Source organism: Vibrio sp. 05-20-BW147 (genome assembly GCF_013369385.1).
Taxonomy (GTDB): Bacteria; Pseudomonadota; Gammaproteobacteria; order Enterobacterales; family Vibrionaceae; genus Vibrio; species Vibrio floridensis.
Genome location: NZ_SZTO01000007.1, coordinates 1 through 57,671 on the forward strand (window position 1 = coordinate 1; position 57,671 = coordinate 57,671).

Annotated in this window: 53 protein-coding genes, 1 tRNA gene and 1 pseudogene (1 of these 55 running past the window's edge); 20 read left to right on the top strand and 35 right to left on the bottom strand. The window is 45.5% G+C overall.

Annotation, left to right across the window (positions count from 1 at the left end; genetic code table 11):
• Positions 1-172: 172 nt before the first annotated feature.
• The 17 genes and pseudogenes from FC652_RS07585 to tagH all read right to left on the bottom strand — a co-directional run.
• Positions 173-649 (bottom strand): annotated as a pseudogene (locus FC652_RS07585) (Hcp family type VI secretion system effector); the annotation flags it as partial.
• 215 nt (positions 650-864) lie between these two features.
• The gene (gene tssH, locus FC652_RS07590; RefSeq protein ID WP_176298102.1) at positions 865-3,429 is read right to left on the bottom strand and encodes a type VI secretion system ATPase TssH; all 2,565 of its coding nucleotides are present in this window, start codon (positions 3,427-3,429) and stop codon (positions 865-867) included.
• 13 nt (positions 3,430-3,442) lie between these two features.
• Positions 3,443-4,411: a type VI secretion system baseplate subunit TssG gene (gene tssG / locus FC652_RS07595; RefSeq protein ID WP_108679038.1), complete on the bottom strand. Its 969-nt coding sequence runs from the start codon at positions 4,409-4,411 to the stop codon at positions 3,443-3,445.
• Positions 4,408-6,234, bottom strand: coding sequence for a type VI secretion system baseplate subunit TssF (gene tssF / locus FC652_RS07600; RefSeq protein ID WP_176298103.1), 1,827 nt, complete (start codon positions 6,232-6,234; stop codon positions 4,408-4,410). The genes tssG and tssF overlap by 4 nt, the downstream gene beginning before the upstream one ends.
• The gene (gene tssE, locus FC652_RS07605; RefSeq protein WP_176298104.1) at positions 6,231-6,704 is read right to left on the bottom strand and encodes a type VI secretion system baseplate subunit TssE; all 474 of its coding nucleotides are present in this window, start codon (positions 6,702-6,704) and stop codon (positions 6,231-6,233) included. The genes tssF and tssE overlap by 4 nt, the downstream gene beginning before the upstream one ends.
• On the bottom strand, positions 6,701-7,504 hold the full coding sequence (locus FC652_RS07610) for a type VI secretion system accessory protein TagJ (protein WP_176298105.1): 804 nt from the start codon (positions 7,502-7,504) through the stop codon (positions 6,701-6,703). The genes tssE and FC652_RS07610 overlap by 4 nt, the downstream gene beginning before the upstream one ends.
• A 10-nt stretch (positions 7,505-7,514) precedes the next feature.
• Positions 7,515-9,122, bottom strand: a complete 1,608-nt coding sequence (tssC, locus tag FC652_RS07615; protein ID WP_130191511.1) for a type VI secretion system contractile sheath large subunit — start codon at positions 9,120-9,122, stop codon at positions 7,515-7,517.
• A complete protein-coding gene (gene tssC, locus FC652_RS07620; protein ID WP_011081390.1) occupies positions 9,053-10,546 on the bottom strand; it encodes a type VI secretion system contractile sheath large subunit in 1,494 nt (497 codons plus the stop codon). The genes tssC (FC652_RS07615) and tssC (FC652_RS07620) overlap by 70 nt, the downstream gene beginning before the upstream one ends.
• An 11-nt stretch (positions 10,547-10,557) precedes the next feature.
• Complete coding sequence (tssB, locus tag FC652_RS07625; protein ID WP_011081391.1) at positions 10,558-11,070, bottom strand: type VI secretion system contractile sheath small subunit; 513 nt, start codon at positions 11,068-11,070, stop codon at positions 10,558-10,560.
• A 16-nt stretch (positions 11,071-11,086) separates the two neighbouring features.
• Positions 11,087-12,220: a type VI secretion system protein TssA gene (gene tssA, locus FC652_RS07630; RefSeq protein ID WP_080537366.1), complete on the bottom strand. Its 1,134-nt coding sequence runs from the start codon at positions 12,218-12,220 to the stop codon at positions 11,087-11,089.
• Positions 12,220-13,014 (bottom strand): PP2C family serine/threonine-protein phosphatase, encoded by a 795-nt coding sequence (locus tag FC652_RS07635; protein ID WP_176298106.1) that lies wholly within the window; start codon positions 13,012-13,014, stop codon positions 12,220-12,222. The genes tssA and FC652_RS07635 overlap by 1 nt, the downstream gene beginning before the upstream one ends.
• 10 nt (positions 13,015-13,024) lie before the next feature.
• Positions 13,025-13,720, bottom strand: a complete 696-nt coding sequence (gene tagF / locus FC652_RS07640) for a type VI secretion system-associated protein TagF (RefSeq protein WP_011081394.1) — start codon at positions 13,718-13,720, stop codon at positions 13,025-13,027.
• Positions 13,702-17,226 (bottom strand): type VI secretion system membrane subunit TssM, encoded by a 3,525-nt coding sequence (tssM, locus tag FC652_RS07645; RefSeq protein ID WP_176298107.1) that lies wholly within the window; start codon positions 17,224-17,226, stop codon positions 13,702-13,704. The genes tagF and tssM overlap by 19 nt, the downstream gene beginning before the upstream one ends.
• Positions 17,204-18,532 (bottom strand): type VI secretion system protein TssL, long form, encoded by a 1,329-nt coding sequence (tssL, locus tag FC652_RS07650; protein ID WP_176298108.1) that lies wholly within the window; start codon positions 18,530-18,532, stop codon positions 17,204-17,206. Before tssL ends, tssM begins: the two co-directional genes overlap by 23 nt.
• An 8-nt stretch (positions 18,533-18,540) precedes the next feature.
• Positions 18,541-19,863, bottom strand: coding sequence for a type VI secretion system baseplate subunit TssK (gene tssK, locus FC652_RS07655; RefSeq protein ID WP_080539255.1), 1,323 nt, complete (start codon positions 19,861-19,863; stop codon positions 18,541-18,543).
• A 23-nt stretch (positions 19,864-19,886) separates the two neighbouring features.
• Positions 19,887-20,342, bottom strand: a complete 456-nt coding sequence (gene tssJ / locus FC652_RS07660) for a type VI secretion system lipoprotein TssJ (protein WP_047110650.1) — start codon at positions 20,340-20,342, stop codon at positions 19,887-19,889.
• Positions 20,343-21,647: a type VI secretion system-associated FHA domain protein TagH gene (tagH, locus tag FC652_RS07665; RefSeq protein ID WP_369597881.1), complete on the bottom strand. Its 1,305-nt coding sequence runs from the start codon at positions 21,645-21,647 to the stop codon at positions 20,343-20,345.
• A gap of 228 nt (positions 21,648-21,875) precedes the next feature.
• Here tagH and FC652_RS07670 point away from each other — a divergent pair, with 228 nt between their 5' ends.
• The gene (locus FC652_RS07670) at positions 21,876-24,044 is read left to right on the top strand and encodes a serine/threonine-protein kinase (protein WP_176298109.1); all 2,169 of its coding nucleotides are present in this window, start codon (positions 21,876-21,878) and stop codon (positions 24,042-24,044) included.
• Between the two features lie 63 nt (positions 24,045-24,107).
• On the opposite strand, the gene FC652_RS07675 is transcribed toward FC652_RS07670, so the two are convergent.
• Entirely contained in the window at positions 24,108-24,725 is a 618-nt protein-coding gene (locus tag FC652_RS07675; protein WP_176298110.1) for a glutathione S-transferase, read from the bottom strand.
• A gap of 98 nt (positions 24,726-24,823) precedes the next feature.
• Here FC652_RS07675 and FC652_RS07680 point away from each other — a divergent pair, with 98 nt between their 5' ends.
• A complete protein-coding gene (locus tag FC652_RS07680; RefSeq protein WP_176298111.1) occupies positions 24,824-25,411 on the top strand; it encodes a TetR/AcrR family transcriptional regulator in 588 nt (195 codons plus the stop codon).
• Complete coding sequence (locus tag FC652_RS07685; RefSeq protein WP_176298112.1) at positions 25,408-25,806, top strand: PPC domain-containing DNA-binding protein; 399 nt, start codon at positions 25,408-25,410, stop codon at positions 25,804-25,806. Before FC652_RS07680 ends, FC652_RS07685 begins: the two co-directional genes overlap by 4 nt.
• A gap of 81 nt (positions 25,807-25,887) precedes the next feature.
• On the opposite strand, the gene FC652_RS07690 is transcribed toward FC652_RS07685, so the two are convergent.
• Positions 25,888-27,267, bottom strand: a complete 1,380-nt coding sequence (locus FC652_RS07690) for a diguanylate cyclase (RefSeq protein WP_176298113.1) — start codon at positions 27,265-27,267, stop codon at positions 25,888-25,890.
• A 144-nt stretch (positions 27,268-27,411) separates the two neighbouring features.
• Here FC652_RS07690 and FC652_RS07695 point away from each other — a divergent pair, with 144 nt between their 5' ends.
• Both FC652_RS07695 and FC652_RS07700 read left to right on the top strand, forming a co-directional pair.
• Entirely contained in the window at positions 27,412-28,023 is a 612-nt protein-coding gene (locus tag FC652_RS07695) for an alpha-ketoglutarate-dependent dioxygenase AlkB (protein WP_176298114.1), read from the top strand.
• 70 nt (positions 28,024-28,093) lie between these two features.
• Positions 28,094-29,191 (top strand): DUF3541 domain-containing protein, encoded by a 1,098-nt coding sequence (locus FC652_RS07700; RefSeq protein WP_176298115.1) that lies wholly within the window; start codon positions 28,094-28,096, stop codon positions 29,189-29,191.
• A 109-nt stretch (positions 29,192-29,300) separates the two neighbouring features.
• On the opposite strand, the gene FC652_RS07705 is transcribed toward FC652_RS07700, so the two are convergent.
• On the bottom strand, positions 29,301-30,509 hold the full coding sequence (locus FC652_RS07705) for a NupC/NupG family nucleoside CNT transporter (protein ID WP_176298116.1): 1,209 nt from the start codon (positions 30,507-30,509) through the stop codon (positions 29,301-29,303).
• Positions 30,510-31,070: 561 nt separating this feature from the next.
• On the opposite strand from FC652_RS07705, the gene FC652_RS07710 reads away from it, so the two are divergent.
• From FC652_RS07710 to FC652_RS07720, 3 genes are all read left to right on the top strand, one after another.
• Positions 31,071-31,154: transfer RNA gene (locus tag FC652_RS07710), tRNA-Leu, on the top strand.
• Positions 31,155-31,179: 25 nt separating this feature from the next.
• On the top strand, positions 31,180-31,791 hold the full coding sequence (locus FC652_RS07715; RefSeq protein WP_176298117.1) for a DUF2913 family protein: 612 nt from the start codon (positions 31,180-31,182) through the stop codon (positions 31,789-31,791).
• Between the two features lie 61 nt (positions 31,792-31,852).
• Positions 31,853-32,410: a GNAT family N-acetyltransferase gene (locus tag FC652_RS07720; protein ID WP_176298118.1), complete on the top strand. Its 558-nt coding sequence runs from the start codon at positions 31,853-31,855 to the stop codon at positions 32,408-32,410.
• 59 nt (positions 32,411-32,469) lie between these two features.
• Here FC652_RS07720 and FC652_RS07725 read toward each other — a convergent pair whose 3' ends face one another.
• Positions 32,470-33,345, bottom strand: coding sequence for an NAD(P)-dependent oxidoreductase (locus FC652_RS07725; protein WP_176298119.1), 876 nt, complete (start codon positions 33,343-33,345; stop codon positions 32,470-32,472).
• Positions 33,346-33,545: 200 nt separating this feature from the next.
• Here FC652_RS07725 and FC652_RS07730 point away from each other — a divergent pair, with 200 nt between their 5' ends.
• Positions 33,546-34,196: an HAD family phosphatase gene (locus tag FC652_RS07730; protein WP_176298120.1), complete on the top strand. Its 651-nt coding sequence runs from the start codon at positions 33,546-33,548 to the stop codon at positions 34,194-34,196.
• A 94-nt stretch (positions 34,197-34,290) separates the two neighbouring features.
• On the opposite strand, the gene FC652_RS07735 is transcribed toward FC652_RS07730, so the two are convergent.
• The 5 genes from FC652_RS07735 to FC652_RS07755 all read right to left on the bottom strand — a co-directional run bounded on the left by FC652_RS07735 (position 34,291) and on the right by FC652_RS07755 (position 40,114).
• A complete protein-coding gene (locus FC652_RS07735) occupies positions 34,291-34,653 on the bottom strand; it encodes a RidA family protein (RefSeq protein WP_039447260.1) in 363 nt (120 codons plus the stop codon).
• Between the two features lie 29 nt (positions 34,654-34,682).
• Positions 34,683-35,720: a lactonase family protein gene (locus tag FC652_RS07740; protein ID WP_176298121.1), complete on the bottom strand. Its 1,038-nt coding sequence runs from the start codon at positions 35,718-35,720 to the stop codon at positions 34,683-34,685.
• Between the two features lie 78 nt (positions 35,721-35,798).
• On the bottom strand, positions 35,799-38,207 hold the full coding sequence (locus FC652_RS07745) for a family 20 glycosylhydrolase (RefSeq protein ID WP_255199147.1): 2,409 nt from the start codon (positions 38,205-38,207) through the stop codon (positions 35,799-35,801).
• A gap of 56 nt (positions 38,208-38,263) precedes the next feature.
• Positions 38,264-38,656 carry a RidA family protein gene (locus tag FC652_RS07750; protein ID WP_011081536.1) on the bottom strand — a complete coding sequence of 131 codons (393 nt, stop codon included), beginning with the start codon at positions 38,654-38,656 and terminating at the stop codon, positions 38,264-38,266.
• Positions 38,657-38,731: 75 nt separating this feature from the next.
• Complete coding sequence (locus FC652_RS07755; RefSeq protein WP_217904568.1) at positions 38,732-40,114, bottom strand: amidohydrolase family protein; 1,383 nt, start codon at positions 40,112-40,114, stop codon at positions 38,732-38,734.
• A gap of 233 nt (positions 40,115-40,347) precedes the next feature.
• Here FC652_RS07755 and FC652_RS07760 point away from each other — a divergent pair, with 233 nt between their 5' ends.
• Entirely contained in the window at positions 40,348-41,613 is a 1,266-nt protein-coding gene (locus tag FC652_RS07760; protein WP_176298123.1) for an amino acid deaminase, read from the top strand.
• Positions 41,614-41,709: 96 nt separating this feature from the next.
• On the top strand, positions 41,710-42,573 hold the full coding sequence (locus FC652_RS07765; RefSeq protein WP_011081539.1) for a MurR/RpiR family transcriptional regulator: 864 nt from the start codon (positions 41,710-41,712) through the stop codon (positions 42,571-42,573).
• 102 nt (positions 42,574-42,675) lie between these two features.
• Here the strand turns inward: FC652_RS07765 and FC652_RS07770 are convergent, their stop codons facing one another.
• Entirely contained in the window at positions 42,676-43,479 is an 804-nt protein-coding gene (locus tag FC652_RS07770) for a hypothetical protein (protein WP_176298124.1), read from the bottom strand.
• A gap of 362 nt (positions 43,480-43,841) precedes the next feature.
• Here FC652_RS07770 and FC652_RS07775 point away from each other — a divergent pair, with 362 nt between their 5' ends.
• The 4 genes from FC652_RS07775 to FC652_RS07790 all read left to right on the top strand — a co-directional run bounded on the left by FC652_RS07775 (position 43,842) and on the right by FC652_RS07790 (position 47,838).
• Positions 43,842-44,792, top strand: coding sequence for an HlyD family secretion protein (locus tag FC652_RS07775; RefSeq protein WP_060534222.1), 951 nt, complete (start codon positions 43,842-43,844; stop codon positions 44,790-44,792).
• 3 nt (positions 44,793-44,795) lie between these two features.
• On the top strand, positions 44,796-45,722 hold the full coding sequence (locus FC652_RS07780) for an ABC transporter ATP-binding protein (protein ID WP_176298125.1): 927 nt from the start codon (positions 44,796-44,798) through the stop codon (positions 45,720-45,722).
• Positions 45,719-46,816 (top strand): ABC transporter permease, encoded by a 1,098-nt coding sequence (locus FC652_RS07785; RefSeq protein WP_045622753.1) that lies wholly within the window; start codon positions 45,719-45,721, stop codon positions 46,814-46,816. The genes FC652_RS07780 and FC652_RS07785 overlap by 4 nt, the downstream gene beginning before the upstream one ends.
• Before the next feature lie 80 nt (positions 46,817-46,896).
• Entirely contained in the window at positions 46,897-47,838 is a 942-nt protein-coding gene (locus FC652_RS07790; protein ID WP_176298126.1) for a Gfo/Idh/MocA family protein, read from the top strand.
• An 81-nt stretch (positions 47,839-47,919) separates the two neighbouring features.
• On the opposite strand, the gene FC652_RS07795 is transcribed toward FC652_RS07790, so the two are convergent.
• Positions 47,920-48,549, bottom strand: a complete 630-nt coding sequence (locus FC652_RS07795) for a TetR/AcrR family transcriptional regulator (RefSeq protein ID WP_176298127.1) — start codon at positions 48,547-48,549, stop codon at positions 47,920-47,922.
• A gap of 192 nt (positions 48,550-48,741) precedes the next feature.
• Here FC652_RS07795 and FC652_RS07800 point away from each other — a divergent pair, with 192 nt between their 5' ends.
• A complete protein-coding gene (locus FC652_RS07800) occupies positions 48,742-49,761 on the top strand; it encodes an MBL fold metallo-hydrolase (RefSeq protein WP_176298128.1) in 1,020 nt (339 codons plus the stop codon).
• Positions 49,762-49,983: 222 nt separating this feature from the next.
• Complete coding sequence (locus FC652_RS07805; protein WP_176298129.1) at positions 49,984-50,904, top strand: IS5 family transposase; 921 nt, start codon at positions 49,984-49,986, stop codon at positions 50,902-50,904.
• Positions 50,905-50,927: 23 nt separating this feature from the next.
• Here the strand turns inward: FC652_RS07805 and FC652_RS07810 are convergent, their stop codons facing one another.
• Both FC652_RS07810 and FC652_RS07815 read right to left on the bottom strand, forming a co-directional pair.
• Positions 50,928-51,401 (bottom strand): hypothetical protein, encoded by a 474-nt coding sequence (locus tag FC652_RS07810; protein ID WP_217904560.1) that lies wholly within the window; start codon positions 51,399-51,401, stop codon positions 50,928-50,930.
• Positions 51,391-52,203 carry a pesticin C-terminus-like muramidase gene (locus tag FC652_RS07815; protein ID WP_176298131.1) on the bottom strand — a complete coding sequence of 271 codons (813 nt, stop codon included), beginning with the start codon at positions 52,201-52,203 and terminating at the stop codon, positions 51,391-51,393. The genes FC652_RS07810 and FC652_RS07815 overlap by 11 nt, the downstream gene beginning before the upstream one ends.
• A 365-nt stretch (positions 52,204-52,568) precedes the next feature.
• Here FC652_RS07815 and dmeF point away from each other — a divergent pair, with 365 nt between their 5' ends.
• From dmeF to cueR, 3 genes are all read left to right on the top strand, one after another.
• A complete protein-coding gene (dmeF, locus tag FC652_RS07820; protein WP_176298132.1) occupies positions 52,569-53,498 on the top strand; it encodes a CDF family Co(II)/Ni(II) efflux transporter DmeF in 930 nt (309 codons plus the stop codon).
• Positions 53,498-53,914: a MarR family winged helix-turn-helix transcriptional regulator gene (locus tag FC652_RS07825; protein WP_103193523.1), complete on the top strand. Its 417-nt coding sequence runs from the start codon at positions 53,498-53,500 to the stop codon at positions 53,912-53,914. The genes dmeF and FC652_RS07825 overlap by 1 nt, the downstream gene beginning before the upstream one ends.
• A gap of 82 nt (positions 53,915-53,996) precedes the next feature.
• Complete coding sequence (gene cueR, locus FC652_RS07830) at positions 53,997-54,383, top strand: Cu(I)-responsive transcriptional regulator (protein WP_176298267.1); 387 nt, start codon at positions 53,997-53,999, stop codon at positions 54,381-54,383.
• 89 nt (positions 54,384-54,472) lie between these two features.
• On the opposite strand, the gene vctC is transcribed toward cueR, so the two are convergent.
• From vctC to FC652_RS07855, 5 genes are all read right to left on the bottom strand, one after another.
• Complete coding sequence (gene vctC, locus FC652_RS07835; RefSeq protein WP_176298133.1) at positions 54,473-55,228, bottom strand: iron chelate ABC transporter ATP-binding protein VctC; 756 nt, start codon at positions 55,226-55,228, stop codon at positions 54,473-54,475.
• Positions 55,229-55,235: 7 nt separating this feature from the next.
• Positions 55,236-56,186 carry an iron chelate uptake ABC transporter family permease subunit gene (locus FC652_RS07840; RefSeq protein WP_176298134.1) on the bottom strand — a complete coding sequence of 317 codons (951 nt, stop codon included), beginning with the start codon at positions 56,184-56,186 and terminating at the stop codon, positions 55,236-55,238.
• Positions 56,179-57,114: an iron chelate uptake ABC transporter permease subunit VctD gene (gene vctD / locus FC652_RS07845; RefSeq protein ID WP_176298135.1), complete on the bottom strand. Its 936-nt coding sequence runs from the start codon at positions 57,112-57,114 to the stop codon at positions 56,179-56,181. Before vctD ends, FC652_RS07840 begins: the two co-directional genes overlap by 8 nt.
• A 234-nt stretch (positions 57,115-57,348) precedes the next feature.
• The gene (locus FC652_RS07850) at positions 57,349-57,534 is read right to left on the bottom strand and encodes a hypothetical protein (RefSeq protein WP_176298136.1); all 186 of its coding nucleotides are present in this window, start codon (positions 57,532-57,534) and stop codon (positions 57,349-57,351) included.
• Between the two features lie 52 nt (positions 57,535-57,586).
• Positions 57,587-57,671 carry the 3' end of a nitrogen fixation protein NifW gene (locus FC652_RS07855; RefSeq protein ID WP_176298137.1) on the bottom strand. It continues 191 nt past the right edge of the window, so only the last 85 of its 276 coding nucleotides appear in the window; its start codon lies off the right edge, out of view; its stop codon occupies positions 57,587-57,589.

A 57,671-nucleotide genomic window follows, 5' to 3' on the forward strand; every position in this document is an offset into this window, starting at 1 on the left:
GATAGCGCTAATAACAAGGAACATAACATCGATAAGGTCGTGTTTTTGGTTGATGTCCGAGCGAGTATCTTCTACAACAGATAAGTGTTCAATAAGGTTCAAAATGACTGTGCTGCTGAGGGTTTGGCACAATTAGATCATATTTGTTAACAAAGTGCGATCCCGCCCTGTACATTTGTTGACCTTTAACACCGCTGTAACCGTATACCAACGGAGCAGATGTGTTGTTTTTGTCATCAGTAGGCGTCACCGTCATCATCATCTCTGTGTAAGAAATGGTGATTGTTTCAATTGGACGGTCGTCTTGAATTGACACTGCATAGTTAGAAATCATGGCATCCGTTAGTTGAATTTTCATGATTTCTTCGATTTTTTCACCCTGCTTAGTGATATGGAATACAGCGGGTTTACCCTTACCAATCGTGGCTTCTTTGAACAGATCTGGGGATGCTTTGTCTTGAAGTTTGGTAATGGTCATATCGTAAAGACGAGTAGAGCTTGCTTCACGATCCATTGCGGTACCAGTATAAGAAGAAATTTCACGACCTACACTCCAATCAACTGAAAGAAGAGTAATCATATCCTTGTACTGTTCTGCGGTAGCTTCACCTTTAATATCAGCATATTTCAGGTAGGTATTTGACTGCATGCTAGTCTCCTATAGCATTTGATTAATAAAACTCAAAAAAGAGTCAGATTTTCTTACTAGAATAAGAACTTTAGAATTAATAATAAATGTATTAAATAGGTAAAATTAAATACACACTTTTATAACTGAGATGCTCGCTATTTTGTAGTGAATAACGAACATCTGTTAAACATGTTAGATGCAATTCTCAATTAACTAAAAATCATAAAAAAGTATTAGACGATTGAGATAGACAAGTCATCAACTTCACCTTCTATCTCAATTTTATTAATTCTTATATCATTAAGAATGGCATTTAATACGGATTCAGATATTTTAGGCAGCACCTTATTTTCAATCACATTTTGAAGAGCACGCGCGCCACTGCCCGTTTCATTGCAGCTGTCAACAATACTATTAATTAAGCGATCGTTGATCACCGCTTCTGCTTTATAGTTTGTTTTTATCCTCTTCTGAATTTTGGAGAGTTTCAGCGCGGTGATTTTCTCCAATACATCACGGTGCAAAGGGATATAAGGAATGACATTCACTCGACCTAAAAAAGCGGGCTTGAAATCCTGTAACAAATCGTCTCGTAGCGCTTCTTTGAGTGCCTCCGGATCCGGAGCAAGCTCTGGATCTTGGAATAACTCCATTGTTGTTTCCGTCCCAGAGTTGGAAGTCATGATAATGATGGTGTTTTTGAAATCGATGTCTCGCCCTTCACCGTCTTTAATCATGCCCTTATCAAACACTTGATAGAAAATATCCTGTACACCCGGATGGGCTTTCTCCATTTCATCAAGCAATATGACGCTGTAAGGTTTTCTTCTCACGGCTTCCGTTAGCACACCACCTTCGCCATACCCAACGTAGCCCGGAGGAGAGCCCAGCAGTAACGAGACTTTATGCTCTTCTTTAAATTCAGACATGTTAATGACGGTGATGTTTTCTTCACTACCATACACTTGCTCAGCAATGGCCAACGCAGATTCCGTTTTACCGACACCACTTGGGCCTACCAAGAAAAAGATACCGTTAGGTTTTGATTCTTCATTGAGCTGTGCTCTCGCGGTTTTGATCACTTCCGCCATTTTACTCAACGCGTGATCTTGGCCGACCACTCGCTCTTGCAGATGTTGCTGTAAGTCTAGAATCGCTTTTATTTCATCGCTTTTTAGTTTGCCTAATGGTATGCCTGTCCAGCCTGCAATAATTTCAGCGATTAGGGCTTCGTTAACATGCGAAAACACCAAAGGCATCGGGTTAGACGATAACCGCTGTTCAATGGATTGCAGCTGATTGGCTTTCTCTGCAGATGGTTCTGCCAAAATGGAATCACGGAGCACTTTGGCCTGCTTGACTGCGCCTTCTTCATCTCGCCACGTTGTCTCTAGTTGGTGAATTTCATTTTGAAGGAGCGACAACTTGCTCTCAAGTTCGTCAAGAGCTGTTTGATGAGAATGACCAAATGCAAGTTCATTGGTGAGCTGAAGCTGTTGAGCTTCTATCATTTGGCGTTTTTTGTATTTCTGATCAAGCAGCCCTGGTATCGAGTTTTGACTCAAAGCAACACGAGAGCACGCGGTATCTAAAACTGATACCGCCTTGTCTGGCAACTGACGGCCGCTAATGTAGCGAGAAGAAAGAAAGACGGCAGCCTTGAGTGCCTCGGTAGTAATGTGGACGCCATGATGTTTTTCCATGACAGGAACGAGGCCACGCAGCATCTCTATCGCCAATTCAGGTGAGGGTTCCTCTATTTTAACCACTTGAAAACGACGGGTCAGAGCTGCGTCTTTCTCTACATATTTTTTGTATTCAGCCCATGTGGTTGCGGCGATCGTGCGTAGCTCCCCTCTGGCTAAGGCGGGCTTAAGTATGTTCGCAGCATCACCTTGACCAGCCTGCGCCCCTCCACCAATCAATCCATGCGCTTCATCGATAAACAGTACGATAGGCACCGCTGACTCTTTGACTTCTTTGACCACGTTCTTCAATCGATTTTCAAACTCGCCCTTCATACCAGCACCGGCCTGGAGTAGCGCCAAATCAAGCGATTTAATTCTCACTGCTTTAAGCGCGGGAGGCACATCCCCTTGAGCGATTTTTAGCGCAAGTCCTTCGACAACGGCGGTTTTACCTACCCCCGCCTCACCCGTCAGGATAGGGTTATTTTGACGGCGTCGCAGAAGAATATCCGTCATCAGCCGAATTTCATCATCGCGACCAATCACCGGATCAATTTGCCCCAGCTCTGCTTGCTCTGTCAGATCTATCGTAAATTGATCCAACGCTTGTGTAGAAGCTCTGTGGTTGGGAATTTGATTAGCCAGTTCAACATGAGTCTGAGCGTATTCGATTAACGCGCTAGGTTGAATTTTGCTTAACTCTTTGCTTACTGTCGAAGATAGGGCAAACAGCGTGTCGTCAGAGAGGAAGGCATGAAGCAAATGAACAGCAGCAATTTTTTCTGCTTCAAACGCAATCGTCGCTGTCATCCACGCATTCTGTAGTATGGTGACCGTATGGGATGACAACCCCGGTACAGTTTGGCAGCCCGTTTTGTACTTCTCTAATTGCAAAGTGAAATCTGTCTGCAGTTGGTTCAGATCAACCTTAAACGAACGATACAGTTCGATTTCATCAGGCCCAGCACTTTGCACTAGCGTAAGCAGCCAATGTGTCATTTCAATACTGTGGTGGGTTCTTGAGCTCGCCAAAGCAGCGGCTTGCTCTAATGCTCTTTTCGCTTCAGGGGTTAACTTGTCAACTAACGCGGATAGTGAAAGAGATGCCATTCTTAAATCCTTTTTAAATTGTTATCGTTATTTGTTTATTTGCGTTCGATAGGCTCGGCATTAAGATACTGCCTTTGCCTAATCGACCTCTTCCTTTTGCTAAGTTAGCGCTAGGAAGTTGTGCTCTACGAGCGGTTAAAGTCCAACGAATACGCTTACTCGTCCCCAACATGCGGCACATCAAATGCTTGGTCTCACCCAATCGTTCGGTGTGGAGCAACGCCGCTAATGAATCAGGGTCCTTTGCAATCAACTCGACATCAAATCCAGAACTCATGTTCCAGCTTTGCTTACCAAGCATGGCCCCCAATCCCAGTTGTGCGTGCTGCCCTTCCGGCCTATCACGGCTGCAAAGGCGAGTTTGCTCTGCTTCACTAATGTCAAACCAGCGACCTTTGAACTCATGCAAACGCACATCACATCCGGTATAAAACTCAATGACGCTTTTGATGTATGCACGGCTTCGACGCTTTGACGTAAACATACCGCCAAAGAAAATCGCTTCATCGTCCTGGTTGCCAGTCAGAGAGGAGAGGACGGTCTGAATGGGCGACGCCGCTGATTTCTTATCTTGCGTTCGCAGTTGTGCGGGCAATTGGTATGACTGCCAACACCGGTAGTAGAGAGAGAGCAGTCTGTGGTTAAAAATGTCGAAGAAATCCTTCATAGCCGTGTCATTTTCACGCGCCCTTTGCATAACCAGCTCGCTGTAATGACTCGGCAGTACCCCCTGCTCACCGGTTAAACCGATGATGTTGGTTTGTAAGGTTAATTTATTGCTCTGGCAATTTGACACGACATTTATCAGCTCTCGCGCCTCATAACCTAAACGTTGCGAGACTGTGAGCTGGATTTTTTCATTCTTTGGTAACGCATCAGAACCCAGATGACTATCTGCCTGCAGTAGATGAGTCTCGATCAAATGTATCGCGGTAAAGAGAGGTAGCGATTCAATCTCAGCGAGAAAATCTTCACTTTTCATAACAGCTCTCTCTCTCCCGCCATCGATGGCCATGTATGGAATAACGCCCCAGTGGAGGAGAGCTTAATCAGTAGCCGTGTGAACGTGTTGACTTCAGCGAATTGTGAGAAGTAACTCGATAGCACGTTTCCTAACAAAAAGATCTGTTCTCGAGACAAAATCTGATCGGAAATCGTTAAGGTGATTTCGCTGCCGTGGCAAAAACCGACCCGACCATTTTGTACCACACGCCCAGTCGTCATCTTTGTCGACATACCTTTAATTGAATCGATCATTGCTTTGGTTTCTGGCGAACCTCTAAAAGCCAGCAAGTTCAAGATTTGCTTGAGCGTTTCCGCTCCTTGTTGATTGCAGAAATGATCCAATGTAATCAGTTTTGCAAACTGCCATCGAGTCGTCTCATCCATTTCGGCGCGAATGGTTTCGGTTGGCGTGGTCAAGCAACGAACGCGACTAAAATTGTCCTGACTCTCAGGCAATGTGACCAAAGGAAGCCCTCCACCAAACGGAATTTTGGCGGGGAGATTACGATTGCAACACCACGTGTCGATCGACATCAACCAACTTTCTTTCGCATCGGGAGCAAACAATTGGTGCTTACGATCAACCAGTGATACGAACACTTCCCGCCCGGGTTCATCAAAACCACCAGCCCAGTTTCTATCTTCTCTACGCATTAACCAGAACAGATCATATTGCGTTTGATAGTGGGTATGCGTCCCCGCATAGTAAGGGGGCAAGTTTTCGAAGACCTTATTCCAGTTTCTTAAAGTGACGTCATCAATACTGACCACTTCACTCGACTCTGGATCGCAGTGCTCTGGATGCAGTTGATATTCATATTCAGAGGCTTGCACCCTCATTGGCTTCATTTTCGCTTGATAAAGATTGACAACCGGAACTGCTCCTAAGGCGATATTTTCGACAGAGACTTGTTTCTCCAACCAGTCGTTGCCCTCTGCAAAATAGAGCCAGATTTCCGCTTTCCCTTGTTCGCTAGCGAGAACTGAGAGATCTAAGTCTGTCAGCTCAAAAAAGAGAAATTTTTCGGGGAAGTGCAAGTACTCGATCAATAGACGCGTGCCAGAAAAGCTACGCTTACTGTATGGAACCGCTTGTATTTGGTCGTCGAAGCCCAATGAACGTATGTGACGTGGCGTGAGCTCTTTTTTGCATCGACCTCCTTGTACCAAGCTTAGGCCAATGCAGGATTGAAAAATTTGTTGGTAAAGCTGCAGAGCGGCTTGTCGTTGACCACTCAGATAGAATCGCAGGCATGAATCATCCAGAGTGGATAGGCTCAACTCAGCATTGTTCGATTGAATTTCGAGTTTGAGCACTGACTTGGCAGCGAGCTCCATACGACATTCTGTGCCACTAAAAGGGGCATTTTCAAACTGGGCGTCAGTGACATCAAAAGGATGAACTTGTGTGGCACAGCATGTTTTGAAGTCACACTCTTGGTATCCCGGTGCCGTGATCGTGACACGTTCTCCTTTGGCCACCGTAAACGCCGCCGACGAAGAGGTCGTTCCTTTCAACTGCACAATCGACATTGACGGAATGGGGGCGTGAAAATCGGGAAATAGCTGCCCAATTAACGCTTCGGTTAGCTGTGGAAACGCGTTATCCAAGCTTTGTCGTATACGAGCAGAGAGAAAAGCACACCCTTCGAGAAGCCTTGATACATGAGGGTCTTCAACGACTTCATCATTCATTCGCAATCGAGCGGCAATCTTAGGGTATTGTTCCCCAAATTCATGGCCTTTATGACGCAAATACGCGAGTTCTCGATTGTAGTATTTCAGAAAATCTTCACTCATTTCGCTCTACTCAGTTTTATCCCTAGACTGACGGGCTCAACTTCCGAATCCATAACCAACTCCTGCTCGTTATTATCAATCATGCAGGTCGCCTTGATTCTGAGTTTTAAAATTCGATCTAACGGATTTTTGTCTTCTGCAATGGCGACCGACACATAGTTGAGCCTAGGTTCATACTGTTGAATGGTTTCTTTCACTCGTTGGCACAGAACCTGTTGCCCATCCGCGCTGCTAAATGGCATTGATGAGAAATCTGGCAAACCATATCGCAAGATAGACGTCTGTATTTCACGTAGCTCATCTGACAACGTCATCCAGTTGATACGGCTGTTGAGTAATGATTCAAGATCTCGTCTGAGTGAATCCATCAACGCATGCCGCGTTAATGGAAAGTCTCTATCAATGCTGCTCAGAGGATCACTGTCCGTCAATTTATCCATGAGGGATGGGACTAGACCTGTTTCTCTCATTCAATCGTGGTTTCCACAGCCAAGGCGACTCGTTCTAATTGGCTCAAAGCAAGCGCATTGTCACCAACTAACCACATCTTTTGCCCTTGACCGATGCAGTGATCCGTACCTAGAACATTTTTCCAGTCCGTTTCTCTGCCCAGTTTTTGGTTGCCACTTTCGGAATCTACGTACGTCATTGGGAAATGAGCTTCACCTTCGCCAAGTCCTTGAATATCGAACTCGCATGGTCGCCATAGTGTTTCCAACATGTTGGTGGCGGGTTTGAGTTCCAAGTAATGGATATCGTCCATCGGAACTAAGAAATAGTTACCTGCGGAAGAAAAGAGCTCAATGAAGCCCCCCAATCGATCATCGAGATCTCTCACATCATCATAGCGCACACCATTAATTTCAAATTGGAGTGCTTGACGGGATTGCTCTGCACGCTCACACACCGAGATCAGTTCCTCATGGTTGTTCTCTTTTTGCGCCAAAATGAACTGAACAATCGTTTCACCCAGTTTTTCGGTACCCTCTATGAATTGCGCTGATGCGGCGCCTGCAAAAAAGTCCTTTCTTGCTTGAGCAGCTTTAACCAGATGACGAATTTGGCTTGCGCCGGGCAAATACTCAGGGAACAACTTAATGGACTGCATTAACTGTTCATCCGCGCGCTCAAACTCGCCCATAATGCATAGCAGTTCAATAAACTTGCTGCGAATAGTGGCGTTTTTGGGCGCCAATTTAATTTCTTTAATCAGCGCTTCTTTGGCGAGTTCGAGCTCGCTTCGACTGAGGTGGTCTTGCCAATCTGACATGTTTATTTCCTTATACAATATGCTCAGGAGACAACTCCGTAATCAACTTGATCGATGAAACCATTTGATCCAGTTGAAAATGGGGCCGTAGGTGGATCACCGAATAATATTTTCCTGGGCTACCTAGCTTTTCAGTGACTTTTATTTTGGCTTCGTTAAGCGGATATTTTGCTCTCAGTTCATCCGAAGCCTCATCAGACGCAGTGGTATATTTATGAAGCCACGCCTGAAAATCTCGTTCTATCGATTGGGCATCTTGATAGCTGCCAATCCGATCTCTTCCCATCACTTTTAAATAGTGAGCAATTCTTGAAACACATAAGGTGTATTGCAACATCGAAGACAAACGTGCATTTACACTGGCTCCCTTGGAAGCAAACTGCTGAGGTTTGTGTAAAGAGATGTTCGAAGTAAAGCTAACAAACGGCGTTTCAGCGACGGGAGACAGAGGGATAAATCCACAATCTGCCAACTCTTGCTCTCTTTTTTCCGTTATTTTTAAGTTGAGAGGTGCGCGATATCGCCCTCCCTTTCCTGGTAAATCAACCTGACATAAAGAAGGAGGCTGGATAATGCCTTGAGAGTAGTCCCCTGTTTTATGTCCACGTATGTGTGTAAACCAACCATGCTCTTGAAATGCTCTAACAATGACCGCGGCAAAGGAATAGGCGGCATTTCCCCACAACAAATCTTGGTGCGAATCTCGAATTCGTTCGTTATAAACAAAAGAATCCGATCTCGAGCCGTCACTTTGATATGGCTGACGATATAAAAGGTTGGGTAGCGTTAAACCAATAAACCGAACATCCTCTTCGGCTCGTAGTCGTTTCCAACTCACGTATTCGTTTTGCTCAAATTGGGCATAGACGTTCGTCATCGACGCGATGTTTTCAAAGTAATCTGAACCAAAAACACTCGGTTCGACCGACATAATGAAAGGGCTAAACGCCGCTGCTGCCGACTGCGCAATTTTCCTTAATATGTTGATTTCTCTTTCAACCACCATGGCGTTTTGACCACCACAGAGATAATAGTCACCAATCAATAAACCAAACGGCTCTCCCCCTGGCATCGAGTATTCGTTTTGATAGACCAATTTAAACAGTGCGGATTGATCGAACTCTATCGCTCGCTCACTGTCTTTCTTCAGCTCCTCCCACGTACAAGATAGGACTTTGACCTTTACGAGATCTCCGGCATTGTGATCTTTCTGCTGCACAAGGTAATTTAAGCCTCGCCAGGTCGCTTCAAGCTTTTGCATTTGTCGGTGATGCAGAATCTCATCCAGTTGAGCGCTCACTTCCCTGTCAATCGATTCAATGGCACTGATGATGCTGTGAACAAACTCTTGTTTCGTTTTCGCTCCAGAAATCTCAACCCAATAGCTCACCATCTGCGTCATCGTCTTGGCATCAAGAAAATGCGCCATCCAAATACCATTCTCCAAAGCAGACTCTGGTGTCGGTAAATCGTGGGAAAGTTGCTCAATTTCGATGAAATTCATATCAATATGAGGGACTGGCTTGTTATGCCAGTCCCTAGCCTCTCTTATCCGCCAGACTGAGGGATTTTCGCTACCAAACGGAGAGACGTTGTAAGCTCTTCCATTTGCAGCCAAGGCTTAAGCCACGCTACCGCGTTGTAAGCACCCGGTGCTCCAGGAACTTCTCTGACCTGCACTCGCGCATCCGCCAACGGGTATTTCGCACGGATCTCTTGACCACCGCCTTCCGACGCGTTGACGTAGCCAAGGATCCATCGATTTAGCCATGACTCAACGTCTTCTGCTTCCATGAAGCTACCAATCTTATCTCGCGCCATGACCTTGAGATAATGCGCAAAACGAGAGGTCGCCATCATGTAAGGCAAGCGCGCAGAAATTGCAGCATTCGCAGTGGCATCTGGCGAATCGTATTTGGCTGGTTTTTGGCAGGTTTGCGCACCAAAGAATACGGCGTAGTTGGTATTCTTATAGTGACATAAAGGCAGGAAGCCCAGTTTACCTAACTCGGATTCGCGACGGTCAGTGATGCCAATTTCGGTCGGGCATTTCATATCCGGATCGCCATCGTCACTCATAAAGAAGTGCGTTGGCAGATTGTCGACACGGCCACCGCCCTCAGCACCACGAATTGCCGTGCAGAACCCATACTTGGCAAATGCGTCAGTGAGCTTCGCTCCCAGTACATACGACGAGTTCATCCAGCAGTAGTCGTTGTGCTGCGCATTCACCGCAATTCCGGTGGTTTCGTCTACGGAAAACTCTTCAAAACCAAACTCTTCGACTGGCGATGTCGCTTGTCCATAAGGAAGTCGAGCAAGGACTTTCGGCATCGTCAAGCTGACAAAGCGTGAGTCTTGGCTTTCACGGAATGCGCGCCACTGAGTGTATTCGAGCGACTCAAATACTTTCTCTAAATCTCTAGGCTTCGACAATTCCGTCCATTCGTCAAAACCAAACAACGCAGGTGAGGCTGCAGAAAGGAATGGAGAAAAACCGGCTGCCGCAACATTCGACATAAGACGCAGCGTTTCAATATCTTCTGGATGATTCGTAAATTCATAGTCACCAATGATCGCACCATATGGCTCACCACCAGCACTACCAAATTCTGATTCGTAGACTTTTTTGAAGACCTGGCTTTGATCGAACTCCACTGCTTTACTTAAATCTTTGTGCAGCTCTTTCTTGGTCATACTCACCATACGAATCTTTAACGTGGAGCTTGTTTCCGAGTTCATCACCAAATAATTCAACCCACGCCACGTTCCTTCCAACTTTTGCAACTCAGGGTGATGCATCACCGCAGACAGCTGTTCGGAAATCTTTTTGTCCAAAGCAGTAATGGCTTCACGAAACGTCACGGTTAGGTTTTTGTTCCACGTTACCGTACCTTTTAAAGCTTCTTCTGTTAATGTTTTGATTAACTCTTCTGCTCTCGACGCTTCCGTTTGTTTGGTCGCGCCAATCGCTTGTTCGAGGAAGGAAAAACTCTGGCCTTCAACGGTGGGGTCTAATTGGGTTTCAAGCTGTGTTGTCATTGTGCAGTCCCTTACTCCGCTTTCTCTTCTTGGCCTAACTTGAGTTCATCAGCCAATTTAGATAGGTTGTCGGTGTTGTTCAAAACCGCTTCAAGCACGTTTTCTAGCTCTTCTGAACGGTCAACTTTCGTCATTAGGTCGCGCAATTTATTGCGTGTGTCCATCAATTGACGAAGCGGATCAACTTGTCTAACAATCGAGGCGGGTTCGAAATCCTTCATCGATTGGAACTGCAGATTGACCGCAAATTCAGTTCCGTCATCCACCATCGTGTTTTTCACTTTAAACTCCACTGATGGACTCATTTTCTTGAGTACATCATCAAAGTTGTCTCGATCAATTTGAATAAAACGACGGTCTTTTAGTGGTTTGAGGGCTTCAGTATTTTGGCCAGCAAAATCCCCCATCACACCCACTACAAACGGAAGTTCTTTCTTCAGTGATGTGCCTTCTGTTTCAACATCATAGGTAATATGAACACGTGGCTTCCGTACTCGCGATAATTTCGAGTGGATACTAGTCATATCGTTCTCCCTTTAATTACTCATTTTTGTCTGCTATGCCAACCAAACGGAAATAGCCTTTCTTGGCGTCTCCATCGGAAATAAGCTCTGCCAGGAGTTCTGGCAAAGACATTCCACACCATCGAATCACTTGTTCAATCGTGTATGAAACGGGTGAATGTGGTTCTGTTTCACGAAAAAAATCAGCCACTCGTTGCAACTGCACTATGGCCTGTTCACGAGAGTGCATGTTAGCGGCCAATAACTGAAAATTAGCTTCGCCCTGCCCTCGTCCATCGATCTCGCCTTCGTGACTAGAAGCAGAGTGCGATGGTTCATCTGAATTCGTTTCTTTTGAAACCTTGATCATTTTGTCACTCGCCAAATGCATAATTGCCGAGTGTATTGCATCTAACTTTCGAGAAATGTAGGAACTTGGGGTGACTTCTTCACACGCACTATCCAAAGCCTGCGAAAATCGTTCAAAAGAACTTATCGCTCTATTTAGATCCTCTATCAGTCTTTGGTAGAACTGACTGCTCGACGATTTGACGGCTTGGGTAATGTCAGATAACTCAGGGACACCCTGATCGCGTTTGGCTCGTTTCTTATCCTCATCACAGCGCTCCAAGTCCAAAGCTTGTTGATACTCCCAATACGCATAAGGTTGTTCTGACAGCCCTTCGGTCATGGGTATGCACGATAACGGAAAAATGAGCGTCCCCTCATTATCAATGCCATTCAGGCCGATGATGGGCGAAATTCTTGTTTCTAGGCCATCTTCATCCGGCATTGGATACAGATCTGCCCAATAATTTTCTAAGTAGTAGGTGGCCAGCTCATAGCCAACCGCCATTCCTTTAAAACCATCAAGGCGAGTTAACGCTTCGATAAGCCATGCCACGTACTCTAGATCTTTGGTTTGTGACGCCAGTGCCTGCGGAACTTCATCAAGAAACACTTGCCAAAGGTTGGCATAGTTAAGAATAGGCTCTTCTTCAATAATGGCATTTCGCTCAATATTTCTCGCCTGCATTCTCTGGTCTTTCAGTCGGTAATAGAGTGACTGAGGTGTAATGTCACTTCTTGGATCCACACCTGCTGGCTGCTCGGCAGAAATTGGCAGTAAGGCCGGCTCAAACCAAGTGAACTCCTCATAGTGATGACTCATTACACCCTCCTTCTTGCATAGACTGGCACCGTTGCATCAGAGGAATGAGACACGCCCTCTTGAACCAATTGCTTTTCTTTGGCCACTTTGATCAATGCGCACGTAACATTATCATTTGCCCCCCGCACTAACGCTGCGTGAAGAAGTGCAAGACCAGACTGATTAACCGAGTCTGCACACATAATCTGATGTATTTCGCTATTACTAAGCTCTTTAGTCAAACCGTCACTGCAAAGGAGAAACTGATCGCCATGAAGCAACTGCCCCGACTGTTGGTCAATTCTCACCGTCTCTTCGACGCCAACCGCCCTCGTTATTACATTGGCTAAAGGATGCTTTTCTGCATCTTCTTCCGCTAGCAGTCCCTGCTCAACTAGCTCCATCACTTGGCTGTGATCTCGCGTCTTTTGTACCAAGTGATTGTCTCTGAGTAGGTAAATGCGACTATCACCAACCCACAGACAATGGAAATAACCGTCCTGTAGGAACAACAGCACAACGGTGGAACCCATGGTTTTGCCATCGAGGTGAACTTGGGCGTACTGGAAAATTTCCCTATTGGCCACTTCGATCATCTGACGCAATTCATCGATGCCGAAATCGGGTGTGTCGAGAACAAATCTTTCAATGCGATCGACAAGCATTTGGCTCGCAACATCGCCAGCTGAATGCCCACCCATGCCATCTGCAACAACCCATACACGCCTTGCGGTCATATCCAACAACGCATCCTCGTTGTAAGGGCGGACTTTACCTGCGTGTGTCTTGGAAAATGTAAATAAACTCCAACTCATTCGATCACCGTTACCAATTCCATTTCTGCCATTGCCCATCCAACATTGCGGCAAATTTGCCAATTTGAGGTAAACCATCCATGACTAGCATCATCGGCTCGATGGCATCATTACCATCCGTCCACCAGTAGCACGGCTTAGGGAACTGCTGTCGAACAACATGAGAGAGCAAACTCATCACATTGGTTTCTGTATGTTCCTTAATAAAGAGGTTTTCTCCGCTCAGTTTCTTTTGGGAAACCGGTAACGTTTCTGCCGAAATAGCGTTAATTAACTCTGTGCCGGACTGTAGATTCTGACTCCAAACGTCGAAGGTAAAATGGTCGTCCAGCACGGTTAACGCCAGATCTTGCGATTCATTGGCCCAATCTCGACAGCTCCAATAGCTCACGGCATCACCAAGAACGGGCCTGGCTAATGTAAAAAAGAAGTACCGTCCAGCAGCATCTACGCTAGGAATCATCGTTCCGATGATCGTGGCGTCATTGGTTACACCACTGTCCAATGCGAAATGCCAAATTGGCGCGTTTAGAAAATGGCTTTGCCATGTTTCCTGTAGCTGTTCTTTGCTAACGGCGATAATCGCCTGCTGCCAGTCGTGGAAAAGATCCGCAAAAGGTTTCGGCAAGTCTTGCTTTATAAAATCCCCTTTCGCAGGAATTTTGCCTATAAAGCCCCAGCTTGGTGTTATAGCGTTTGCGGACATCGGAAACTCTCCATATCACTCGACCAAAATGGGTTCATCGTACTCTTAGGAATCAATTCCAGTTGAACTTTGTTGCCTTTCAAATCAATCATGACGATGTTGTCTTTGCGAGATTGCGGCCTTGCTTTCAGAGATTGATCAAGCAACTTAAAAATGCCCCATTCACCTTCATAGGTATAAGCAATTTCACGAATCGAATCGGGTGGTGTGAAAACCACTCTTGTCGCTGAACGCTTAGCTGGCCAAGACAGATTTTTTACTCTTGCTGGCCCATGTCGGTATGCAAGATTCTGCCCCCCAACTTCCAGTACAAAGCTGGTTATATGTTGGTCTAGGTATATCGGTTTCATTGCAAAATCGACTTTCAGTGTATTGTCGAGTTCAAAAAATGACTGTCGGATGCGATCTGCGCGTTGAAATACGGCGAGTGTTTCTTGACTGACACCGATTTCCTTCTCGAAGCGCCACACACTTCTCGACGTATCGACAAACGGTTCCAAGTATTCGACAAAGAACGCATCAAGTGTTCCGCCGTAGCCAAAGAATCGACTGAAGTCCTTTAACGTCACTTCTGTTTTCGCTCTTGGCTCAAACGGATACCTGCCTTTGATGCTGCGCTCATAAGGTTTAAGAACCTTGTTAACCCATAGCGTATTAAGGTGAGATCGCGATCCTTTTTCCGCTAACTTGACCGATTCCTCGGAAAGTTCACCTAGCCAGTTGTTGAACGGAGCGGGTAAAAGCTGTTTAGCATGTTCAATTGACGCGGCAACTTCTCCTGTCACGGTGCCATTTAAGATGCTCTTGTAGGCGACTTTCTGATTATTTCCTGAGCTAGAGAGATCGGCCAAATAACTTTTTAAACCACTCAGTGCGAGATGAATATCGTCAAAGTCTTGGTCTGTCATCCTAACAAGATCGTCAAACTCGGCTTCCACTTCTTTTCCAGGAAGCGCAATATCAAACGTATTGCCCTCTTCCGGACGATATAAATCAAGTTTGTCCGCCGTATTTGAAAATTTCACTTTGGCAACTTTGCCAGCGACTTCAGCTGCCGCTTTTTCGTTGTTGCTTAGCGAAATTTTCGTTAATGCCACCTCTTTTTGTACCGCTTTAAGCAGCGATTCAATTGGTCGCTCAGAGCCCGCTAATGCCATACTCTGCTCTAAACTTAGTTTCAAACTTGGTGCCGCTTTGAGTTGGATGTCATTGAGCAGTGTCTTCCATTCGTAGACATAGTCACGATAGTAGCGCTCTCTCACACCTTGCAAAGCGAGATCATGGTCGATGTTTTGGGCGTCAATCTCATCCCCATACACCCAGTTTTCTTCCATCAAGGCTTTTACCATACGACCCAGTTGCAATTGGAAGATGCTATGGAAACCGTTGTACGTGTAGAAACCGGAAATCCCCATCGATAATGGCTTGCCACTTTTTCGCTCAAACTGCTCAACTCCCCTAGCCCCTAGAACGTCCGTTAAACGAAATGAAGGCACATGACTTTTAAGGAACTGCAGTTTCATTCTTTGGTAGGCTCTTTCCGACAACGACATTTCTGTTAGAACCAATCTGGCAGCGGTTACTGAATCGTTGTTGATATATAAGCCTCTGTCTGCCTGCGACAAAAAGTTCTCGGTATGAGCGTAGAGTTGCTCTCTTAACTCTTCATTCAGTTCACCGGGATACTGCCTTTCAAAGAAATAATTGAACCAACCAAGAACATGTTCACTCTCAAATTTGTCATCGTTGAAGAGCATCAAATATGTTTTGAGTGTTTCGTACAAATATTCTCGGTGTTGTTCATTGTTCTTCATTTCACTGAGAAGTACCGATTCAACATAGGATGAATAGTAATTTGTCAGTGCTTGGTGATAAGCACTCTTAGCTGATTGGCCAATTTTTTCACCTTGAAACAAACCAAACGATGTCACACGATCTCTCTCGTCATCTTGCTGTCTATAACCCATAGGGAAACGCATGATGTGATTGAGAATGTTTATCGAGGGGATCAAGTCATTTTCGAAGTCCAGACCAGACTTAGCAAGTAAGTCATTCACCACAGTCACTTGACGATCCGTTTCATCAATGAGTTGATTGTTCCACTGATAACTCATCATCCACAGTGTGATCGCAGCCCCAGACAGTGCCATGCACGAGCAGTAGACGCCTTTTCGAATCCAGCCACTTTGCTTTTGATGATGACGATTGACCGTCCCTAAAAACTGCTCTTTAAAGATGACGTTTTCAAACAAGTTTTTTACAAAATAGCTGCTTGATTCTTTGGAACTTAACCGCAGTAGAGGTTTGCCCAACCCCAGCCCTTGGGATGTTTCAGACATGATACGATCAACCGGCGTGCCTTCTTGCAATGAACTCACAATAAAGACGCCGCGAATCATTGAAGATTCTTCAAACTTGTTTTGGGCAAAAATGTCGTTCAGAAACTCGTCTAGATTCGCTTGAAGACAACGCAATTGTTTTGGAAATTCAAAAATTAAAGATCGCTTGTCAAGGTCATGCTCCGTTTCAAGCCTTTGCATCATGCGGCGATCAAGTCTCTCCAGTAAGTCATGAAACTCTTTGTTAAATAGAGAGATGACGCCTCGCTCGTCTTCTGTTGAAGGTGGAAACATAAATCCTAATAACTGCTCTCGCTCTTCCTTGGTCAGTTCCGTAAAAAACTCACTAAAACCCGCAATGAGATCAGCCTTTGTCAACACAACATAAATTGGGAACTGCATACCCAATTGATTTTTCAGTTCTTGTAGCCGATTTTTTATCGCTCTTGCATGCATGCCTCGTTCGGTGCGAGTTTGTGTGAGCATACTTGCGATGCTGACGGTAACAATCGCACCATTAATGGGACGCTGTTTACGGTATTGCTTCAATAAGCCTAAGAATCCATACCATGCTTTTGAATCGACATGAGCTTGGCTGTCTTGCGTGGTGTATCGGCCAGCTGTATCAATCAACACCGCTTTATTGGTAAACCACCAATCACAATTTCTCGTACCGCCAATACCAGAAACCGAGTCAACGCCCATTGAATCTGATAGAGGAAACTCGAGACCCGATTCTTTTAATGCCGTCGTTTTACCTGTTCCAGGAGGACCAATAAGTACATACCAAGGCAACTGGTAGAGATGACTCTTACGCTTTCCACCTTTCGTCACGACTTGAATCGCCTTCTCAATTCTTTCGCGCATGACGTCTATTTCTGCCGCCGCTTCTTTATCGGTCAGGGCATCCACCTCTAATAGGCTTTGGATGCTTTCATCTTGTTCCTTTCGCTCCTTCTGTTGACGGACAACATTCGTCACGCCCCAAATGAAGACTAAAACCACAATAACCAACAAACGGTTAAAGTCTGATTTCAGTGGCTCTATGCCTGCTATCGCGATCAATGGTCCGACAAACCAAATAAAAATAGAAATTGCCCCAAGCCCGGTCAAGCTAATCAGCCATTTTTGCCCCAATAAACGTTTAATCTTTGCCATTGTTTGCATCCATTTTTGATTGGGTTTGAACTAGGAGATCGATTTCGACTCTACGGTTGATGCTTCTTCCTTCTGCGGTTTCATTTGATACCAAAGGTCTCGCATCTCCCATTCCTTCTGGAATGACACGCCCACTCAATTTGCCTGCTGATGCTAAGCGATCGGTTAGCGCTGTCGCTCTGGCGAGAGATAAATGCCAGTTAGAAGGGTATTTACTGGTAAAAATGGGGTTATTATCGGTATGTCCGACAACCAATATTTTTCCATTGGTCGCCTCGAGTGCTCTGGCCACTTTCGAAACCACAGGGAACATATGCGCGACAAGCTCCGCACTGCCCGATTCAAACAGATCATTGGACTGAAAAGTGATACGCACTCTATCGGGTAATGCATCGACTTTTAGCAAACCCATTTCTATTTCCGTTGCCAACGAACGTTGGATTTGATTTGCTACGGCAAGAGACGAAATATAATCCGCACTCTGGTTCTCTATCTCTTTGCTCGGCACTAAGTTCATTAACTGACTAAAGGTCTGATCGGATTTTTCGTTTAGGCTATAACTTAAGTACATGTACACACTGACTAACACAGCCGCGGTAATTGATAAAACAACCCACAATGGTGCTTTTTCTGCGATCTGCTCACCAACCAATACTTTGGCTAACGCATCATCGTTGAGTGAAGGACTGTAGTCCCGACCGTGCGATTTAAGGACATCCATTACGCGGTTTTTTAAGGAACGATGTTGCTCGATTCCATTTTCTCGAACTCGAAATTGCCCCAAAAAACCTAAGCTCATGCAGATATACATGACTTCTAGCAGATCTAAATGCTTATTGGGTTCGGCAAGGCTTTCATCGAGATGTATGAAGAACTGCTCACCGCCTTGAGTATTGGAATAGAATGTCGACAATAGCGAGTTGTGTCCCCAAACGGATTGGCTTCCCCATTCGGTATTTAGGACTGCTTCATCGATAGCACAACATAAACAGTAGCGTGCGATATCGATCTGCTTACTATTTGCGCCTTGTAATCTCAACCGGTTTTCATAGTCACGCATTTTTTGCACAAATGCTTCACGTAACTGTTTGACATCACTGTGCGTGGCCGTCGCTCTAATTTGGCCAAGCAAGGAAACAATGACATTCGCTTCTGCCAGCAGTACGTTATTGCCAAACGCGACGATACTCGTTTCACGCGTTTCTTTACTATTTTGCGTAAAGAGAACCGTGTTATCGCTTTCAAGCGATGCAACAGGTGTCGACTGCGGTGCTTTTTTACGCCCAGGGGTTGGTTTTACAATCGTTTCGTCCATAGCTTCACTTATTGGTTAATACTCCAAAGCTCCATTTCTAACCCTGGGTAATTACCAGAGACATGAAATGCCATTCCCCCGCTTTCATTTAAACGAGCCCAATAAGCGCCTTGTTTAACCAGCTCAAAATAGACGTAGCCTGCTGCGTAAGGCATCTGTCTTGGCACCACATTCAGTGGCGAAACGGCAATACCGTTGATCTGATTATTGATAAGGTCGCGAATATTCTCTGCGGGTCCAACTTTGATTTGTCCTGGTAACTTTTTTCTAATTTCATCGGCAGAGACATCGGCTTTAACGGCCAATACAAACTGACAAAGTGAAAGCAAACTTTTATCTGGTAATGGCGTAACGCGAATCCCAAACTGGCGAATATCCAAGGGCATCTTGGTCGCTGTTTGCTCCAATACCACACTCAGATATTGACTGAGGATTTGATTCATCTCAGAAAAGACAGGCCCCAAATTACAGTGTTGGTATTCGGGAAGCTTAGGGACTCGCTTATTTTTACTCGAAAAAGTGGACAGCTCACCAATTAAGCTCAATAAGGCCGTCGCTAACTCATGTGGATGAAGCTCACTCCCTTTCGATAAATGTCTTAAATTAGCCTCATAACGATTCAGCATCTGTAGCATAATGAAATCTACTGCAGAGGAAGACGCTGACTTGCCTTGTCCGAGACGACTTGCAATGGCGTCTGCCCTAATTTTGATCATGGCTAAAACGTTATTCAGATAACGAGTAAGCAGCGAACTATGGTGGACATTAAGGAAAGGTGGTACGAACTCTTCATCAAGAATGACTTGACCTTCGCTACCAACATGACGAATTTTCACCAGAGGCAAAGAGACATAGCCCGGCAAATTGTCATTGGTTGCCTTTAACTCGCACTTAAGCGCAGCGAGTTGAAGTACTTCTTCATCACCAGACACGCTATCGGTTAAGGTGTGATCAACCACCTTATAGCGCGTTACCATTGAAGTCTCGGAATGGGAAACGTTTTGGCCTTGGGATTTTTCTGCAGGTATCACAAGCTGAACCAAAGTATTTTCAATCCCTGGTTCAATTTTGAGTGGCTCAGGAAGCTGCTCTTTAATAGGTATGTTAACGAATGTCATATCGGAGAAAATTCCAACACACTCAGTTAGCGATACAACCCCTTCTTTCAACTGTTCTTTGTCGAGAGAAAACGATTCAATTCCTCGGGCATAACAACCCACTAAACGCGTTAGACCTTTGTATTCATGAGACAACGCTCGCTCTTGTTGCTGAAAGTGTTGAGGACGCAGAAACATCCCTTCACTCCAAACAATCGGTGAATAAACACTCATTTAATATCCTGCCAACGTTGTTATTATTTTATAGCCAAAGACAATTCATCTAGTGAAAGCTCGTAGGTGTTATAGCCCTTGCGGTCGACCTTTATCACCTTGCGCCAATTTGCATTTTCGATGTCTCGATATGCCACTACAATGCCGATATATTCAACACTTGGTTTCATCGTAGATTCATAAAGTGTTTTTTGGCCTGGGGAGAGATACAATTCTGTTTTGTTCACTAGATCCGGGCCTAGCGTTTGGGCTGTATTTTCATATAGAGAGAAGAAGTCTTGACTCGTAAATAAGGTATCAGAAGTGAGTTCAAGGACATAAACTACGACAGGTGAAGGTCTGCCATTCATATCTGGATTGACATTGAATCCCGTCTTTATTTCCAAATTTGAATAGGGAGAAACAACCATATTTGCCGCACTGCAACCCACTAATAAAAACACTATTATTGTGGTAATTATTTTTACCATGGCTTTCATTTATTCTCTCCCTACTTTTCTTATTGCCGATTCATAAGATTTGGAAAAGTCTTCCAAATAAAACCCTTTCTCATCAATGTCAATTTCATTTCTTATTTGAAAATAGATATTTTCATACTTCTTCCATCGTTTTTTATCGAGTTGCGAAAATATTGATGTCAATCCATTTTTTTCACTTTGAGACACATTTCCAGATATGGTATTCGGCTCAAGCAGTCGTAACACCCCAGATACAGCACCATGAACACCTTCTATCATTGCTTTTTCATGAGCTTCTATATCATTGAATGCAGATTGAATGGCAGCTTCCGGTGAGAGAAAACTCGCACTGCGTCTGTTATATAGATTGTGAATTGCATCTTCTAAATTAGCCGAAAACTTAAGAGGATTATTTTCCTTTTTCTGAAAAGATGTATGGTTTAATTTGTTCGCCTGTTTAAATTCTGCACGATTATGCAGTGTCTGCATTAGGCCTTCTAACATGAGAGAATAAGAGCGACCTAATCGATTAAACCATTGCTCTCTTTCCTGTTCTGGAACTAAGCTTAAATCGATGCCAGCCCCCTTGAGAAAGGCGTTCAAATCCGAGTCAACACGCTCACATCGCTTAGCCACTTTCTCATCACGAGGATAGTCGGTCGCTCTCTCTTCTTTCAAAGTCGGCTCTATGTGAGGGCTTAATATGGGAGCATCAAGAAAGTCATCCAAATCACCTAGCTCTGGCGATAGATTTTGCTGCTGCTTTTCTTCTTCTGCCAAAAATAGGTTTGCATCAAAACCAAAATCCATAAAATTATCATTACCACTGACAGGCTCTTTATTTACTTCACGTGGTGACAGAGTATTAGTGTGGATTTGGCTTTGAGTTACGTTATGGTTTTCACTATTTTTAAATGATACTTCGATTTCATAATCTCCAAAATTAATCACATCTTTGTCATTTAAAGCCACCTCGACACCATTTCCTACTGGGCTGACTGACTTATTAACAAAAATACCATTTGTAGAGAGATCTCTAAGTAGATAATCATTACCAAACTTAGTTATTTCACCATGAACACCAGAAATAATTCGTTCAGGATCAGGTAATACCCAATCACAGCTCTCAGAGCGACCAAATTTCATACAAAAGTGTTCTTCATTGGTTGGTATTGAATACACACTTTTTATTTCTGGTGTAAAACGGTGGAAACTAGTAATCGAAAGCACTATTCCCATAACATCCTCTAGCCACTTTATTAATAATGCATTTATCAACAAAAACCAAAATGCAAACTCAATTTTGTTTTCAGTATTAGAATGCACTACTACTTTAGATATATTTATTGCTTGCGATAATGAGCATTTTGCTGATTTAACACAAAGCCAAAATCATGCAACAAAACAAATATAGAACACAGTTCAAACTTTTAGTGATAACCAATGTTACAAAGAATTAGTCCTCTGTTAATTAGTACGAAAGCTTTTAATTCGCAGCCAAATCAAACTTTTTTGAGTATATGATGTCACTCTTTACCGTTTTAGGGGTTGTATATGTCAGTTGATAATGAGAAGAAAAACACGCAAGAAGAGAAAAATGACAAGACTAAATTTATTGCGCGTTCACAAAAAATCGGTCCAGAAAAGAATGTAGAAAAAAGTAAAATAGAACCAGTTAGTGTTAAAGAAATAAATAAAGAAGACAATAGAAACGACAAATCTCACACTAAAAGACCCGAATCAAAAACAGCTCACCCCTCAACAAGAACAGAGGTAAACACCGCTGTGACGGGGGAAAACAATTCTCCCGGTTATCAAACTCTAGAGAAAGGCCATTTAGTCAAAAATCGTTACGTGATTGACAGCCTAATTGGGCATGGTGGCCTATGTGACGTCTACCGAGCCAAAGATAAAGTTCTTGAATCATCTGGAGTTGCTAGTCCTTTTGTCGCACTCAAAGTATTGCAGCACGAATACATCGACCAACCAGAGACTGCGCGAATGCTTATCCGAGAGGCGCAGCATACTCAAACCTTGAGCCACCCCAACATCATTCGTGTTTTTGATTTTGGCGTCGATAACAAAATTTATTTTATTGTGATGGAATACTTAGATGGTGAGACCATCGAACAGTTGATTCAGCGTTCCAGACCCAATGGCTTAGCGTTTCCTAATGCCAAAGTCCTACTAAACCAAATACTCGATGCTCTGATATATGCTCATTCGCTTGATATCGTACACGCAGACCTGAAGCCCGCTAACATCATGATCGATTCAGCCGGTACGGTAAAATTGCTCGACTTTGGTGTGTCAAAAACTGAACGCCTCAAACAAGATCAGTACGCCGCCAAGCGTAAAGTCGATGATCATCAAGTATTGGGATATACACCAAATTATGCATCCCTCAATATTATTAGCGGTAATAAGCCATGCAGACAGGACGATCTGTTTGCGTTTGCCTGCATGGCATACGAACTACTCTCTTGCAAGCATCCCTATAATCGAACCCCTATCGATTTGGCTAAGAAAAATGCGATTCCGCTAAAGAAACCCTCTGGTTTTCCAAATACCCTATGGCCCGATATTAAAACGATTCTCACCGACACCAGCGGTCAGTACAAGCTCAGTGCCGAGTCACTGAAACAGAGACTCAACCAAAATAATCGCTCAAAATATGCGATAGCTGCATTGATTGTTCTAGGTTTATCCACCTCTCTTGGTATTGCGTATCACTTAAACTCGCAGATCGTGCAGTTGGAAAAGGCCAATCGCCAATTGGCTCATTCGCTACAAACACAACAACAGATCATTAATAGCCAACCTGAGTCAGTCTTCGAACTTAGCGCATCCGATACCATCCATCCGGTTTTAAGAGCCGGATTACTGCGACATCACAAGCAAACGCTTCTCGCGACATTCGAGCAACAGATTGATGAAATTCTCAACCAAAGCAATAACGAGTATCCCGATTACGATCAAGTCGAATCTGTCCTGAAGCACGCGGCCATCTACTACCCAGATTCCCACAAGCTTGAATTGCTCAACCTTGACATGCGCTCGAGCAAGCGTTCAACGTTGCTGTCAATTGAAAGACACATCAATTCTGTACTCGAGAAAGGTCAATACGATGCGAAACAGGATGGGAAATCGATCGTTGATTTACACAATGATTTGCATTCAATTCAACAAAACTATCCTCTAACACCCTCCTCTTTAGCCACTGAGGTGTTTTACCAAAACATTGATCAGGCCATCGCAGTGAAGGATTCCAATAGACTCACTGAGCTTTTGGCCGTAGGTGGTACCTTCTTCAGTACCAATGAAATATCACGTAAAAAACTACAAAACGCTCGTGTGTTCAACGAAGCAGTGATCGCAATAGATAGTTGGCAAAAGCAGCCAAGCAATAGTGACAAAGTGAAATACCCATCTGAAGCAGTAATAATACTGTACGGAGATAGATTGTCTGAAATTTATCAAAACCTTGAAAAGGCTGCTACTGTATCAGCACTGGATCAAGTGGTAGTGGATATTGAAGAGTTAGCCCGAGAGTTCCCCATGGACATTCCAAACATTTCGGATCTGCGTTTTCAAACGGCCAATAAATACTTAAAGTTTTCTGATATGCTGCTGAAAAAACGCCAATCAGTCAGTGCGCGAAACGCGATGAAAAAGGCAAACGAACTTCTGCAGCAAGTCGACAGTACCGACTTTAGAGGCTAAGGCGACGACAAAAAACGGCCAAAGCGTCACCCGCTTTGGCCGTTTCAGTATAGGTATACTGAATTACAAAGGCTGGAATGCCGCTCTGCTGGAGACTTGTTCATACCACTTCTGAATGTGGCTGAAATGTTCAAAGACCGCAAGCTCAAGCCCTTTTACAGCAAACGTAACAAAAATAAACGCGGTAATGTCGACAATCGTAAAGTGTTCTGTCGCAACATAACTGCTTTCAGAAAGGCGCTTTTCCAATACTGGCAAAAATGCCTCAACACGTTTTTTAGATTCTACGCCCCATGCTTCCACACACGTTTCTCTGTCTTGATATATTGCCGTGATATTGCGAAAAGCTTGGAATGCAGTGTAGAGCCCTTGAAACTCGACAACACGGTGCCACATTTCGACTTGCGCTTTTTCTAAAGCGTTACGCCCAAACAACGCCATTTCATTCGGATGAATCTCATCAAAATAACGACAGATTGCCACGCTTTCACACAGCGTTGTGCCGTCGTCCAGTTCAAGCATCGGCACTTTACCATTGACGCTTTTCTGCAAAAATTCGGGTTTGAGGTTATCACCTTCTCTTACGTTGAGCTGAACGCGTTCAACACTTGCACCAATTTCAGCCAAAAATAGCGTTACTCGGCGACAGCTAGGAGTCATTTCTGTTTCATACAGTTTCATTTTTAGTCCTTTTTCTTTTTCAGAACGATCGTTTAGGTTAAACTCTACTTGTTTCCTAAACGTTCAGTCAAGAATATTTTTGCTCAATTGGAATTCTTATGGCACGCAAAGCTAACTTTAGTCGTGATGAAAAACTGCTAGAAGCCATGGCACTCTTTTGGAAGAAAGGATATGCCAATACTGCTATTTCGGACTTAGTTGACGGGCTTAAAATCAATCGATTTAGCCTCTACAACACATTTGGAGATAAGCAACATCTCTACTACGAAGCGCTAGACACTTATCTAAAAACGATCTCATTTCCCTCGCTAAACGAACTCTCTCAAAAAGATGCCAGTATGCCTGAGCTTGAGCGTTTTCTAATCCAGTTTGCAAAGATACAGAGAAAAGGGACCAGTGGGTGCTTCATGCAAAATGCTCTGGTAGAACATGCTGGAGAGGACTGCACCGTGTTAGAGAAAGGCAACCGTCTTTTTGACCATTTGCTAACGGTGCTAAAGTCGGCAATTGACAATGCGCAAAAGCAAGGGCTAGTGATCACCTCAACTCACTCAGAACACATAGCAAAGCTTATCTTGAACCAAATGCAAGGGATGCGCGTACTTGGAAAAGCCAAACGTTATGATGACCTCGATTGTGCACTTAACGCATTGTTGGTACTTATTAAGACAGAGAAACACGAATGACCATCAACGTGATTGTAGAAAGGCTCACTCGGGGCTGTGATTTGAAAACATCGATCGCCGATATCGTCAAAAAGCATCAAATTTCCGCAGGCAGTATTGCCGGTTGTACTGGTTGCTTAGAACGTATCAACCTACGATTAGCCGGTGCGCAAAACACATTGTGCGTTAGCGAACCCTTTGAAATTGTTTCTATCACAGCGACATTAACACCTGAACATCAACATATTCACATCTCTGTCGCGGATAAACAAGGACGTGTATACGGTGGGCATTTGTTAGAAGGCAGCTTTGTTGATACAACAGCAGAGCTTATTATTCATTCGTATCCTGATATGCTCTTCCAACGTGTGTGGGATGACAACACTGGTTTTAGTGAACTGTCCAACGCCATGTGAGATGCTCAACTGTTTTACGAGGAGTAAAACCGGCGAGCAACTCACCGATTGATGCCTTACATCGAAGAACAAGCACTTCAATCAGTTCACGACTGCAAAGCGCGTTTTGTTGGCTTTTTTCTCCGCGTACATATGTTGATCTGCCTGCTTTAACATCTCTTCTGAATCCTTCATGTCATGGTGAAATAGGCAATAACCAATACTGATGTTGAGGTAGATCAGTTCACTCTCATAAACGATTGGCATAGAACAAAGTGCTACCTTGAGTTTATTGATCAACACTTCCATGTCTTCTTCACGCAGTATCCGTGCTGACAACACTAGAAACTCATCCCCGCCTATTCGCGCAACCAAATCAGTTGAGCGTAGCGTGGCTTTGAGTCTCTCCGCACACGCAATTAACACTTTATCTCCGGCTGAGTGCCCAAGGGTATCATTGATGTGTTTAAATCGATCCAAATCCAAATTGATCACTGCAAAGGTTTCATCACGATCCTGCTTTTTTGCATGCTCAAAATGGTGTTCGAGCGAGTACATAAAGTATCGACGATTAGGGAGTCCCGTCAGTTCATCGTGCAGAGAACGGCTATGTGCCATTCTGTAGAGCCGGTAGATGGCAAAAAAGATCAAGCAGAAAAAAATCAACGAAGGGTAACCAATCAGCCGAACCGCTTGTAATTGATACCAAGGCAATGACGCAAACAAACGATCGTCTTCCGCCACCGCAAGCACCCAGCTGCCATAAGGGAAGTTAACACGCTCTTTGACAAAAGCTTGATCAAAAGTGGCTTGCTCTCCAAGCACCATTTGACCTCTCTCCCCTTCACTATCAAATCCCTTAATGGCAACACGATGCTGGTAGGCAAAGCTCGCTAGCCCCACCTCCATAATCAGTGAATCAAAGTTCAGTACTGCACTGCACACCCCCCAATATTGCGAGTTCAGTGGGGGATCGTTAAAAATCGGCACGCGAGCAATCAAAGCTCTACCGCCTTGCACCAGATTAACTGGCCCTGCGATGAAAATTTCTTCAATCGTTTTCGCTTTATTAATGGATTCCCATTGTTCAGGTACTGTTTTGTAATCCAACCCAAGTACACCTTCGTTACCCAGCAGTGGATAGACGTAGTTAACTACATCATTTTTTGCCAAGCCAATAACGCGGATATGTTTGCCTTTTCGAAGAATTTTATCTGATGCTTGATCGAGCGCTTGTTTGTTACTGTTAGGGTGAAGCGAAACCAACGTAGCCAAGCTGCTGACAATATAGATATCAGACACTATCGCGGCTTCTAACTTGGAACGAATAGACGACAACTGTTCTTTCGCCTCCCGTTGAAAATACTCTAATCTGACTTTTTTCTGCTCCTGATTGAGCAGCTCAATAATGCCGACAGACAGAATAAGAAACAGGACAAACAACAGGTTGACACTCCATCGTTTTCCAGACATATACTTCATCGAATCCCCAGTTTCCAGCTCTAAAAAATAGGTTAAGCAATGGATAAATCGTTATTATTGTTAAAAAACTTAATATAAGTATAAGAATAAACCAATCCAATCGTCAGAGTTAAGCATTATTTTGTATATTTACTAGGTAAGTGTATGTCATCTTCACTGTTTTTGTTTGAAACCTCAGATTGGCTCGACATAGAAGACGGCCAGTTACTGTGGCGGCCCAACTTTCTCGACCAAGAACAAGCCAATCAAGTTTTTGCAGCACTGATGCATAGCTTGGCATGGGAGCAAAAATACATTCGTATGTTTGGTCAGCAAGTTCTGCAACCTCGGCTTCAAGCTTGGTACGGCGAGGAGCGTTATCATTACTCTGGTTTGACCATGGAACCTTTGCCGTGGACACCTATGCTAAAAGCGCTCAAAGTACAGTGCGAACTGGCAGCAGACACTACGTTTAACTCTGTGCTCGCCAACCTCTACCGTGACGGTCAAGATTCAATGGGCTGGCATCAAGACAATGAAGCTGAACTGGGGAGCAATCCAATCATTGCGTCCCTCAGCTTAGGAGAAACACGTCGTTTTGTTCTCCAACACAAAGTCACCAAGCAAAAAATCGAGTTTGAGTTAACATCAGGATCGCTCTTGGTGATGGGCGGTACAACTCAACATTTTTGGCAACATTGTGTACCGAAAACCGCTAAAAACAAGTCAGAAAGGATCAACTTGACCTATCGAAAGATAATTCCTACCGCCATTTGACCTGACGCTTACATAAACCGTGACAATAGCTGGTACCTTTCGATTTATCTCCTTGATACTGGAATCAGTCATGAACATCGCGACACGGACACTCGTTTCTCTATTATCACTGGGTGTGGTTTTTTCATCACTGGCGAGTGAAGACGTCACCATACCGAGCTACCAAGAATCTGCACAGTTAATCCGCAGTACCTATGAAACTCAACTTTATACCTTGCCAGCGTTCAAAGAAGGTCATTATGGCTTGCGAATGTATCGACAAACACTGGATCCGAAATACGCTGCAGCCGTTTGGAGTGATCTCGCTAGAGTGGCAAGCCGTTTGAATCGTTTTGCTGCTGAGGTGAACACACCAGAACAAGTGATTCTATATTCGGAAAAGCGTTTAGCAGGTTACATTGGGGATACCGATGAGCGTAGCATCCGTCGCTACACCGCAACCAAACACATGCCAGAGTATCTCTATCTAGGCGTTGATCTGCTTGGTTCGATGGCTCGTGCTAACGAATATGGCCTAGAGCACAAGCAAGATGCGAAACTACGTGAAGTCATTCGACGCTTTGACTTTAAGAAATACGCGACCAATTCAGAGATGATTGAAGCGTGGGCTGCGCAACTGGCTAATCAAGTCTACTGGCTGCGCCAATTGGGTGAACAAGACGTGGTGGATGATTTTATCAAAGCATTTAAAGAGACCTACCCCGACGAAAAAGACAAAGCGCTTAATGGCCAGCAGTTTGGCAACAAAATCTATGGGATGACTCACATCATTTTTGCCGATTCGGAATACTACCAGCATCAAGTGAGTGAACAGCAACATCAATGGATTTTTGACTATTTCCGAGAGCACATTGATACCATTCTGCTTCGAGCAAAAGAAGATGTCATTGCAGAAGTAGGTATCAGCTTCTTACTGGCAGGACTAGAAGACGACCCTGTTGTTGAGAAAACACGCCAAGCTATTCAAGCCTCAATCGACTCGGAACGTGGCATGATCCCTTCTACTTCTGGTGACTTTGACATGGAATCGGGTGAACATCGTAACGTCCTGGCTATCATGCTGCTCGATTGGCAAAGGGTGAATGAAGCGCCAACTCTGGAACATAACCCTAAAGTGTTCACCTCAATGCCTTATGGCTTGATTGCCGATAAACCAGCTCAACCCTAATTTTTGTAAATCTAACGCATAAAAAATGCCCTGTTCTCACAGGGCATTTTTGTTCTCATTTAGCATTTCTTCTCGCTAGCAAAGAAGACGTCTGCTGAGGCTGTCAGAATTATAGGGAGATAAAAATCCCAGCCAAACATGCACTCATTAGGTTGGCTAACGTACCCGCAGCAACCGCTTTAAGACCCATGTTTGCTACGTCACTGCGACGCTCTGGCGCCATCACACCGATGGAGCCCAGTTGAATCGCAATCGAACCAATGTTAGCAAAACCACACAAAGCAAACGTGATGATCACTTGGCTGTGCTCAGAAAGCAGCGCTTTGTGCTCGACAAAGTCAATGAACGCCACAAACTCATTCATCACAATCTTCTGGCCAATGTAAGAACCCGCTGCGAGCACTTCATTGGAAGGGATACCGATCAACCAAGCCAATGGAGAGAATAAATAGCCAAAAATCGCTTGCAACGTGACGCCAGTGAAACCGAATAGCTCACCCAAGTTTTCTAAACCCGTGTTCACCATGGCAATCACACTGACAAACGCAATCAGCATAGTGCCCACCGCAACAGCCACTTTCATGCCGCCCATCGCACCACTTGCCAGTGCATCAATCACGTTACTTTGGTCAGATTTATCGAGTTCAATGTTGGTGTAGTCGCTTGGCGTCGCACGCTCAGGCACGATGATTTTTGCCATTAACAAACTGCCTGGTGCCGCCATAAAACTCGCTGCAATCAAATATTTCAGCTCAACACCTAAACCAGCATAGCCACCGAGCACGCTACCCGCAACCGATGCCATACCGCCTGCCATCACAGCGAACAGTTCTGATCGAGTCATATTGGCCAAAAACGGACGAATTAGCAGAGGTGATTCACCTTGAGAAAGGAAGATATTGCCTGTTGCGACAAGAGACTCGGCTTTGCTGGTACCCAAGAATTTCTGGATGCCACCACCAATAAATTGAATCACTTTTTGCATGATACCCAAGTAATACAGGGCAGAGATAAGAGCGCTAAAGAAGATAATGATCGGAAGAACACGGACAGCAAAGATAAAACCAGAGGATGCCAAATCACCAAACAAGAAGGCGATCCCTTCATCAGCGAAACTCAGCAATCCCGAGACCGCACTGCTCATTCCCGCCAGCGCCGCTTGTCCCCATGGAAAATAAAGGACTAACGCCGCGAACCCCACCTGCAACAGCAAAGCTCGCGATACCGTTTTCCAGTTAATAGAGCGACGGCTTTCCGACAGCAAAAACGCACAACCAATGAGCGCAACCACACCTAATAGACTTAACAAAATATTCATGAGCAACGACCTAGTTAAAACTTAAAAATGGAGGAGGAGCTGAAAAAACCAGCAAAAGAAGAAGGGGTATGAAGCGGTGACGACTGACACCAAGACTCACGAATGAAATTGAACGAATAGTTCGACATCTTTTTTACCTTATACAAGCTTTCAAAAGTCAGCTGGTCCGGTCCTTGGGGTCATTCACTCAAATAGCCAAACTATTGGACGATTTGTTTCCTTGTGACGGCTTGTATGGGTAAGGGTTATGAACGATAAACCCTATTTCCCGCTTAAACGGGTCGCTAGTATAGACAACAAAAAGAGATATTCATCACATTTATTCACGCAAACGTTCAAGCGCTCATAATTTAATCAACACGTGCATTTCACACTCTAATCACTACACAAAATGGGGATAATGATGATTTTTACCACTTAGATGGATAATAATTATCCAAACGAACCAAAATCACCAATTTAAGTAAAGGAAATACTCGCCTTCCAGTAATTTTTGGATATAATTCGCTTCGGTTTGAAATGAACCGCATCAAAATTTGAAGCTTAGCTTCAACATCCTGTGCCGAGATGGTGAAATTGGTAGACACACTAGCATGAGGTGCTAGCGCCTATGGTGTGAGGGTTCGAGTCCCTCTCTCGGCACCATTCCTTTATAAATAAAATCAATGTGATGCAAGGTATTAAGCCCGCGAAACCCAATGCAGATGCAAACCAACTGCTAAGTGAACTTGCCGTTCACGCTTTGTTGCACCTGGAATTTCGCCGCCTCGCTACCGCACACTCCTCACTCTCTCGTCAAGAAAGTAACGACATTCTGCAAAAATGGCTGAAACCAAAGCTGAAGAGCAATCGCTATAAGTTGATTAAAAAACCGCTTAAAGCTATAACTCAGCAAGCAAAAGGCGAAAATGGCAACCTTGAAGCATTATTGGAGCGATGTGTAGGAGCGGAAAGTGCCCCTGTTCAACCACATCTAGATAGCTACCTATTGCTGATCAATGAAGTCGAAAAGAAACTCGGTACCACCGTGTTACTCTCTCGCCCAGAAGCAGTGGATTTGTCACATGATGAACATGGTTGTTTATTGTGCGTGTTGACCACTAACCTCAACCAGCATTTCGATCAACGCAACAAGCTGATCGAACCCATTTCTATGCTGTTCCGCGGCCCGATGAGTCAACGCTCACTGTTTCTCGGTGCCATCTACGCAAGCAACACCTTTCACTATTCCGTTCAATATCAAGACGAACAATTTGTTCGTATTACGCTAGAACTCGCTTAATACTCACTCACTATCCTGCTATCCTAAGTTGCCAAAACAACAATAATTCAAAGGATTGCCGATGTTTACACTCGACGTCTCCCCTGATATCAGACTCGCTTTGGTTCAAGATTCTTTCGCTGCACTTTACGTTCCATTGGTCGCAGAGCAACAAGCCTACCTATCCCAATGGCTGGCTTGGCCTCCACTTTGCCAAACCAAGCAAGATTTTAAGCAGTTTATTCAACGTTCACTGCACGAATACGCAGATCGTCAATCAGTAACCTGCGCGATTTTTTATCAACAGAAGCTCGTCGGCAACATCAGTCTTCACGAAATCAACCACCATCTTCAAAGAACTTGTATCGGTTATTGGCTTTCAGAAGAGATGCAAGGCAAAGGTATTGTCACTTTAGCGTGTGAAGCGCTGATAGAGTATGCATTTGATACTTTGTCGATGGAGCTGGTGCAACTTCGCGCAGCCAAAGAAAACCATGCCAGTCGTGCGGTTGCTGAACGCCTCGGCATGCAACTCGAGGGGATCATTCGCCGCAACGAGAGAGTTCAAAATAGAGTGCTCGACCACGCCGTGTATGCGATATCAAAATCCGAGTGGCAAGCAAAGATCCTTTCTTGCTAGAAAAAACGTGGGAGCTTCTTAGCTCCCATGGTTATTGATACTTGAATTACCGTTTAAACTTACTGTTTCGCGACGGCTTTGATCAGCACTGACGTATCCATCCGTCCTTGTCCTTGTTGCTGAAGCTCTGCGTACTGCTGATCCACTTGCTTTGTCAGTGGCAACTCAAGCCCGACACGCTGTGCTTCCTTCAAGCAAAAACCGAGATCTTTTCTCATCCAATCAATAGCAAAACCAAAGTCAAACTTACCTTGCGCCATCGACAGCGCACGATTTTCCATCTGCCAAGATCCCGCCGCACCGTGCTTCAGTGTATCTACCACTTGTGTGATGTCTAAACCTGACTTTTGCGCAAGCAAAATGGCCTCACTAAGACCTTGAAGCACACCCGCGATACAGATTTGATTAACCATTTTACAGCGTTGACCTTGGCCATTTTCGCCCAGCAGCGTCATTTGCTTTGCATAAGCCTCCATCACGGATGAAACCGTATTGAAGATGGCCTCTTCACCGCCACACATAATCGTCAACACGCCGTTTTCTGCGCCCGCTTGTCCGCCAGAAACTGGCGCATCAATAAAATGGTTAGACACTTTACGACAAGCATCCGCCAGTTCAATAGCCAGTTCGGCAGAAGTTGTGGTGTGATCCACCAGGATCGAGTCCGGTTCCAACCCTGCTAATACTCCGTCTTCACCATAAACGACACTGCGTACATCGTCATCATTACCAACACAAACAAACACCACATCGCAGCCAAGTGCCGCTTCACGTGGCGTTTCAAAGGCTTCCCCTTGATACTGTTCTGTCCATTTTTGAGCCTTGGCAAAAGTACGGTTGTATACATGCGTTTCGTATCCCGCTTTGCTCAAGTAGCCCGCCATTGGGTAGCCCATCACTCCCAGACCAATAAACGCGACTTTTTTGACTTCCATCTTTCCCCCAATGACCTTGTGTTCGTGAATAGGCATGATAACTGAAACCACTACTTACTTGCTATATCCACTTTCCCAACAAATACTTGGATCTGTATGCAAAGAACTCAAGCACCTCACCTTGGCAGCTTAACCTGCCATTTTCACGGGTCCTGTGTCACAATGTCTTTCACTCTACTTGTCTGATTAAAGCTGTACTGATGAAATTTAACGCTGCTATTTTTGATATGGATGGGCTTTTGCTCGACACTGAACGCGTTTGTATGCGTATTTTTAAACAAGCTTGTGATGTACAAAATCTGCCTTTTTACCAAGACACCTACCTATCTATTATTGGCCGCAACTCTGCGGGTATCGATACCATTTTGCGGTCCGCCTATGGTGAGGATTTAGACCGTCTTCATGCAGAATGGCGCAAGCGTTACAACCAAGTGGTATTGCACGAAGCGATTCCGGTGAAAGAAGGGGTGATAGAGCTGCTGAAGTGGCTCAAACACAGCGGTATCCCTACCGCAGTCGCCACCTCAACACAAAAAGATGTCGCCTTAGTGAAACTCAAGTTGGCCGGACTCGATCACTACTTTGATTCCATAACGACAGGATGTGAAGTGTCGCATGGCAAGCCAGATCCAGAAATCTACTTACTGGCTGCGAGCCGTTTGTCGATTCCACCAGCGCAATGCTTAGCATTTGAAGATTCTAACAATGGTGTCCGTGCTGCCGTTGCTGCGAACATGATCACCTATCAAATTCCTGATTTGGTACAGCCATGCGATGAAGTGATCGCTTTTGGCCATCGGATCTGTCCATCACTTAACAATGTATTGAAAGAACTGCAAACCAGCAACTAAACCCAAAGAGAAATGCGTGAGCAAAAAAAGGGGGCGAAATCATCGCCCCTTTTAAATTTTCTAACCGTTAACTATTCTGCACGCGTTCAAATAGTTACTGAAATGCTTCACCCGCGGCCGCGACAAAGGTCATTTCAACCAAATAGTCTGGGTCAGCAAGCTCTGCTTTGACACAAGCACGGCTTGGCGCACAACCTTCTGGGAACCAGTTGTCCCATACTTCATTGAGCGCATCAAAGTTGGCAAAATCAGTCACGTAAATAGTCACCGAAAGAATACGCGAGCGATCACTGCCAATTTTCGCCAATTGCGCGTCTGCTTGAGCAAAAATCTGCTCCACTTGCCCTTTCATGTCCGCGTTGGTATCACTGTCAGCCACTTCCACAAAATGCGCAATGCCATTGAAGACGGTAATATCAGACCAGCGTTTACATGGGTTAATGCGGTGAATTGTCATCGTATTTTCTCTTTATCGGATTGATTTTATTAAAAGGGTTCTTGATGCTCGACTAAGCAAACTGGGCTACCAATTTGGCAACTGAATCCCGTTGCGGTTAAACAGCCCGAGTCGCGGTCGCGACGATAGCTGACCACATTGTGGCTATGCTGGTTCGCCACCAACAACCATTTGCCATTGCGCGACAACACAAAGTCTCGCGGAAAATCTCCAAGAGAATCCACCGCCTCTAACCATTTCGGCTCGCTTTGGCTGACATCAAAAACCGTGATTTTATTTTGTCGGCGGCAGGATGCATAGAGAAATTGCTCATCGGAAGACAATCGAATGGCAGAAGCCGCAGCACCATTTTCTTCACCCGGCAACAAAGGTTGCTCTGAAACCATCGTCCAACGTTCGTTTGCTCGTTCTAGCGTTAACAAAGTTTCGGTCAACTCGCACAGCAAATAGGCGCGAGTTTCCGCCTGATTAAAGACCAAGTGACGAGGGCCGCTGCCTGCTGGAAGCTTGAGTGACTGATGCAAAGTAAAGGCTTGCTGCTGAGCGTCAATTTGATAGAAATGCACCTGATCGGTGCCCAAATCCACCACGGCTAAAAAAGGGCTATGGCGTAGAAAAGTTGCTTGGTGCGCGTGTGGTGATGTTTGTCGCTCTCGATTTGGGCCATCACCTTCCACATAAAGCTCAGCAATGCACTCTGACGGCGCACCTAACACATCGAGCGTATATATGGAGGTGTTGCCTGAACCATAATTTGCGACGGCACAAAACGTCTGCGTCGGATCGATGTCGATATGGCAGGGGTAACTCCCTTCAATAGCGATAGTGCTTTGGTCAATGCAACCCACTTGCACAAGTTGAGGTTGATCGTGCAGATCAACTTCGCTAAAGGTGTAGAGGCCTTTGGAGGTTTGGGTGAGGTAGGAAGGATTACGTAAGGTAACCAGCTCATTAAACGGTATGAGCTCCCCAGTTTCTGTATTCAGTTCTAGCTGTACGACACCCTCACTAATACTCGGTTCATCGGTGTAGGTACCAACGTAAAAATGCAAACGGCCAACTGTCATTTTGTCTTTTATTCCTTTTCCTTAAGCTATCTCAATACCTTGCCGCCTGTCGTCACAGGCGGCAACGGCTTTTCTACACTAAGGTGCAATTTTGTGAAGTAGCTGCTCGGTTGGTCTTACTATCGCCACAATGGTTTCATCAAAAATGACCGCATTCTTATCCAATATCGCTTGGTAAGTCGCTCGCTCAGCAGCTGAAAGCACTTGTCCCTGTTGCGCTTTTTCCACCAACTCAAGACCCAGTTCCGCTAGCGCTATGGTTGCATCTGCGATCGCCACACTCTCACGTGAGGCCACATTGGCAGCAAAAATCCCACGAGATTGACGCGCTGCACCTTTTACTACCTTATAATGCTCAGAGAGCTCCTCAAGCGCCTGCTTGCTTTGCGGAATTTGTGCATTGCCATTTGGCTGATAGCCACGCACCAACGCTTCCATGTCATACACCGCATAGCTTTCTACCACGAGGGCATCGGCGAACCGATTTAAGCGTTCATATTGGTTGTACAAATCCCCCTTGTTTGGTGTAGAAATCCATTTCTCCCAGTGCCTTGCATAATATTGTGCAGGCTCCGTGTATTTGGCTAACGTGATGAGCGGTGCAACATCTGCTCCATTGGCTAAACGCTGTAGCATCATCAGAGCATCGGCATGATGACGCAGGCCAAGAGAAATTTCCGACCAACTATCCAACGCGCGCATTCGACGGTACATACTGGCTTCATCAGTGAGCGATTCACTTGACCAAAGTCGTTCGGCAATCGCATAGCTGCGTGGCCATAAGCGCTGTTCTATGGTCATCGAATCGAGATTTTCACCCCAAATGGTCACTTCGCCACCGAGGATCAACGGTTCCTCTTCTTTGGTCAGTTGAGCAGGATAACCGCCATTAGGCTTCGGAATGCTCTTCACTTCTCCTTCACTGGAGGCCACCAGATTGCCAGTTGCCGGCCAACGCACATTACCAATACGCTGATAGCTGCCTTCTTTTAGTTGATCACCAGCAAACTGATAATTGAACTCGGTGTAAGACATGAAGTTGTCAAAGTGGCCGCGGAACTTCACACCGGGCACGTATTCCAATACATACACTTCTTCACGCGATTTACCATTGTAATCGGTAAACGCACGCACTTTGCCGTCAGCACCCTCGATGATGGTGAGATTCCCTTTGCGCGGGCCTCCTTTATTGCGAGGCTTCACCCAATCGTAGGTGACAAATTTTTCCCCTTGATGCAGTTGATCATCGACGGTGATCCCCTTCGGCATCGGGTCATTACGATAGTGGTAGCTGGTGGGTTGAGGCTGATCGAGATAATAACCCGTCGACAAAATGCCTTGATAGCCCTCTTTCGCCGCTCGGCCAATACTGTCATGCCCCTGCCAACTCTGAATCACCACCGATTTGGGCAGATCTTTATGCCAAATTTCATCCCAGCCTGTAATTTTCTTGCCGCGCTGGTTCAGCATCTGCTCGACTCGGCTATTCAGGTACGATTGCAGCCCTCGTTCGCCGTCCAATTGATGCTGTTTGATAAACGCTTGGATTTTCGGGTTGTCACGCCACTGTTGATAGTTCGGCTCATCCCCGCCGATGTGAAAATACTCATCTGGGAAGAGCTCGACCACTTCATCGAATACGCTTGCCAACATGGTGTAGAGTTCTGGATTGGTTGGGTCCATCAAAGGTTCAAACACACCCCAACCACGCTGCTGAGGGTAAGACTGTTCACCAAGGCCAGACATCAATTCCGGATAGGCGTGCGCGACCGCCGAAGCATGGCCAGGCAGCGAGATTTCAGGGATCACACGAATACCGAGATTACGCGCGTACTCAACCACTTGGCGAATTTCATCTTTGCTGTAGAAATCACCATCCGCGGTGGCTTGCCACAAGCGAGGGTAGTTTTCCAGTTGAATACGAATGCCTTGGTCATCCCAGATATGCCAGTGGAAGACGTTCATTTTCGCTGAGGCCATGGCATCCAACTGGCGTAAAATCACCGGCAGTTCGATGTAATGACGCGCAGTATCGTACGACACCCCACGCCATTTAAAACGCGGCGCATCAGAGATAGCAACGGCGGGAACAAAGTAGCCATTGGCATCCGTCGAAACCAGTTGCAGTAAGGTTTCTAAGCCATGAAACGTGCCATAAGGCTCAGTGGATGAAAGCAAAATCTTGCCATTGGCAACCTTCAATTGGTATGACTCATCGCTGTCGATATTTTGCACCGCACTGCTTGGGGCACGTTGAATATCTATCACCAACGTTGCTTCTTGTTCGGATTTTGCCTGCCAATTCAGCATCGGCAAGCCAGTTTGTCGATAGAGCCGCTCCATGGTGCGCTTAACATTAAACGCCACGCGTGGTGAGTCGTAACCTTTGATATAAATACTGAACGCTTTATCCAGCGTCACCTTGCCTTCGCTTAACTCAACGTTTTGCGGGTAAGGCATTAATATTAAGTGGGTATTAGGTATCATCGCTGCCGGTAGCCTAAATATGTGAAACTCGTTCTACTTAGTGGATGAGACGGCGATCAGCGACGGTCGGCTCGATAACACGTTACGTCGACTTCCACTTTGACATCCACCACAAGGTCACACACCATGCAAATACGCGCAGGTGGATGCTCGCCAAAAAACTCTTTAAACACTTTATTGAACGACTGGAAATAGCGTGCATCGGTCAACACAACCTTAACGTGTACTACATCTTCTAGCGTATAGCCCGCCTCGCTCATGATGTCGACACAGTTTTGAATCGCAAGGCGAGACTGATCAACAATGCCACCTTCAACCACTTCACCATCAATCATCGGTGTTTGGCCAGAGACGTAAAGGAAACCACCCGCTTCGGTTGCTCGTGCAAAGGGTAAATGCTGACCACCTGTACCCACGCCGCCTTCTACACCATATCGTTTAATTGACATTATTTTTCTCCATTACTTTCTTACTTAATTTCATCAATTTAATATTTATCAAATAACTTTATTTGAATTAAAACGTTATTTATTTCGATAAATAAAAACACCGTTTCTGTGTTTTGAAACCTGACCATTAAAATAAGCCAGCATTCCATTCACGAATACCCGTTCAATACCTTGCGCTAACGAAATGGGATTTTCAAAAGTTGCGGTATCTTTCACTGTTCTCGGATTAAATAAAACCAAGTCAGCAAATGCACCTTGTTTGATCACTCCTCGCCCAGTGAGGTTATATCGTTTAGCGGACATTCCCGTCATTTTGTGAATTGCTTCTTGCAGGGAAAAAAGTTTTTCTTCTCGGCAATAGTGCCCAAGCACTTTCGGGAAAGTGCCCCACAAGCGCGGGTGTGGGTGAGGATCGTTCGGCAACCCATCCGAACCCACCATGGTTAAGCGGTATTTCAACACTCGCTTAACATCTTGTTCGTCCATGCAATGATACACCGCTCCAGCAGGTTGTAGCGCTTTGGCTGCTTCCATGAGGGGTAACCCCATTTCCTTGGCGATCTGCTTAAGCATCTTGCCGGCAAACTGTGGCTGGCTTTTCGACCAAGTAATAAAAATGTCGATCTCTTCTGTCACTTGATTCAGATCTAAAGTGGAAGAGCTGGCCGAATAAGGGTAACAATCGCAAGAGACATCTTGATGTTGAGCGGCTTTTTCCATCAGATCCACCACTTCAACCGTGCGCCCCCAATTGCCCGCGCCTGCGCATTTGAGATGGGAGATCACCACAGGCACCTTAGCAAACTGGCCCGTTTCAAAGGCTTCCGTCATCGCGCTGAGTATCTCTTCAAATTCGGTACGCATATGAGTGGTATAAATGCCCTCATACTCGCCGAGCACTTGTGCTAAGCGCATCACTTCATCGGCGGTCGCTTGCTTAGCACTGGCATAAGCCAAACCAGAACTTAGCCCCAACGCCCCCTGTTCCATCGCTAAAGCCAGCGCTTGTCGCATCTGCTCGATTTCTTCATCGGATGCGGTGCGCAACAAATCATCCATAACATTGTTACGCAGTGTCGTATGGCCAACCAACGCCGCCACATTCACAGCAGGTTGTGCGCGTGTTACCGCCTCGGCGTAATGAGCAAAAGTCGGGTATTTAAAATCGGCTTGCTCACCAAGCAAGTTCATAGGGTCAGGCGGATCACCCGCTAAAATCGTCGGGCTGGCACTGATGCCACAATTACCCACAATCACGGTCGTCACCCCTTGGCTGATTTTAGCCAAACACTCAGGATAACGAATCACATTGGTATCGTCATGAGTATGAACATCGATAAATCCCGGTGCGAGCGCCAAACCCTGGCCATCAATCACACAAGCCGCAGTCGCATGTTGACTATCACCAATTTGAGCAATTCGCTGCCCTTGAATGGCGACATCAGACACAAATGGCATCCCACCGGTGCCATCAAAAATTTCTACATTTCGAATTATGGTATCGAACACTCTACGTCTCTCTACTGCTCAACTCTTTAACCTGATGCCATAGTAAATCTTGCTAAAAATTAATCAGTGACAAAACACACAAATAAATACGAAAAGCTTGATACTTTCTATCACAAGATCTATTTTGGAAACAAAGAAATTCAAAATATCAATCACTTAAACCATGTTAGAAGTAGATAGCCATGAAAAAACCTTATGAAAATCATGATAGAAACTATCATAACTTTGTTATTCAACGCCCCGCTGCTGGTGAAAAAAGCCAAGCAATTCAACCTCAAGCATGCAATTTATCGTTGGACGAAGTGAGCCTGCCGAGTGCGGTGATTCACGCGTCTGCACTCAACAATAACCTTAAGTGGATGCAGCAGTTTGCCAATCACCATCACGTGAAACTGGCACCACACGGCAAAACCTCCATGACGCCCGATTTCTTCCGCCAACAACTCGAACATGGTGCGTGGGGCATCACCGTCGCCACCGCGGCGCAGGCGGAAGTGGCTGCCATGGCTGGGGCGAAAAACATCATCATCGCGAATCAACTGGTGGGCAAAGCCAACATGGCCATCATCAGTCAACTCATCGAAGATCCTGAGATTCACCTTTACTGCTGCGTGGATTCATCACGGAACATTCGCGCCCTTTCGCACTTTTTTGCCCAACGCCAGCAAACACTTCATCTTTTCATTGAATTGGGAGTGAATGGCGGCCGTTGTGGTTGTCGAAGCGAAGCACAAGTGCTTTCACTCGCTAACGAAATCCACTCACTGCCTCATTTGGCGTTGGCAGGCATCGAGGTGTACGAAGGGGTGATTCATGGTGAAAATGCCGAGGAAGAGATTCGCCATTTCTTGCAGAATGCGATCTCTTTAGCTCGCAAGCTCAAAAGCGCTCAATTGATCGCATCACAGCCAATCATTACTGGTGCGGGCTCAGCTTGGTATGACGTTGTGGCGGAGCAATTTAGCGGCCTTACCGATCTCACCCCTGTCATTCGCCCTGGCTGCTACGCTATCCATGACACAGGGATTTACCAAACCGCACAGCAACAAGTGATGCAAAGAGCCCAACAAAATCAGGGCGTCGCGTGCGATCTTGGTGGGGATTTGCTCTCTGCGCTTGAGCTATGGGCACATGTTATTTCTCGCCCAGAACCAACGCGTCTTGTGGTTGGCATGGGTAAGCGTGATGTGGCATTTGATGCAGGCCTGCCCACGTTAGAACACGCGTTTCGCGACGGTCAGCCGCTGCCAATACCTGCTGGCGTGACATCAACCGCGATCATGGATCAACACACGTTTGTCAAGATCCCGGCAGAGTGCGAACTCGATGTCGGCGATATTCTGGTTTTCTCCACCTCTCACCCTTGCCTCACCATCGACAAATGGCGCGCGTTGGCCATTCGCGATGATCACTATCACGTGAGCCACTGGGTAGAAACCCGCTTCTGATGAATTTATGCGATGTGAAAGCAGCAACTTAGAGCAAATTACGCTATTCTTGCGACCGCAGTTTTACTGCGGTCATTGGCAACGTAGGACAATCCCTTGAGTTTAGAAGTCGATATTATTTCTCAAATTACCGAACGTTTTAGCGCATTACGCGAGGCAGAAAAGAAAGTCGCCAAATTGGTGATGGATGACATTGAAACCGCCGCCAATGCGAGTATTACTGAACTGGCCCAGAGCGCCGATGTCAGCGAGGCCACCATTACGCGTTTTGCCAAAGCGATTGGTTGTAAGAATGTGCGCGAAATGAAGATCAAACTGGCGCAATCACTCACCGTGGGCCAACGATTTATTCTTGAACCGCCTGATCAAAGTGGCTATCAAGTGATTTACGAATCCATCAAACAATCACTCGATATCAACCGTGCTTTGATTAATGAACAAGATATTGATCAAGCCGTTGAGTGGCTCTATGGTGCAAGACAAATCATCAGTGTCGGCATGGGTGGTGGTTCCACGATTGCCTCTCAGGAACTGCAACATCGCCTGTTTCGTTTGGGCTTTGCCATTGTTGCCTACCACGATGGTTTGATGACGCGCATGGTCGCCGCCACCGCTGATGCTAATGACGTCATGGTGTTGATTTCAGCGACAGGCTACACCCCTGTGATTGTTGAAACGGCGCAACTGGCTCGTGATTACGGCCTGAAAATCATTGCCATCACCCCAAAAGGCACCCCATTGGCTGAACAAGCGAACGTGGTTTTGCCGATAGAGCATCACGAAACGGATTTTATCTACAAGCCTTCCGCCTCGCGTTACGCCATGCTGGCCCTTGTCGATGTGCTTTCGATGGCGTTAGCGGTGAAAAATAAACGTCGCTCACGTGACAAACTGCGCCGCTTAAAAGTGGCATTAGACTCGCATCGCGGCGGCGGTGATAGGCAGCCTTTGGGTGACTAAAGAGAACTGAAACGCAATAAAAGCCCAGCAAACTAAGCTGAGCTTTTATTGCAATGTACGTCAATCATGATTTTGACAGACAACATTCTAACCATCAGAGTATTAGAACAATGTATGCTCTGCCAGAATATCAGTGCTACTGATCAGATTCATTTTTTTCATGGCTTCTCTTGGCTGTAATTTTTTTTCAGCATGAACCCTTACATCCAACTGACAACTTTGGTAGTTCGAAGATAATTGGTTGTACTCTAGCCCGTAGTGCTCTGGTAGGGAAAATGTCATGATTCCGGTGTCTAACGGAAAAATTTTCGGTTGTTTCAGAGGGTAGATCTTACTTACGTTGTTGCTATCAACGCAAACCACAGAGAGGGGATCTGCCTCATAGGTATACTCAACAGGCTGCCAATTTAATACTCGTAATTGCACTTCATTGAGCGCATAAGAATCTAAACTGGCTTTAACTGATTTGGCTAAAGATTGTAGCGCATTGCTTTCAACCAGCACATCGCCTTTGTACCAAGATATTTCGTATGTTTGTCCATTCACGGGAACATCGGTCGCCACAAACAGAATTTGGTGCAGGTTCTGTTGGAATGGATATTTGGTACCGTCCACCATCAGTTCAAAGCGATGATCGTCAGGCAACTGAATTTTCGAACCACCACCCTTCATATCGATATAAACGTTATATCTGTCACCCGTTTCGTCTACAGGATCAGGCGCGTGGGAAAACGTCACCTCTGACGTCAACTGAGCCAACGAGTATGTACATGCCATCTCCGGCATGTTCCCACACTTTCCTTGCCCATCAGCGCTTTCTCCCGTTGCAGTTGAGCCACCACCGCCTCCGCCCCCACAGGCAAAGAGAAGAACAGAACTTGCTACTACCAACGTATTCTTGATCACTTTAATTTCCCTATGATTATCAGCTAATTAAAACAAGACAAATATATCAATACAGAAGGAACTCAACTCGTGAATAACTTTGAACCTACTCTAAATTTGCCGACAGACATCTCTCTGCCTCAAGACAAATACCATCTTGGCACTCACATCCTTTCTTATCTTGTTAAACAAAAGGCTTCTTTCCTCACTTTAAGAACTCAATCTACTTCCACTTAATCAAACACTTACTATACTCAAACAAACTGAGTTGTTTAATTCATCACTTGATGAATATTTGCAGAATTAAGTTGCTAGAGCAGCAACCACACCCAGCGTTACACTGTTGATTGATTAACCACTACCGTTACTGTTAGGACGATCGCATGCGAAACCGACTGATCTGCGTATGGGCTCTTCTTGCCCTCACCGCTTGCACGACCGAATCCACGCCTCAAGCACTTGGTACACTTGAGCGTGACCGTGTCACCTTTACCGCCACCGCCAATGAGATCATTCGAGAGCTTCCCATCAAGGAAGGTCAGATGGTTTCGCAAGGCGATGTGCTGGTTAAGCTCGATAGCAAAAATCAACAAGCCGTCTTAGCCCGTGCCCTCGCTGAACAAAGCAAAGCGCAAGCCTATCTACTCAAGCTCACTAACGGTGAACGACCAGAGGACATTGCTTCAGCACAAGCTCGCGTTGCCCGCGCCGAAGCGCAGTTAATCGAAGCGCAGAAAACCTTCAAACGTAAATCGGAACTGGTGGCGAAAAAGCTCATCAGTCAGTCAGAAAAAGACACCGCTCTCGCACAGCGAGATTCGGCAAGAGCGGAACTGGATTCCGCCAATGAAGAGTTCAGCAAGCTGACCGCAGGCTCACGGCCAGAAGATATCGAACAAGCCAAGGCGCAACTGGCCGCCACTCAAGCCGATGTGGTCTTACAGCAGCAGAAACTCGACGAACTCACCATCGTCGCGACCCGAGATGGCATTCTCGACAATCTGCCTTATAACCTAGGGGAGCGCGTGCCTGTCAGTGGCATTGTGGCGGTCATTCAAGCCAATCGCATTCCTTATGCGCGCGTCTATGTGCCTGCCACTTATCGAGTGAACTTCGTGCCCGGCAAACAAGTGACTGTCCATGTCGATGGCGTGAGCGATCCTCTGCAAGGCACGGTGCGTTGGGTGGCGAACGAAGCCTCTTTCACCCCCTATTACGCCCTCACCGAGGAAGAGCGTTCACGCTTGATGTATTTAGCGGAAGTGGATCTTACCGAAGCTGCGCGCGCCCTCCCTTCCGGCGTGCCAGCACAGGTCGATCTCAACGGAGAGTAAGCCATGGTTGAATACGCAATTCAGGCGCAAAACGTGGTGAAAAAATTTGGCGATTTCACTGGCATCGACAACATCACGCTGAACGTGCCGAAAGGCAGCATCTACGGCTTTCTTGGCCCAAATGGTTGTGGAAAATCGACCACCATCCGTGTTCTCACCGGGCTACTCAGCCCAAGCGAAGGCAACGTTGATGTGCTCGGTTTGGAGATTCCCAAACAGTCAGAAAAACTCCGCTTGAAGATCGGCTACATGACGCAGAAGTTCTCTCTTTACGATGACCTCACGGTGGAAGAAAACTTGCAGTTCATTGGCCAGATTTTTGGTATGGACAAGAAAACCCTAACTCAGCGAATCAATGAACAGCTCGCCACTTATGGCTTGGATCAACGCCGCAAACAACGGGTTTCTGGGATGAGTGGCGGCCAAAAGCAACGCCTTTCTCTGGCCGCAGCGACCATGCATAAACCCGAGTTGCTGTTTCTTGATGAACCCACTTCAGCGGTTGACCCCGAAAACCGCCGCGAGTTCTGGGAGCAGTTGTTCGATCTTTGCGACCAAGGCACCACCATCTTGGTAACCACACACTACATGGATGAAGCGGAACGCTGTCACCGACTTGCCATTATGGAGGCGGGATTGATTCGCGCAGATGGAGCCCCTGAAGAGCTCATGGCGCAAATGGGCGTTAACATTGTTGAGGTCAAAGCAGACAACTTACGTTCGTTAAAAGAGCAGTTATTGCCTTTGGCAGAAGTTCGTTCTGCAGCGCAATTGGGCATTCGCTTACGCGTCTTGATCGACCAACGCGTGACAGACCCAATTGCGTGGCTAAGAGCCACGTTTCCTCGTTTACAAAACGCAGAGATGAACCTTGCCAGACCAAGTTTGGAAGATGTGTTTGTGTCCGTAACAGGAGAAGGCCGCCAATGAATGCGCTCTATCGAATGAAAGCGATTATGGTCAAAGAATTTCGCCAACTCTCGCGCGATCGCATTACCTTTGGCATGGTGGTGATGATTCCCCTGATCCAACTGCTATTGTTTGGCTATGCGATTAATACCGACATTCGGGACATTCCTGTCGCGGTGGTGGATCAAAGCGAAAGTACTGCAGGGCGTATTCTTACCGAGTCGGTCAAAGTCACGCAAGTAGTCAGCGTCACTCAACGCTACGCCACCGCAGAAGAAGCCGAGCAAGCGATTCAAGATGGTATCGTACGTGCGGCGTTGATTTTACCGAACGATTTAACGCAACGCATGGCGCAAGGCCGTCCGTTAGGTCAATGGATTGTCGACGGTTCCGATACCATGATCAGCGCGGCGATTCTTGGCTTACAAACGATGCCGCTGACAGATTTTGATTTTCAGATCCGCCCGAAACCAACACAAACCTTTGAAGTGGCGCTGTACTACAATCCAAGCCGCCGCTCAGCAGTGAACATTGTTCCCGGGCTACTTGGGGTCATTCTCACCATGACGATGATTTTGTTCACCAGCGCCGCCATTGTGCGTGAACGAGAACGTGGAAACTTGGAACTGTTGATCACAACGCCGGTACGCTCGTTTGAACTGATGGTGGCAAAGATCGTCCCTTACATTTTTGTCGGTTTGATTCAGGTGTTCATCATCTTAGGGCTTGGACACATTATTTTTGGCGTTCCTATCAATGGTTCCGTTGCGCAAATATTGTTGGGTACCTTGTTGTTTATTGCCGCGAGTCTTACCTTGGGGCTGGTGATTTCCACCATCGCCAACACACAGTTGCAAGCCATGCAAATGACGGTTTTCATCTTGCTGCCTTCCATCCTACTTTCGGGTTTCATGTTCCCCTACGAGGGCATGCCCGTGGCGGCCCAATGGATTGCCGAAGTGCTCCCCGCCACCCACTTCATGCGGATGATTCGCGGCATTGTTTTGCGAGGCGCTGATTTGTTCGACCTGTGGCGCGACACTTTATGGATGATTGGCTTTACTCTGCTTGGGCTGATCATAGCCTCAACTCGCTTCAAGAAATCGTTGGATTAATACGCGACATGGTGTTCAATTGTCACGAGGGGCGCTCGTTCCCCTCGTTATAACGACCGCGACCAACAACAAGGATTACCATGAAAATTGCAATGATTGGCTTAGGGGATATTGCGCAGAAAGCGTATTTGCCCGTGATCACTCAAATGTCGGATATTGAGCTTGTGCTCTGCACTCGCGATGGCACGCTGCTTAAACAATTGGCCAAACAATACCGAATTGCGGAATATTGTAGTGATTACCGTCAGCTCACCAAAATGGGCATTGATGCGGTAATGATTCACGCGGCCACCAGCGTGCACGCCGACATTGCAAGCTATTTTCTTAAGCAGGGCATCCCAACGTTTGTCGACAAGCCACTGGCAGACAACGCTCACGATGTTGAAACGCTGTATGAAATCGCCCATCAGCACGGCCAGCCTCTATATGTCGGGTTTAACCGTCGCCATATTCCTCTCTTCAATCAAACCATCCCTGAACTCGACACCACAAATACAGTAGGCAAGGGATTTGAGGTACTGCGTTCGCTGCGTTGGGAAAAACATCGACTCGATCTTCCAGGTGAGCTGCGTACTTTTCTGTTTGATGATTTCATCCACCCTCTCGACAGCGTGAATCTCAGTCGCCAAGCCGATCTGCAAGATGTTTACCTGACCTACCAAATGGCGGGCATTCAACTCGCGCGAGTGGATGTGCAATGGCAAGCTGGAGAAACCTTGTTACACGCGTCGATGAACCGTCAATTTGGCGTCACCACAGAACGTGTGGTGGCTAGCTACCAAAACCGCGCCGTTGAATTTGACTCATTTTGTGAAGGCCACCTTTGGCAGCAAGGCCAGCAAACCAAATTGGCGTTAAAAGATTGGACACCAATGCTCACCAGTAAAGGCTTTACACCGATGCTCAGAGATTGGGTCAAGGTGGTGGAGCGTGGTCAACTGGCCAGTGAGATTGTGGAACGGAATATCGCTAGCCATCAATTGGCAGAGACGATCTACCAAAAGATCGCCAAAGCGTTGTAACACGGCGTACACGCTAAAGTCTGCTGACCCTATGAATCTGCGGCGATCGTATCGCCGCCTTAACTTGCGGAAATCTCGCCTTTACTTACCGTGCTCTTCACTCACCGCATAATGACTTAAAAACAGTGCTGCGGTGTTTTTTGCCAGCGCTTCTCCTTGCTCAGCCGTGAGCGGTTCGGCGCTGCCAATAAGCTGCGGCCAAAAGGCGCTGCCTTTGATCAAACTGTGAAGCTGGGTGCGAGCAAGTTCCACGCTCTCTAGCTTCAAACGTCCTTTTTTATCTTGCTCTGCTAGCCACGTGTAGAGTGCGGTGTCTTGTTTCGACATGCTGCTGGTTTGCGCTTTCAGCTCTTCTGGCTTAAACAAGAAATGGCCTAATGCCACCTTCGCCATATCTAAATAACTGGGCTGAGCAATCACATTGATTTCTTGGCACAGCAAACTCACCAGTTGTTCCTGCAAAGGTCGTTTACTGAGTGCAACCAACTCATCCTCAGTGATCGTGCTCTTCCATAAAACGGATAGCAGCTCCATCACCAAGGCTTCTTTTGAGGAAAAATGGTTATAAACGGTTCGTTTCGACACCCCTGCTAACGCAGCCAGTTTATCCATACTGGTGTTTTGTACACCAAATTCCAAAAACGCTTGTTTCGCTGCCGTGAGTATCGCCTCTCGCTTTTCTTTACTTCGCGTCTTTTTCTTTTCAATCATGGTGTTACTGCTCAGGTTGTCGAAAGATGTGATTATTTTACACCAAGTAGTTTACTTTTCACGCCCAAAATGTAAACTACACCGAGTAGTTTACATTAAACCACTCTCTTTTGTGGTGAGAAGGACGATGAAAACACAATGAACAAACGACTTATCAAAATCACTTTTTTGACTGTGTTAGGAGCTATTGCCATGAGTTCGATCTTCACCGCCAGCTCGACTGCTGAAGCAGAGAAATCCCCTTATCCAAAGACATTTCGTAATAGTGACCCCAATTTCAATGGCGGTTCTGACCTCTTTGAAATCGTCAAAGCGTACTTCACGACGAAACGCGCTGCACCGAAACCCACATTTGCACTGCCAGTGCATAGCATCACGACAGAACAGTTGCTTGAGGAGCAGCAAGATGTGCTCTATCGTCTTGGTCACTCAAGTGTGCTGATGAAGTTGGACGGTCAATTGGTAATGACGGATCCGGTATTCAGTAAACGCGCCTCACCTGTACAGTTTTTTGGCCCTGCCCGCTTTCACCCAACTCCAATTGAGCTTGATGGGCTGCCAAGCATCGATGTGGTTCTCATTAGTCATGACCACTATGACCATCTCGACAAAAACACGGTCAAAACCCTGGCGAGCAAAGTGGGCGTTTTTCTTGTGCCATTGAAAGTGGGCGTGATCTTGCAAGAATGGGGCGTGGACAAGCACAAAATCGTTGAGTTTAATTGGTGGGAAAGCCACGTAGTCAACGGAATTGAGTACGTGTTCACGCCTACCCAGCACTTTTCAGGCCGAGGATTAACCGACAGTAACAGCACCTTGTGGGGAAGTTGGGTCATTCGTGGCCGTGAGAAAAACCTCTTCTTCAGTGGTGACTCTGGCTACTTTGATGGGTTCAAAACCATTGGGGAAAAATACGGCCCGTTCGACCTCACCATGATCGAAACTGGCGCGTACAACAGTTTGTGGTCGAACATTCACATGTTCCCTGAAGAGAGCGTTCAAGCGCATCTTGATTTGCAAGGCCAGAAAATGATGCCGATTCACAACAGTACCTTTGATTTAGCAATGCACGATTGGCATGAACCGATGGAAAAAGCGCGACAAATCAGCGAAGAAAAAGGAGTGAAGATGATCAGCCCAGAGATTGGTCAGCGCCTTGTGCTTAATGAAGAATCACCACTCAAACCCTGGTGGTTAGAAGATAACGGCTAAAGCCACACATGGAGGATGCAGGCACACGCGACCAAAGTGACTGCATCGCACCTTAGCCAGCAAGCCAAGCGTAAGCTGGGAGTGCTAGGCGACATTACACCCTCTTGAATGCATTTTATTCACTATTAACTCCTTCTTTATAAGGCTTTGTTGCGTAATTCGAGGGAACTAAATCAGAAGGTTACGATCTGATCGGTTAAGTAAGTTCATTCCCCTAGTCTCATGCCGAAACCTCGCTACAAAACAACGAACTGGAATCAGTACAACAAAGCCTTAATCAACCGTGGTTCACTCACTTTCTGGATTGATGAAGAAGCGATAAGAGAGTGGAAACAAAGCAAACAAAAAAAGCGTGGAAGACCTCGTTTCTTTAGCGACCTGGCGATCACAACTGCGTTGATGATGAAGCGTATCTTTTCAATGCCGTTACGAACTCTGCAAGGATTCATTGACTCCGTATTTCTGCTTGCTCGTGTTCCATTGCAGTGTCCACATTACACCTGTATCAGTCGCCGAGCTAAACAGGTTGAAGTGTCATTCAAACCTCAAACGTCTGGTGTGATAAGGCATTTAGCCATCGATGCTACTGGTCTCAAGGTTTACGGCGAAGGGGAATGGAAAGTCAAAAAGCATGGCACAGACGGTAAGCGTAGAGTTTGGCGAAAGCTCCATCTTGCCGTTGATACGAATACCCACGAAATTATCGCTGCGGAATTGAGTTTATCGAACGTGACTGATGCTGAAGTGCTGCCAAATCTACTTAAGCAAACACGCAGAAAGATCGTTGAAATATCAGGTGACGGTGCTTATGACACTAAGGCCTGTTACGAAGCTATCCGTATAAAGCGAGCAGTCGCACTCATTCCTCCACGAGACGGAGCCGCATTCTGGGAGCGAGGTCACCCCCGAAATCTTGGTGTGGCCTGCCAGAAATTGTATGGTTCAAATAAACACTGGAAACAGAAGTATGGTTACCACAAGCGTTCTCTCTCAGAAACAGCGATGTATAGGGTGAAGCAGTTGCTAGGTGGAAAATTAAGTATGAGAGACTACAACGCTCAGGTTGGTGAGACTTATGCCATGATAAAAGCGTTAAACAAGCTTACAGGGTTAGGTATGCCTAAAACTTGTCGTATTGGCTAAAAAAAGCGCAAAATGAAGTCGCTTTACTTTTGTGCTGAATTACGCAACAAAGCCTCTTTATAAATACATGTCGGAGTGGACATAGAGCTTGTATTAATAGAAATAGTACAATCTATATAGTCGCTCCCCCCATCTAGATAAAAATACTCTAAAGAAAACAATAATTCACTATTCCTTGATGAAATTGATTCAATAAAAACTCCAGATGAAGAATTGAATTTCAACTCTTTATTTTCGATAAATACAGATCTTATTTCTATACTATCAATAACTCTAAATTCAGGCGTGCTTATTTTATCAATTTCTAATAATGGTTCGACTTCCATATTATGCTTTACTACTCGAATAAGAAATTCGTTAATTCTATATGTTTCAACTCTATCTATCGATACTGGTAATGTCGTAGCATGTGTATGAACAGAATAAATTAATATAATGCTTGCTATAACTATTAAATTTCTCATATTTAAACTTGAGAATAAAAATTTACATAACATACTTAACTCGCTTATCAAATCTATCCGCTGGAACTCTTGCCCATAGAGATTTATTAGTAATGATTTTTTTAAAACTTCCAAGATCATTATTAGCAATACTTTCTTGTAGATACTCTCTAGCTGTTGATGTGTAATCTCCTCGAAACTTCAGGTCTACTGTAACTTCTTTAATCTTTTCATTTAAGTTAGCCCAGTCTGTAGCACCATATTTCTTAACTACATCCGCTTTATTGCAAATCCTTTTCACTTCTGAAGATTCAAAAGCATAACTAATATTAAATAATTTTAGTTGGGCATCTACAGATATTTGGTAGTCAATCAAATCACTATCAATGATAAATTGTTTCGCTTGCTTACCTTGTAGTCCTATTGCACCCACCAATTTAGATATGACATCTGGTCTGATGCCAGCAGAAGCAAGATCTTTACGAGCGAGAGCAAGTTTTTTCATCCTCAAGTCATACCCACGTCCCACAGTAACACCTGAACTATCACTTGGAACATGTAGCTTTCTACTATGATATGCTCCTCCTTCATTCCCTTCAGCACTCCACGTAAGTACACCTTGGAGGGGAGGATTAATAGACAAAGGTTTAAAAACAGAGCGAACTAAGTCATTAAGCGACTTTATTATTTTTCCATTTGGCTCTACGTAATATGTTGGCATAGCGCTATTAAGATGTTTATTTTGATATTCGACCAGTTTAGAAATTAGTTCATCATCACATTTTCCTGTAATGTCCAATACTTTTCTTGCATTTTTCCGAGCGTAGACATTCAACAGTGCTTGTATAACTTTCACATCATAAACATTATTTTTCTTATTTGTTCCAACAATACCTAAAATTTCAAATTACAAAATACCCTCCAAAGGATTCGCTAATCTGTGATATTTGTCAGCATAAACAAATCACATTTAGCAATAAATTCAAAGTCATCAGATTTTTTAAATTTTGGAGATAACACGCAGCTATATGAAAATAATAAAGTCATCACTATTGCAATTTCGAGCAAATAACACCCTATCTACCACCGATAACCTAACCAACAAGCCACACTGTGTGGCTTGTTGCGTTTTCTGCACGCAACAAATCGTTGACTTACTTTGACAATCAAACTAAATTTACTTTCAAATATTTTGACTATCAAACAAATGGATTTTCTTTTATGTCTGCTTGCTCTCAAAGCCACCGATTTACCACACACAATCAACAGGGTGAAAAACGCACTTTTTACGTTCTTTTACTCACCCTTTTTACTATGGTGGCGGAAATTGTTGCGGGCACCCTTTACGGCTCCATGGCGCTACTGGCTGACGGTTGGCACATGGGGACGCACGCAGCTGCCTTTTGCATCACCCTCTTTGCGTATCGCTATGCGAAAAAGCACGCGCACAGTGCTCGTTTCTCTTTTGGCACGGGGAAAGTCAGCGTGCTTGGTGGTTTTACCAGCGCGATTGCTTTAGGAATCGTCGCCTTGCTGATGGTGGTGGAATCGGTTCATCGCCTATTTAATCCTGAAAGTATTCAATTTAATGAAGCGATCTTGGTGGCGGTGGTTGGATTATCCGTCAATGTCGCCAGTATGTTCTTGCTGCATGATCACCATCATCACGATCACGGTGATCATCATCATGAACATCACCACGAACATGATCATGAACATGCGCATGAGCACCATCACGACCACAATCTGCGCGCCGCTTATCTTCATGTTTTGGCGGATGCCCTCACTTCAATCTTGGCCATTGCGGCGCTCATCATTGGTAAATTCTACGGCTGGATTTGGCTCGATGCATTGATGGGCATCGTGGGTGCACTGGTGATTGGTAAATGGACCTTCGGACTGGTGAAACAAACGGCGCCCATTTTGCTTGATGAAAGCATTGAATCGAATTACATCGAGCAGCTTAACCAAACGTTAAGCCCTTATGCCACCGTGACCGACTTACATGTGTGGCGGATCAGCGGCCACCATTACGGCGCGATCATCAGCTTGGTGGATCACAGCAAAACCCCGTATGAGGAATATAAACACATGCTGGAAAAATTTGATAAGATTCACCACCTCACGTTGGAACTGCAACCGGCCAAGTAATGCGAAATTTAGAAAAACTCAATCAAACTCTGACTGAATTCTACGACAAGATGTCTTCGTGGGAGCAATCGGTCGTGAAAGAAACCGGCTACTCATTGGCGCAAATTCACACCATTGAAGTGCTCGGCTGTCACGGCGCGTTGCGAATGAAAGAGCTGGCAGAAAAGCTTGGCATCACGACAGGCACACTGACGGTGCAGATAGAAAAACTGGTCAAAGCGGAGTTGATTGAGCGCTGCGCACTCCCAGAAGATCGACGTGCCATCGTGGTCAAGCTAACAGAAACAGGACAAGTGATTCATCGCCAGCACAATCAATTGCATCTTGATTTGGTTCGCGAGCTCACACGCCATATCGACGAAGAGCAGCAAGCACTGCTGCTCTCTTGTCTTGAGAAGATGAATCAAGAGTTCTAAGACAACAGCATCAAGCAACAAAGCATTGCTAAGCGAGTGGCAAAGCGTAAAATCATGACAAACAGAGATTTGTGAGGTGAGTATGAACATCGGTGCGATTTCAACACTAACTGGGTTATCAACCAAATCCATTCGCATGTACGAAGAAAAAGGCATTATTTCGCCACCATTACGCAGTGATGCGGGCTATCGCGAATATGGGCAAAAACACATTGTTGAACTAAATCTGATCTCTCGGGCCAAAAATGCTGGTTTCTCGCTGCAAGAGTGTAAAGAGTTTGTCCAACTGGCGCAAAATCCCAATCGGAAAAGCAGCGAAGTAAAAGAAAAGACCAAGGAGAAGTTGGCGGAGATCGAGCAAAAGCTCGCTCATCTCAACGAGATTAAGAAACAGCTGGAAAGCTGGGTATCTTCTTGCCCCGGCAACGCCGATAGCCACTGCCCGATTATCGATGAACTGACAAAATAAACGCGTCATATAAGCTTTTCCATCGCCAATTTGAGAATCGGCGATGGAAAACCAAGCGTGCTGTAACGAAATACCTTAAACAGAGCGTCCTAAAAATAGGTACACATACGTTTGCCTTCTTGTTCTATCACTCTGAAAGGCGTTTCGTATATCTCTTCTAACGTCCGCTCTTCAATCACCTGTTCTACTCGACCACTGGCGACAATTTTGCCTTTTTTCAACGCAATAATGTGGTCAGAGTAGCAAGCTGCAAAGTTGATGTCGTGAATCACGACCACAACCGCTTTGTTCATTTCTCTCGCTAATCGGCAAACCGTCTGCATAATTTGTTTGGAGTGGCGAATGTCTAAGTTATTGAGCGGCTCATCTAGAAACACATAATCCGTGTCTTGTGCGATGACCATGGCGATAAAGGCGAGCTGTCTTTGCCCACCACTGAGTTCGTCGAGATACTTGTCTTGAATTTCTTGCAGATCGAGATAACGAATCGCTTTGTCAATTTCAGCATTATCTTGCTCAGTCAAGCGACCAGACGAGTGAGGAAAACGACCAAAAGCAACCATTTCTCGAATGGTAAAGCGCATGGTGATGCTATTGGCTTGACGCAATACCGCCAATTTTTTTGCTAAGGTTTTATTATCCCAATCGTGAAGCTCTTTACTGTCAATAAGAACGGAGCCGCCGTCTCGCTGCGTTAAACGAGACGCCATTGAAAGCAACGTGCTCTTACCCGCACCATTCGGGCCGATAATGGATGTTACCTTGCCTTTCTCAAATTGGCCGCTCGCTGCTGACACAACCTCAAACTTACCAAAACGCTTGGTTAAGCGGTCTAAAATGATCATGATTTACCTACACAATACGGTTTCGCAGCAACATCGAAAGAAAATAGACGCCACCGACAAAGTTAATAATCACACTCAACGTGGTTTGAAACGCCAATACGTTTTCCACCAGCCACTGCCCCACAAGAAGTAAACAGACTCCCAAGATAGCGCAGCCAGGCAGCAGCAGTGAATGACGGTAGGTGTTAAACATTTCACGCGCTAAATTGGTTACTAACAAGCCGAAAAAGAGCACAGGCCCAATGAGTGCCGTTGAAATCGAAATCAACACTGCGCTCAAAATCAGCACTTTTTTAGTGACACTGCGAACATCGACACCAAGGCTGGTCGCGTTATCTTTATCCAGCCAGAACACATCCATGATGTGGTGCATACGATACATAGCGAACGAGGCGATCAACAACAACGGCGCGGTAAGATAGACCAATTGGGTGTCGATATTATTGAAACTCGCAAACATGTTGGCCTGAACAGAGGCGTAATCATTGGGATCCATTACCAACACAAAAAATGAAGCCACATTGGAAAACAACTGGCCAAGTATCAATCCCACCAACAATAACGTGATCAAATTCTTCTCTTTACCGCGGAAATAGAATCCAAAGAGCAGGATGGAAAACAGCACCATCACGCTGACAATGATGGAAAAATTGAGGTAAGCATTTAACACGTAATGACTGAGACCGCCAAACACCACCACAACGATGACTTGCACTAACAGATAGAGAGAATCAAAACCGAGAACTCCTGGAGTCAAGATTCGATTGTGTGTAACGGTTTGGAATAGCAGGGACGCTTGCGATATCGCCACTCCTGCCAAGATCATCGCCAACACTTTGGGTATTCGGCGTGATAAAAAGTATTGATAATTGTCCAGCGTGAGCCCTTTTACCAAAAATAGCGTGGCAAAAATCAGGGTAACAATCAGCAGGATCAATAACTTAATTCGATTAGACACGTTGCTTTCCTCCAACGATGAGGTACACAAACACCGTACCGCCCAAAATCGAAATCACCATTGAGATGGGCACTTCATAAGGAAAGATGATCAGGCGCCCCATAAGATCGCAAGAGAGCACCAACAACCCACCATAAATCGCAGTAAGCGGGATGTTTTTACGTAAGTTATCGCCGTAGAAATAACTTACCAAGTTGGGCACAATCAAGCCAAGAAAAGGTAATTGGCCGACAATCATCACCACACTGGCCGACAATACTGAAACCAGCACAACACCGATTACAATCACTTGCTGATAGTTCAATCCTAGGTTGGTGGCGAAGTCCTTGCCTAAGCCAGCGGCAGAAATGCGCGTTGCGTATAAGTAACTAAAAATCCCCACCGGAAGCGCGATATAAAGAAGTTCATAGTCACCTTGTAACAAGTTGGCAAAGTTCGCTACAGACCACGAGGAAAGGTTTTGCAGCAAATCATATTTGTAGGCAATAAACGTCGCTAACGAGTCAACAATGTTGCCGAAAATAATGCCGATCAAAGGAACGAAAACCGCATTTTTGAACTGGATCCGCTGGACAAAACTGACAAAGAGCAAGGTGCCTGCCATCGCAAATCCAAAGATGAGCAGCCAGCTGTCTCCTTTGCCTAAAAAGACCAAGCTGACAATATACCCCAACATCGCGCACTCAATGGTGCCAGACGTAGAAGGTGCGGCGAAGCGGTTTTGACTGATCTGCTGCATGATCAAACCTGCGATACTCAACCCTGCCCCAGAAAGCAAAATAGCAAGTAATCTTGGCAATCGACTGGTAAAGAACAAGTGCCACGCCTGAGCATCTCCAGACAACAACATGCTTGGTGTTAAATCACCCACACCAACAAACAGAGAAGCGATAGAAAGTAAAATGAGAGTGAACAGTAACCTCTTCAAACGTTACCTCTCTCTGATCAGAATTGAGTACATTAACATTAATACCAAATGAGATAAATTATCATGCGCGTTTGCAATATACAGATTCATCTTTTGATATTCAACAAGTTAAATTAAAACCAGACACAAACTTTTAACCTTGTGTTGACTCTCACTCTAAGCACAGAGCCAACGGCGAGCCTTGCAGATCGACATACTGACACCGCTGATTAACGATTATAGGGAGGCAGAACGTTATGAGGATGATGTCCCTCTGTCGATGCCGTTATGGTGGGGGGCGTGAGAAACATGACGTGTTTTGGGCATGAAAAAACCACAAGCCTCGCGCTTAGCGAAAGTAGGCTGCTCCCACGCTCCGCATAGATCTTTCACGTTCTCTTTGGCTCGGCAAAAATGCCGGCATTTGCCACAGGTATCCATTCCTTGCTCTCCAATGCTGCTTAAAATTCTAGGGCTAGTTCACCGTCTACCGCTAGCGACGTTGGCATGATGTGCATCCTCGGCACGCTTGCCGCGTGTGCGGGTTTAGCCGGCCACGTTGCACTTTACAATAAGCG

What these genes read in the sequence shown, in the direction of transcription:
- FC652_RS07800 (WP_176298128.1), top strand. Translation starts at nt 48,742, where the DNA reads ATGAGTTCGATCTTCACCGCCAGCTCGACTGCTGAAGCAGAGAAATCC.
- FC652_RS07670 (WP_176298109.1), top strand. Translation starts at nt 21,876, where the DNA reads ATGTCAGTTGATAATGAGAAGAAAAACACGCAAGAAGAGAAAAATGAC.
- FC652_RS07755 (WP_217904568.1), bottom strand. Translation starts at nt 40,114, where the DNA reads ATGCCATTTGTGTCTGATGTCGCCATTCAAGGGCAGCGAATTGCTCAA.
- tssB (WP_011081391.1), bottom strand. Translation starts at nt 11,070, where the DNA reads ATGACTAGTATCCACTCGAAATTATCGCGAGTACGGAAGCCACGTGTT.
- FC652_RS07785 (WP_045622753.1), top strand. Translation starts at nt 45,719, where the DNA reads ATGAATGCGCTCTATCGAATGAAAGCGATTATGGTCAAAGAATTTCGC.
- FC652_RS07680 (WP_176298111.1), top strand. Translation starts at nt 24,824, where the DNA reads ATGGCACGCAAAGCTAACTTTAGTCGTGATGAAAAACTGCTAGAAGCC.
- tssK (WP_080539255.1), bottom strand. Translation starts at nt 19,863, where the DNA reads ATGAGTGTTTATTCACCGATTGTTTGGAGTGAAGGGATGTTTCTGCGT.
- dmeF (WP_176298132.1), top strand. Translation starts at nt 52,569, where the DNA reads ATGTCTGCTTGCTCTCAAAGCCACCGATTTACCACACACAATCAACAG.
- FC652_RS07695 (WP_176298114.1), top strand. Translation starts at nt 27,412, where the DNA reads ATGTCATCTTCACTGTTTTTGTTTGAAACCTCAGATTGGCTCGACATA.
- FC652_RS07725 (WP_176298119.1), bottom strand. Translation starts at nt 33,345, where the DNA reads ATGGAAGTCAAAAAAGTCGCGTTTATTGGTCTGGGAGTGATGGGCTAC.
- FC652_RS07705 (WP_176298116.1), bottom strand. Translation starts at nt 30,509, where the DNA reads ATGAATATTTTGTTAAGTCTATTAGGTGTGGTTGCGCTCATTGGTTGT.
- tssA (WP_080537366.1), bottom strand. Translation starts at nt 12,220, where the DNA reads ATGAGTCATCACTATGAGGAGTTCACTTGGTTTGAGCCGGCCTTACTG.
- FC652_RS07610 (WP_176298105.1), bottom strand. Translation starts at nt 7,504, where the DNA reads ATGTCAGATTGGCAAGACCACCTCAGTCGAAGCGAGCTCGAACTCGCC.
- vctC (WP_176298133.1), bottom strand. Translation starts at nt 55,228, where the DNA reads ATGATCATTTTAGACCGCTTAACCAAGCGTTTTGGTAAGTTTGAGGTT.
- FC652_RS07720 (WP_176298118.1), top strand. Translation starts at nt 31,853, where the DNA reads ATGTTTACACTCGACGTCTCCCCTGATATCAGACTCGCTTTGGTTCAA.
- tssL (WP_176298108.1), bottom strand. Translation starts at nt 18,532, where the DNA reads ATGGACGAAACGATTGTAAAACCAACCCCTGGGCGTAAAAAAGCACCG.
- FC652_RS07780 (WP_176298125.1), top strand. Translation starts at nt 44,796, where the DNA reads ATGGTTGAATACGCAATTCAGGCGCAAAACGTGGTGAAAAAATTTGGC.
- FC652_RS07850 (WP_176298136.1), bottom strand. Translation starts at nt 57,534, where the DNA reads ATGGATACCTGTGGCAAATGCCGGCATTTTTGCCGAGCCAAAGAGAAC.
- tssJ (WP_047110650.1), bottom strand. Translation starts at nt 20,342, where the DNA reads ATGAAAGCCATGGTAAAAATAATTACCACAATAATAGTGTTTTTATTA.
- FC652_RS07825 (WP_103193523.1), top strand. Translation starts at nt 53,498, where the DNA reads ATGCGAAATTTAGAAAAACTCAATCAAACTCTGACTGAATTCTACGAC.
- FC652_RS07685 (WP_176298112.1), top strand. Translation starts at nt 25,408, where the DNA reads ATGACCATCAACGTGATTGTAGAAAGGCTCACTCGGGGCTGTGATTTG.
- tagF (WP_011081394.1), bottom strand. Translation starts at nt 13,720, where the DNA reads ATGTCCGCAAACGCTATAACACCAAGCTGGGGCTTTATAGGCAAAATT.
- FC652_RS07735 (WP_039447260.1), bottom strand. Translation starts at nt 34,653, where the DNA reads ATGACAATTCACCGCATTAACCCATGTAAACGCTGGTCTGATATTACC.
- FC652_RS07810 (WP_217904560.1), bottom strand. Translation starts at nt 51,401, where the DNA reads ATGTTATGTAAATTTTTATTCTCAAGTTTAAATATGAGAAATTTAATA.
- cueR (WP_176298267.1), top strand. Translation starts at nt 53,997, where the DNA reads ATGAACATCGGTGCGATTTCAACACTAACTGGGTTATCAACCAAATCC.
- FC652_RS07690 (WP_176298113.1), bottom strand. Translation starts at nt 27,267, where the DNA reads ATGAAGTATATGTCTGGAAAACGATGGAGTGTCAACCTGTTGTTTGTC.
- FC652_RS07750 (WP_011081536.1), bottom strand. Translation starts at nt 38,656, where the DNA reads ATGTCAATTAAACGATATGGTGTAGAAGGCGGCGTGGGTACAGGTGGT.
- tssM (WP_176298107.1), bottom strand. Translation starts at nt 17,226, where the DNA reads ATGCAAACAATGGCAAAGATTAAACGTTTATTGGGGCAAAAATGGCTG.
- FC652_RS07790 (WP_176298126.1), top strand. Translation starts at nt 46,897, where the DNA reads ATGAAAATTGCAATGATTGGCTTAGGGGATATTGCGCAGAAAGCGTAT.
- FC652_RS07795 (WP_176298127.1), bottom strand. Translation starts at nt 48,549, where the DNA reads ATGATTGAAAAGAAAAAGACGCGAAGTAAAGAAAAGCGAGAGGCGATA.
- tssE (WP_176298104.1), bottom strand. Translation starts at nt 6,704, where the DNA reads ATGAGAGAAACAGGTCTAGTCCCATCCCTCATGGATAAATTGACGGAC.
- FC652_RS07700 (WP_176298115.1), top strand. Translation starts at nt 28,094, where the DNA reads ATGAACATCGCGACACGGACACTCGTTTCTCTATTATCACTGGGTGTG.
- FC652_RS07675 (WP_176298110.1), bottom strand. Translation starts at nt 24,725, where the DNA reads ATGAAACTGTATGAAACAGAAATGACTCCTAGCTGTCGCCGAGTAACG.
- tssF (WP_176298103.1), bottom strand. Translation starts at nt 6,234, where the DNA reads ATGAGTGAAGATTTTCTGAAATACTACAATCGAGAACTCGCGTATTTG.
- FC652_RS07745 (WP_255199147.1), bottom strand. Translation starts at nt 38,207, where the DNA reads ATGATACCTAATACCCACTTAATATTAATGCCTTACCCGCAAAACGTT.
- FC652_RS07805 (WP_176298129.1), top strand. Translation starts at nt 49,984, where the DNA reads ATGCCGAAACCTCGCTACAAAACAACGAACTGGAATCAGTACAACAAA.
- FC652_RS07775 (WP_060534222.1), top strand. Translation starts at nt 43,842, where the DNA reads ATGCGAAACCGACTGATCTGCGTATGGGCTCTTCTTGCCCTCACCGCT.
- FC652_RS07635 (WP_176298106.1), bottom strand. Translation starts at nt 13,014, where the DNA reads ATGAGTTGGAGTTTATTTACATTTTCCAAGACACACGCAGGTAAAGTC.
- FC652_RS07760 (WP_176298123.1), top strand. Translation starts at nt 40,348, where the DNA reads ATGAAAAAACCTTATGAAAATCATGATAGAAACTATCATAACTTTGTT.
- tssH (WP_176298102.1), bottom strand. Translation starts at nt 3,429, where the DNA reads ATGGCATCTCTTTCACTATCCGCGTTAGTTGACAAGTTAACCCCTGAA.
- FC652_RS07715 (WP_176298117.1), top strand. Translation starts at nt 31,180, where the DNA reads ATGCAAGGTATTAAGCCCGCGAAACCCAATGCAGATGCAAACCAACTG.
- FC652_RS07730 (WP_176298120.1), top strand. Translation starts at nt 33,546, where the DNA reads ATGAAATTTAACGCTGCTATTTTTGATATGGATGGGCTTTTGCTCGAC.
- FC652_RS07740 (WP_176298121.1), bottom strand. Translation starts at nt 35,720, where the DNA reads ATGACAGTTGGCCGTTTGCATTTTTACGTTGGTACCTACACCGATGAA.
- tssG (WP_108679038.1), bottom strand. Translation starts at nt 4,411, where the DNA reads ATGAAAAGTGAAGATTTTCTCGCTGAGATTGAATCGCTACCTCTCTTT.
- tssC (WP_011081390.1), bottom strand. Translation starts at nt 10,546, where the DNA reads ATGACAACACAGCTTGAAACCCAATTAGACCCCACCGTTGAAGGCCAG.